The sequence below is a fragment of the Arthrobacter sp. NPDC080031 genome (assembly GCF_040702485.1).
Classification (GTDB): Bacteria; Actinomycetota; Actinomycetes; order Actinomycetales; family Micrococcaceae; genus Arthrobacter.
The window spans coordinates 1-44,038 of sequence record NZ_JBFBLA010000038.1 but is presented as its reverse complement, the minus strand read 5'-3'; the positions used below and the strand labels follow the sequence as shown (position 1 = coordinate 44,038).

42 protein-coding genes and 1 pseudogene are annotated in these 44,038 nt (G+C 62.9%); 24 read left to right on the top strand and 19 right to left on the bottom strand.

Going from position 1 to position 44,038, the window contains the following annotated elements; genetic code table 11:
* Positions 1-207: 207 nt before the first annotated feature.
* On the bottom strand, positions 208-546 hold the full coding sequence (locus tag AB0323_RS22450; protein ID WP_366179301.1) for a hypothetical protein: 339 nt from the start codon (positions 544-546) through the stop codon (positions 208-210).
* Positions 547-769: 223 nt separating this feature from the next.
* Between AB0323_RS22450 and clpB the strand changes: the two genes are divergently transcribed.
* Positions 770-3,439, top strand: coding sequence for an ATP-dependent chaperone ClpB (gene clpB / locus AB0323_RS22445; RefSeq protein ID WP_366179300.1), 2,670 nt, complete (start codon positions 770-772; stop codon positions 3,437-3,439).
* Between the two features lie 15 nt (positions 3,440-3,454).
* Here the strand turns inward: clpB and AB0323_RS22440 are convergent, their stop codons facing one another.
* Complete coding sequence (locus AB0323_RS22440; RefSeq protein WP_366179299.1) at positions 3,455-4,057, bottom strand: septum formation family protein; 603 nt, start codon at positions 4,055-4,057, stop codon at positions 3,455-3,457.
* Between the two features lie 244 nt (positions 4,058-4,301).
* On the opposite strand from AB0323_RS22440, the gene AB0323_RS22435 reads away from it, so the two are divergent.
* From AB0323_RS22435 to AB0323_RS22420, 4 genes are all read left to right on the top strand, one after another.
* On the top strand, positions 4,302-4,535 hold the full coding sequence (locus tag AB0323_RS22435; RefSeq protein ID WP_364541860.1) for a DUF3073 domain-containing protein: 234 nt from the start codon (positions 4,302-4,304) through the stop codon (positions 4,533-4,535).
* 242 nt (positions 4,536-4,777) lie between these two features.
* Positions 4,778-5,107, top strand: a complete 330-nt coding sequence (locus AB0323_RS22430; RefSeq protein ID WP_366179298.1) for a metalloregulator ArsR/SmtB family transcription factor — start codon at positions 4,778-4,780, stop codon at positions 5,105-5,107.
* Positions 5,104-6,084 carry a TIGR03086 family metal-binding protein gene (locus AB0323_RS22425; protein ID WP_366179297.1) on the top strand — a complete coding sequence of 327 codons (981 nt, stop codon included), beginning with the start codon at positions 5,104-5,106 and terminating at the stop codon, positions 6,082-6,084. The genes AB0323_RS22430 and AB0323_RS22425 overlap by 4 nt, the downstream gene beginning before the upstream one ends.
* A 108-nt stretch (positions 6,085-6,192) precedes the next feature.
* Positions 6,193-6,978, top strand: coding sequence for a VOC family protein (locus tag AB0323_RS22420; RefSeq protein WP_366179296.1), 786 nt, complete (start codon positions 6,193-6,195; stop codon positions 6,976-6,978).
* Between the two features lie 67 nt (positions 6,979-7,045).
* Here the strand turns inward: AB0323_RS22420 and purM are convergent, their stop codons facing one another.
* The 3 genes from purM to AB0323_RS22405 form a co-directional block, all read right to left on the bottom strand.
* On the bottom strand, positions 7,046-8,206 hold the full coding sequence (gene purM, locus AB0323_RS22415) for a phosphoribosylformylglycinamidine cyclo-ligase (RefSeq protein ID WP_366179295.1): 1,161 nt from the start codon (positions 8,204-8,206) through the stop codon (positions 7,046-7,048).
* Positions 8,203-9,822 (bottom strand): amidophosphoribosyltransferase, encoded by a 1,620-nt coding sequence (gene purF, locus AB0323_RS22410; RefSeq protein WP_364541849.1) that lies wholly within the window; start codon positions 9,820-9,822, stop codon positions 8,203-8,205. The genes purM and purF overlap by 4 nt, the downstream gene beginning before the upstream one ends.
* Positions 9,823-9,884: 62 nt before the next feature.
* Positions 9,885-10,268, bottom strand: a complete 384-nt coding sequence (locus tag AB0323_RS22405; RefSeq protein ID WP_366179294.1) for a hypothetical protein — start codon at positions 10,266-10,268, stop codon at positions 9,885-9,887.
* A 135-nt stretch (positions 10,269-10,403) separates the two neighbouring features.
* Between AB0323_RS22405 and AB0323_RS22400 the strand changes: the two genes are divergently transcribed.
* Genes AB0323_RS22400 through AB0323_RS22375 form a run of 6 tightly spaced genes read left to right on the top strand, consistent with a single transcriptional unit; the run spans position 10,404 to position 17,137 of the window.
* Positions 10,404-11,948, top strand: coding sequence for an amino acid permease (locus AB0323_RS22400; protein ID WP_366179293.1), 1,545 nt, complete (start codon positions 10,404-10,406; stop codon positions 11,946-11,948).
* A 58-nt stretch (positions 11,949-12,006) separates the two neighbouring features.
* Positions 12,007-12,741, top strand: coding sequence for an FCD domain-containing protein (locus AB0323_RS22395; protein WP_366179292.1), 735 nt, complete (start codon positions 12,007-12,009; stop codon positions 12,739-12,741).
* Positions 12,738-14,138 (top strand): glutamine synthetase family protein, encoded by a 1,401-nt coding sequence (locus tag AB0323_RS22390; protein WP_366179291.1) that lies wholly within the window; start codon positions 12,738-12,740, stop codon positions 14,136-14,138. Before AB0323_RS22395 ends, AB0323_RS22390 begins: the two co-directional genes overlap by 4 nt.
* Positions 14,139-14,142: 4 nt before the next feature.
* Positions 14,143-14,949 carry a gamma-glutamyl-gamma-aminobutyrate hydrolase family protein gene (locus AB0323_RS22385; RefSeq protein WP_366179290.1) on the top strand — a complete coding sequence of 269 codons (807 nt, stop codon included), beginning with the start codon at positions 14,143-14,145 and terminating at the stop codon, positions 14,947-14,949.
* On the top strand, positions 14,946-16,310 hold the full coding sequence (locus tag AB0323_RS22380; protein WP_366179289.1) for an aldehyde dehydrogenase family protein: 1,365 nt from the start codon (positions 14,946-14,948) through the stop codon (positions 16,308-16,310). Before AB0323_RS22385 ends, AB0323_RS22380 begins: the two co-directional genes overlap by 4 nt.
* A 56-nt stretch (positions 16,311-16,366) precedes the next feature.
* Positions 16,367-17,137: a 3-oxoacyl-ACP reductase gene (locus tag AB0323_RS22375; RefSeq protein WP_366179303.1), complete on the top strand. Its 771-nt coding sequence runs from the start codon at positions 16,367-16,369 to the stop codon at positions 17,135-17,137.
* Here the strand turns inward: AB0323_RS22375 and uraH are convergent.
* Positions 17,134-17,475, bottom strand: a complete 342-nt coding sequence (gene uraH / locus AB0323_RS22370) for a hydroxyisourate hydrolase (protein WP_364541830.1) — start codon at positions 17,473-17,475, stop codon at positions 17,134-17,136. The genes AB0323_RS22375 and uraH overlap by 4 nt on opposite strands.
* Positions 17,472-18,002, bottom strand: a complete 531-nt coding sequence (gene uraD, locus AB0323_RS22365) for a 2-oxo-4-hydroxy-4-carboxy-5-ureidoimidazoline decarboxylase (RefSeq protein ID WP_364541827.1) — start codon at positions 18,000-18,002, stop codon at positions 17,472-17,474. The genes uraH and uraD overlap by 4 nt, the downstream gene beginning before the upstream one ends.
* A 367-nt stretch (positions 18,003-18,369) precedes the next feature.
* Here uraD and AB0323_RS22360 point away from each other — a divergent pair, with 367 nt between their 5' ends.
* Complete coding sequence (locus tag AB0323_RS22360) at positions 18,370-19,464, top strand: aminotransferase class V-fold PLP-dependent enzyme (RefSeq protein ID WP_366179288.1); 1,095 nt, start codon at positions 18,370-18,372, stop codon at positions 19,462-19,464.
* Positions 19,465-19,606: 142 nt separating this feature from the next.
* Here AB0323_RS22360 and bcp read toward each other — a convergent pair whose 3' ends face one another.
* The 7 genes from bcp to AB0323_RS22325 all read right to left on the bottom strand — a co-directional run bounded on the left by bcp (position 19,607) and on the right by AB0323_RS22325 (position 27,171).
* Complete coding sequence (gene bcp / locus AB0323_RS22355; RefSeq protein ID WP_284983164.1) at positions 19,607-20,074, bottom strand: thioredoxin-dependent thiol peroxidase; 468 nt, start codon at positions 20,072-20,074, stop codon at positions 19,607-19,609.
* Between the two features lie 67 nt (positions 20,075-20,141).
* Positions 20,142-20,708, bottom strand: a complete 567-nt coding sequence (locus AB0323_RS22350; protein ID WP_366179302.1) for a winged helix-turn-helix domain-containing protein — start codon at positions 20,706-20,708, stop codon at positions 20,142-20,144.
* Positions 20,709-20,832: 124 nt separating this feature from the next.
* Positions 20,833-22,194, bottom strand: a complete 1,362-nt coding sequence (gene allB / locus AB0323_RS22345) for an allantoinase AllB (RefSeq protein ID WP_364541821.1) — start codon at positions 22,192-22,194, stop codon at positions 20,833-20,835.
* Positions 22,187-23,410, bottom strand: a complete 1,224-nt coding sequence (locus AB0323_RS22340; protein WP_366179287.1) for a glycerate kinase — start codon at positions 23,408-23,410, stop codon at positions 22,187-22,189. The genes allB and AB0323_RS22340 overlap by 8 nt, the downstream gene beginning before the upstream one ends.
* A 22-nt stretch (positions 23,411-23,432) precedes the next feature.
* Positions 23,433-25,223 carry a glyoxylate carboligase gene (gcl, locus tag AB0323_RS22335; protein ID WP_366179286.1) on the bottom strand — a complete coding sequence of 597 codons (1,791 nt, stop codon included), beginning with the start codon at positions 25,221-25,223 and terminating at the stop codon, positions 23,433-23,435.
* 147 nt (positions 25,224-25,370) lie between these two features.
* Positions 25,371-26,249: a 2-hydroxy-3-oxopropionate reductase gene (locus AB0323_RS22330; protein ID WP_366179285.1), complete on the bottom strand. Its 879-nt coding sequence runs from the start codon at positions 26,247-26,249 to the stop codon at positions 25,371-25,373.
* A gap of 118 nt (positions 26,250-26,367) precedes the next feature.
* Positions 26,368-27,171 (bottom strand): TIM barrel protein, encoded by an 804-nt coding sequence (locus tag AB0323_RS22325; protein WP_366179284.1) that lies wholly within the window; start codon positions 27,169-27,171, stop codon positions 26,368-26,370.
* Positions 27,172-27,434: 263 nt separating this feature from the next.
* Between AB0323_RS22325 and AB0323_RS22320 the strand changes: the two genes are divergently transcribed.
* From AB0323_RS22320 to AB0323_RS22270, 11 genes are all read left to right on the top strand, one after another.
* Positions 27,435-28,082, top strand: a complete 648-nt coding sequence (locus tag AB0323_RS22320) for a hypothetical protein (protein ID WP_366179283.1) — start codon at positions 27,435-27,437, stop codon at positions 28,080-28,082.
* A 365-nt stretch (positions 28,083-28,447) separates the two neighbouring features.
* Complete coding sequence (locus tag AB0323_RS22315) at positions 28,448-28,570, top strand: hypothetical protein (protein WP_366179282.1); 123 nt, start codon at positions 28,448-28,450, stop codon at positions 28,568-28,570.
* Between the two features lie 965 nt (positions 28,571-29,535).
* On the top strand, positions 29,536-29,811 hold the full coding sequence (locus AB0323_RS22310; protein WP_366179281.1) for an uberolysin/carnocyclin family circular bacteriocin: 276 nt from the start codon (positions 29,536-29,538) through the stop codon (positions 29,809-29,811).
* 156 nt (positions 29,812-29,967) lie between these two features.
* A complete protein-coding gene (locus AB0323_RS22305; protein ID WP_366179280.1) occupies positions 29,968-30,411 on the top strand; it encodes a hypothetical protein in 444 nt (147 codons plus the stop codon).
* 738 nt (positions 30,412-31,149) lie between these two features.
* Positions 31,150-31,365 (top strand): hypothetical protein, encoded by a 216-nt coding sequence (locus AB0323_RS22300; protein ID WP_366179279.1) that lies wholly within the window; start codon positions 31,150-31,152, stop codon positions 31,363-31,365.
* A gap of 104 nt (positions 31,366-31,469) precedes the next feature.
* Complete coding sequence (locus AB0323_RS22295) at positions 31,470-32,891, top strand: hypothetical protein (protein WP_366179278.1); 1,422 nt, start codon at positions 31,470-31,472, stop codon at positions 32,889-32,891.
* Positions 32,892-32,902: 11 nt separating this feature from the next.
* Positions 32,903-33,538, top strand: a complete 636-nt coding sequence (locus tag AB0323_RS22290; protein ID WP_366179277.1) for an ATP-binding cassette domain-containing protein — start codon at positions 32,903-32,905, stop codon at positions 33,536-33,538.
* Complete coding sequence (locus AB0323_RS22285; RefSeq protein ID WP_366179276.1) at positions 33,535-34,458, top strand: ATP-binding cassette domain-containing protein; 924 nt, start codon at positions 33,535-33,537, stop codon at positions 34,456-34,458. Before AB0323_RS22290 ends, AB0323_RS22285 begins: the two co-directional genes overlap by 4 nt.
* Positions 34,455-35,234, top strand: coding sequence for a hypothetical protein (locus AB0323_RS22280; protein WP_366179275.1), 780 nt, complete (start codon positions 34,455-34,457; stop codon positions 35,232-35,234). The genes AB0323_RS22285 and AB0323_RS22280 overlap by 4 nt, the downstream gene beginning before the upstream one ends.
* A 257-nt stretch (positions 35,235-35,491) precedes the next feature.
* Entirely contained in the window at positions 35,492-36,037 is a 546-nt protein-coding gene (locus tag AB0323_RS22275; RefSeq protein ID WP_366179274.1) for a hypothetical protein, read from the top strand.
* 556 nt (positions 36,038-36,593) lie between these two features.
* Complete coding sequence (locus tag AB0323_RS22270) at positions 36,594-37,247, top strand: hypothetical protein (protein ID WP_366179273.1); 654 nt, start codon at positions 36,594-36,596, stop codon at positions 37,245-37,247.
* Between the two features lie 333 nt (positions 37,248-37,580).
* Here AB0323_RS22270 and AB0323_RS22265 read toward each other — a convergent pair whose 3' ends face one another.
* The 5 genes from AB0323_RS22265 to AB0323_RS22245 all read right to left on the bottom strand — a co-directional run bounded on the left by AB0323_RS22265 (position 37,581) and on the right by AB0323_RS22245 (position 43,481).
* The gene (locus tag AB0323_RS22265) at positions 37,581-38,477 is read right to left on the bottom strand and encodes an SDR family oxidoreductase (protein ID WP_366179272.1); all 897 of its coding nucleotides are present in this window, start codon (positions 38,475-38,477) and stop codon (positions 37,581-37,583) included.
* A 189-nt stretch (positions 38,478-38,666) separates the two neighbouring features.
* On the bottom strand, positions 38,667-39,800 hold the full coding sequence (locus AB0323_RS22260) for a glycerate kinase (protein ID WP_366179271.1): 1,134 nt from the start codon (positions 39,798-39,800) through the stop codon (positions 38,667-38,669).
* 1 nt (position 39,801) lies between these two features.
* Positions 39,802-41,193, bottom strand: a complete 1,392-nt coding sequence (dctA, locus tag AB0323_RS22255; protein WP_366179270.1) for a C4-dicarboxylate transporter DctA — start codon at positions 41,191-41,193, stop codon at positions 39,802-39,804.
* Between the two features lie 104 nt (positions 41,194-41,297).
* Positions 41,298-42,455: a tartrate dehydrogenase gene (locus tag AB0323_RS22250; protein WP_366179269.1), complete on the bottom strand. Its 1,158-nt coding sequence runs from the start codon at positions 42,453-42,455 to the stop codon at positions 41,298-41,300.
* 114 nt (positions 42,456-42,569) lie between these two features.
* Positions 42,570-43,481, bottom strand: a complete 912-nt coding sequence (locus AB0323_RS22245; protein WP_366179268.1) for a LysR family transcriptional regulator — start codon at positions 43,479-43,481, stop codon at positions 42,570-42,572.
* Between the two features lie 193 nt (positions 43,482-43,674).
* On the opposite strand from AB0323_RS22245, the pseudogene AB0323_RS22240 reads away from it, so the two are divergent.
* Positions 43,675-44,038, top strand: a pseudogene (locus AB0323_RS22240) (HNH endonuclease); the annotation flags it as partial.

The window sequence follows — 44,038 nt, the reverse complement described above, 5'->3', positions numbered from 1 at the left end:
GGGGTGGGGGGGGGGGGTTACCTGCCATTGGTTTTTTCTTTTTTGGGGTGCATTTGCAATTTGTAAGGGCGTTGGGGGGGGTGGTGGGGTGGGGGCCGAGCGCTGCGTTCCGGTACGCAGCGCGCGGCCCGCACCCACGTTTTCGACGACGGGTGCCGCGACGGGTGCCGCGACGGGTGCCGCGGCGGGTGCCGAGCGGGTGGGGTGCTACATGCCCGGGATGTCGAGCGCTTCGTAGACGGTGAGCGAGGCTTCGGGTGCCATAAGGAAATGCGGGTGGCCTTCGAGGAGCTTCAGGGCGCCGTCCATGTCCTCGGCCTGCAGGACGCTGTAACCGGCCACGCCGGTCTCCACATCGGACACTCCGGAGTTCCCGACCACCTTGCCGCCTCCAAGGGGCGTGCCAAGATCGGCAATCCCGTCTCCAGCCTTCGCGGCCCAGTCCATCCACAGCTTCATGCCTTCGGCTGCTGCTTCGGGGGTGCTCTCAGCCATGGCCGATTCCGCCGATTGCGGTGCATTGTAGAGAACTACGAACTTCTTCATTGCGTGTCCTTTTTCTCATGCTCGCCAGGGGGTGTTCCACCCGGTCACACCTGATCCTAGGGCCGCGGGTCGGAAACAGCGAGGGCCTTTTCAAGGTAAGCCGGGAAGGCTATGGACAGCAGTTTCGCCGTGGGCAAACATGGAGCAGGACAGACAATTTCGCAAAGTTGAGCATAGTAGACTCAACTTTGAGAAACAGTCTACTCCCGAAAGGAGCTCTTCCATGGACGTCAAATTCACTACCAAGAGCCAGGAGGCTCTTTCCGCGGCGGCCATGAACGCCTCCACCGCCGGAAATCCGCAGGTAGAGCCGGCACACCTGCTCAAAGCACTCATGGACCAGCGCGAGGGCGTCGCCGTGGCGCTTTTGCGCGCCACTGGAGCGGACCCGGATGCCGTGAGCGTGCAGGCGAGTTCGGCGATCAAGGCCCTGCCGTCGTCGTCGGGCAGTTCCGTGCAGCAAGCGCAGCTTTCCCGTCCTTCCCTGCAGGCTATCCAGGCCGCCCAGAACGAGGCCGAGAAACTCGGCGACTCCTTCGTGTCCACTGAGCACCTCCTTTTGGGGCTCTCCGCCGGTAGCGACGCCGTGGGGAAGCTACTGCGCGACGCCGGTGCCTCCCACGAAGCGCTCCTCGCCGCCCTGCCAGGTGTCCGTGGCGACCGGAAAGTCACCTCACAAGACCCGGAAAATACCTTCCAAGCGCTCGAGAAATACGGCACCGACCTCACTGCCGTGGCGCGCTCCGGCAAACTGGATCCCGTGATCGGACGGGACAGCGAAATCCGGCGGGTCGTCCAGGTGCTGAGCCGTCGCACCAAGAACAACCCGGTGCTCATCGGGGAACCCGGCGTCGGCAAGACCGCCGTCGTCGAAGGGCTCGCCCAGCGCATGGTGGCCGGGGACGTCCCGGAAAGCCTGCGCGGCAAGACGCTGATTGCGCTGGACCTCGCTTCAATGGTGGCCGGCGCGAAGTACCGCGGCGAATTCGAGGAACGGCTCAAGGCCGTGCTGGAGGAGATCAAGAACTCCAACGGTCAGATCGTCACGTTCATCGACGAAATCCACACCGTGGTGGGCGCTGGTGCCACGGGCGAAAGTGCCATGGACGCCGGCAATATGCTCAAGCCAATGCTGGCTCGCGGCGAGCTGCGGCTCATCGGCGCCACCACCCTGGACGAGTACCGCGAAAATGTCGAGAAGGACCCCGCCCTGGAACGCCGCTTCCAGCAGGTCTTCGTGGGTGAGCCGAGCGTGGAGGACACTATCGGGATCCTCCGCGGCCTGAAGGAGCGCTACGAGGCCCACCACAAGGTAGCGATCGCAGACTCTGCCCTCGTGGCTGCCGCTACGCTCTCCAACCGCTATATCTCGGGCCGTCAGCTGCCGGACAAGGCGATCGACCTCGTGGACGAGGCCGCATCCCGTCTGCGCATGGAAATCGACTCGGCTCCCGAGGAAATCGACCAGCTTCGCCGGGCCGTGGACCGCCTCACCATGGAGGAGCTGGCCCTCGCCCGGGAGACTGACGCCGCCTCGGTGGAACGCCTCGCAGCCCTCCGCGCGGACAAGGCGGACAAGCAAGAAGCCCTGTCGGCGCTGAACGCCCGTTGGGAAGCCGAGAAGGCCGGGCTCAACCGTGTCGGCGACCTCAAGGCGAAAATCGACGAACTGCGTTCGGCCGCCGAAAAGTACCAGCGCGAAGGAGACCTTGAAGCTGCCTCGCGCATTCTCTACGGCGAACTGCCCGCGTTGGAGCGCGAGCTCAGCGCAGCAGCCCAGGAAGAGTCGGCCCGCGAAGCGCGGGGCGAAGCGAAGCCCGCACTGATGGTCGCGGAGGAAGTCACGGCTGATGATATCGCCGAGGTCATTTCGGCCTGGACCGGGATCCCCGCCGGCCGGATGCTGCAGGGAGAATCCCAGAAGCTGCTGCATATGGAAGAGGAGATCGGAAAGCGCCTGATCGGCCAGTCCAAGGCTGTGGCCGCCGTTTCCGACGCGGTCCGCCGCGCCCGTGCGGGCATCAGCGATCCCAACCGCCCCACGGGTTCGTTCCTGTTCCTGGGCCCCACGGGCGTCGGCAAAACCGAGCTCGCGAAGGCGCTCGCTGACTTCCTGTTCGACGACGAACGCGCCATGGTGCGGATCGACATGTCCGAGTACGGGGAGAAGCACTCCGTGGCCCGGCTGGTCGGTGCCCCTCCCGGATACGTGGGCTACGAGGAAGGCGGCCAGCTCACCGAAGCGGTCCGCCGCCGCCCGTACTCCGTGATCCTGCTCGACGAGGTGGAGAAGGCCCACCCGGAGGTGTTTGACATCCTCCTGCAAGTGCTCGACGACGGTCGCCTCACCGACGGGCAGGGCCGCACCGTGGACTTCCGGAACACCATCCTGGTGCTGACCTCCAACTCGGGCAGCCAGTTCCTCGTGGATCCGACCCTTGACGCCACTGCGAAGCGAAATGCGGTCATGGCCGTGGTCAACGCCTCCTTCAAGCCGGAGTTCCTCAACCGGCTCGATGAGATTGTGCTGTTCGATCCGCTCAGCGTGGACGAGCTCGCCAGGATCGTGGAGCTGCACGTGAACGAGCTGACCGAGCGGCTGCACGACCGCCGGCTCACCCTTGAGGTCAGCGACGGAGCCCGGGCCTGGCTCGCGATGTCAGGTTACGATCCCGCCTACGGCGCCCGTCCATTGCGAAGGCTGGTTCAACGCGAGATCGGCGACCGCCTGGCCAAGGAGATCCTCGCAGGAGAGATCGTGGACGGCGACACCGTGCTCGTGGACACCGCGGCCGACGTCGACGAACTCACCATCGAGGGCCTCGAAGCTTTGACGGGTCCCGACGGCGGAGCCCCGGCGGGTAGCGGCCTGAGCGTGAGGCGGAAGAACTAACCGAAGCCGCCGGAACTACTTTTGCAGCACGGACTCCTTGAGCGTGTTTCCCGAGTTCACCACGATGAAGCAGTCCACGCGGCGGTCACCGTTGTCCCAGCTGGTGGCGCTCGGGTACACGTTCTGCTGCAGGAGCGCGTACTTGGTGGAGGCCTCGTTGAGCATCACGTCACGGCAGATTTCGCGGCCTTTGTCGCGCAAGGCGTTGGCACCGGGGAACGTGTCGTCAGCCTTGTACCGGAAGATGGCGCCCAGCTGGGCCGAATGGTCGGTAGTGCAGTCCACCACCTTTGACTTGGTGGCGTTGGAGTCGAAATCGGCGAAGCAATCGCCGAGCTGGTAGTCCTTTGCCTCGACATCCGCCGGGAGCGGGCCGCGGCTGGTGGACGTGGCCGGCGCGGGAGCGGGCGCGGCCACAGGACGGTTGGCGAGGGCTCCAACGAGGACCCAGATCACTACCCCGATGAGGACCAATACAGCCAGCACGATGCCGCCAATGATGAGCCGATACCGCGTTATGGCGTCCAGGGCTGTCCGCAGGGTCCCTGAAGCAGGGTCTACCGGCGACTCGTTGTCGCCTGTACCGTTGTTGCCCGGGATCGTGTTGTCCTGGCCCATGTCTGAGTTTGCTGCCTTTCATGCGTGCGGCCCGATATGAGGGCGACTCTACCCAAGTTTTTCATGCCAACGAATGGAGGTACTTGCCAGGTGGAACTGTGACGCTGCTTTCGCGAAGGTCGTGGCACGCAGTTGCTCCAGAAAGCATGTAATCTAGACATACGACAAATTGACCAAACATTCCGGGGCCTCACCGATCGCCAAGGTGACCACCTCCGGTCCAAGTACAAAAGGGGGTCACGCCATGGGGCGCGGCCGTCAAAAGGCAAAAGCTACCAAGCAGGCTCGGGACATCAAGTACTACTCCCCGAACACTGACTATTCGGCCCTTCAGCGGGAGCTGACTGGGCCATCAAGTCGTGCGACGAGCCGATTTGCGGATGATCCGCCGGAGCCGGACTACTCGGCTTACGAGGACAAGTACGCACAGGACTTGGAAGACGATGACGACGAGGTAGACACCCGCCGTATCGTTTAGCTGTAGCAACAATCAGGTGCCTTTCGGCATCGAGTTGCGTACCGCCGTCGTACACGAAGTCATCTGGCATCCCCGGATGCCTCCCGAAAAGCAGAGCCCGTAGGGCGCGCCATATTGGCGCACCCTACGGGCCTTTTTCGTGCCCTTTTGCCGGTCAGTCCTCGCTGATGCCGCGTTGCTGTTGATAGTGCGCTCTCGAAAGTTGTTGACAGAATGCGTTAGCGACGGCTAACGTATTAAGCATGCTCGACCGACTGGAAGTTGCCGCGGAGCCGAACAGGCGGCGTCTGTTGCACATGCTTGCGGCGGGTGAGCGCACCGTGACGGAGCTGGCTGGCGAATTCACGGTAAGCAGATCCGCCATCTCTCAGCACTTGCTGTTGCTGGAGCAGGTAGGCCTCGTTGCTGCCCGCAAAGAAGGACGCAACCGCTTCTACCGCTTGGACAATGCCGGCATGAGGGAACTACGGATGCTTTTTGAGCAGTTCTGGACCGCTGAGCTGGACATGCTCCTCGCTGACGCCCACAACTTCACCACCGACCGACTTCAAACAACAGAGGAATCACCATGATTTACGACAAGACCGTCCTTCTTCCCCTCAACGTCGACGAGGCGTTCGAACTCATCACGCAGCCTGCACGCCTTCGCCGCTGGCAGACCGTTGCCGCCCGTGTCGACCTCAAGGTAGGCGGCGAGTACCGCTGGACAATCACCCCCGGTCACCACGCGGCCGGAACGTTCACTGAAATCGAGCCGGGCAAGCGCGTCGTCTTCACGTGGGGCTGGGAGCAGCCTGAGGCCCCGGCGGACAACGTTTCCACCGTGGCCATCACCCTTGAGCCTGCCGACGGTGGGACCACCATGCGCCTGGTGCACGAAGGCCTTCCGACGCCGGAAGCCGTCGCCGCCCACTCCGAGGGCTGGAACCACTACCTCGACCGTCTCCTCGCCGAGGCCTCCACGGGCGACGCCGGTGCCGACGAATGGGCCGCAGCTCCTGCCGATCTCAACGAACTCACTTCTGCGGACGCCACGCTTGCCATCGTGCAGCGCGTTCTGGCGCACGTCACCGAAGCCGACGCGCAGACCCAGACTCCGTGCGCCGCCTTCAACGTCTCGCAGTTGCTTGACCACCTTGCCGGATCCATTGGCGGCATCGCCAAGGCCTTGGGTGCCGACGTGGCCGACGACGCCGGAAAGTCGCCTGAGGCGCGCATCGCCGACCTCGCCCAGCCCACGCTGGAAGCTTTCTACCGCCGCGGCCTCGACGGCACCATCGACATGGGCTTCGCAGAGCTACCGGCCACGATGGTCGCCTCCATCCTCAACCTCGAGTTCCTGGTCCACGCTTGGGACTTCTCCAAGGCCCTGGGCCTCGAGGTGTCGGTGGCAGATGAGCTCACCGACTACGTCGAGGTCCTCGCGCAGAACACCATCAGCGAGCAGGTCCGCGCAAGCGGCAGCTTCGCCCCGGCCCAGGAAGTCGCCGAGACGTCATCCAGCCTGGAGCGCCTGGTCGCTTTCACGGGCCGGACTGTTCACGCGTAGAAGATTCCTGGGGCCCGCGCCCGCTGGCTGTTGTCAGTGTCAGACCCCCGTACTACTTTGAACGTGGTATCCGCTGGCGTAAGCCAGCTACTCAACGAAGGGACAGCAATGCCGCAGGTTGATAGCTACAAGCAGGGAACTCCGTGTTGGGTGGACCTGTCGTCGTCGGACATTGAGGCTTCCAAGGCCTTCTATGGCGATCTGTTCGGCTGGGAATTGGACGCAATGGACGCCGGCAACGGCGGCACCTACTACATGGCCAAGCTGCAGGACCGCTATGTAGCGGGCATGATGCAGCAGATGCCGGACATGGCTGCGGCCGGTGTACCGTCCTTCTGGGCCAACTACCTCGCCGTCGATTCGGTCGATGAGGCCGCTGAGCGCGCGGCGGCGGCCGGCGGCAAAATCATCTTCCCGCCGGACAGCGTCCCCAACGGGAGCGGACGGATGTTCTTCGCCGCCGATCCGACGGGTGCGCAGATTGGTTTCTGGGAGGCCGGAAACCACCACGGCGCCGGCCTGGTCAATGAACCGGGCACGGTGGTCTGGAGCGAGCTGCAGACAAACGACGTCCCCAAGGCCGTGGCCTTCTACGAATCCGTGACGGGATGCTCCTGCGAGACGGCCGCGGCCGGCGATCTGCAGGAATACACCCAGTTCGTGGTGGACGGGAAGTCCGTGGCCGGCGCCATGAAGCAGCCCATGGAGGGTATGCCGCCGTTCTGGATGACCTACTTCAACGTCGCCGACGTCAATGAATCCGTGGCTAAGGCCGTGGAACTCGGAGCCCAGGTCTTCGCGCCTGCCTTCGATGTCCCGGGTGTCGGCCGCATGGCAGTTCTCGGCGATCCCGCCGGAGCAGCCTTCAGCGTGATGGCCGGCGAAAACGCCTAAACAAATCGAGTGCCCACCCAACTGCCGGATCGGCAATTGGGTGGGCACTCGTTTGCGTTAAGAACCCTTAGGCGTAGGCGTTCACGAGGCGCACGGCGCCGCCGTCGACGCCCTTTGCGCCTTGGACGTAGTCCGGGCCGCTCTTCATGATCGAATCGGAGTCCGCAGCCACGGTACCCATGACCCACGACGGGAGGCCGCGTTCGTTGAGGCGGGCCGCTGCGGCGTCGGCGATTTCGGGCGAGACGATGGCCACCATGCCGACGCCGAGGTTGAGCGTGCGCTCCAGGTCGGCCAGCGGAACATTGCCGAGCTCCGAAACAAGCTTGAAGATGGGCGGCAGTTCCCACGTGGCGCGGTCAACCGTGGCCACGAGGCCCTGCGGCAGGACGCGGGCCAGGTTGGCTGCTAGGCCTCCGCCGGTGACGTGGCTGAAGCCGTGCACGGCGCCGGGCGCGGCACCCGGGCCGCTGACCGGGAAGGCGCGGGCGAGGTCCAGGCAGTCGGCCGCGTAGACCCGGGTGGGCTCCAGCAGTTCTTCGCCCAGGGTGCGGCCGAGTTCGGAGACCTGGCGGTCCAGGGCCCAGCCGGCGTGGTTGATCACGCGGCGGACCAGGGAGTAGCCGTTGGAGTGCAGGCCCGAGGAGGCCATGCCGATCACGACGTCGCCGGCGCGGACGCGGTCCGGGCCAAGAAGGGAGTCGGCTTCGACAACACCGGTAGCTGCACCGGCGACGTCGTACTCGTGCTCACCCAGCAGGCCCGGGTGCTCAGCGGTTTCGCCACCCACCAGGGCGGTGCCCGCCACGGAACAGGCGGCCGCGATGCCGCGGACGATGTCCGCGATGCGCTCGGGCACAACCTTGCCGCACGCAATGTAGTCGGTCATGAAGAGCGGCTCTGCGCCGACCACCACGATGTCGTCCACCACCATGCCGACCAGGTCGAAGCCGATCGTGTCGTGGATGTCCATGGCCTGGGCGATGGCCACCTTGGTGCCGACGCCGTCAGTGGACGTGGCCAGCAGCGGCCTCTTGTAGGTGAGCAGCTTGGAGACGTCGTACAGGCCGGCGAAACCGCCGACGCCGCCGAGGACCGAGCTGTTGTGGGTCGCCTTGACGGCGTCCTTCATGAGTTCGACGGCGCGGTCGCCCGCTTCGACGTCGACGCCGGCAGACGCGTAGGTGATGCCGGTTGTGTTCTCAGCGGCGGAGGAAGCGGAGGTCATACAGACTCTTTCTTATCGGCGTCGGTCAGCAGGTTCTCAAACTCGGCGTCGGGTCCGGGATCGCAGCCCGTGGCTCCGGGCTTGTTGGCCGGGTCGTCCGAGTCCGCGGTCGCGGCTTCGGCGGAGATGCCCGACGTCGGCAGCCCGCCGAGGTCGGTGCGCTCCAGGAGGTTCTTGCCCAGTTTGTCCGAACCCGGGAGTTCGATGGGATACCGGCCTGTGAAGCAGGCAGTACAGAGGCGTTCCCGGGGCTGCTGGGTGGCTCCGATCATGCCGTCTTCGGAAATGTACGCCAGCGAATCCGCTCCAATGGCGTGGGAGATTTCCTCGATAGTGGCGCCGTTGGCGATCAGTTCAGCGCGGGACGCGAAGTCGATGCCGTAGAAGCAGGGCCACTGGACCGGTGGGGAGGAGATCTTGATGTGGACGGCTGCGGCGCCGGCCTCGCGGAGCATCCGGACGATGGCACGCTGGGTGTTGCCGCGGACGATCGAGTCATCCACCACCACCACGCGCTTGCCGCGGATCACGGATTCGAGGGCGTTGAGCTTGAGCCGGATGCCGAGCTGGCGCAGGGTCTGCGAGGGCTGGATGAACGTACGGCCCACGTAGGAGTTCTTGACGAAGCCGTGCGCGAACGGGATGCCGGATTCCTCGGCGTAGCCGACCGCTGCGGGGGTTCCGGATTCGGGGACGGGGATGACGATGTCCGCTACCTGGGTGTTTTCGCGGGCCAACTGGCGGCCCATCTCCACACGGGACTCGTACACCGAGCGCCCGGCAATCGAAGCGTCGGGGCGCGCAAGGTAGACGTACTCGAAAACGCAACCCGCCGGCGTCGCTTCCGCGAAACGCTGGGAACGGACGCCGTTCTCGTCAATGGCGATGAACTCTCCGGGTTCGATCTCGCGGATGAAGCTCGCACCGACGGTTGCCAGGGCGGACTGTTCCGAGGCGACAACCCAGCCGCGCTCAAGGCGGCCAAGGCACAGGGGACGGATGCCGAAAGTATCGCGGGCGGCGTAGAGCGTTCCTTCGTCCATGAACACGAAGCAGAAGCCGCCTCGGATCTTGGGAAGCAGCTCAAGAGCGGTCTGTTCAAGGGTCTTGCCCTCTTCGCCCTCGAGGAGCGCGGTGACCAGGGCGGTGTCCGAGGTGTTGCCCTGCTTCATTTCGCCGGTCAACTGACCGCCATTGAGCTCGAGGATCATTTCCCGGAGCTCGGCAGTGTTGGTCAGGTTGCCGTTGTGCGCGAGGGCAACGGTGCCGGTGGCGGTTGCGCCCAGGGTGGGCTGTGCGTTTGCCCAATGGCTTGCTCCGGTGGTGGAGTAGCGGCAGTGGCCGACGGCAAGGTGCCCCGTCAGGGTGTTCAGGGTTGTCTCGTCGAAGACCTGGGACACGAGCCCCATGTCCTTGTAGACATTGATGCGCTTGCCGTCACTGGTAGCAATACCAGCCGATTCTTGTCCGCGGTGCTGCAACGCATACAGCCCGTAATAGGTGAGTTTTGCTACTTCTTCGCCCGGCGCCCAGACCCCGAAGACGCCACAAGCGTCCTGAGGTCCTTTTTCGTCGGGGAGAAGATCATGAGAAAGTTTTCCGTCGCCACGTGCCACTGGTCAATTGTCGCATGATGTTGGCGTGGTACTTTCCCCCACGCGGTATTGTGACCGGGATCCTATGCCTCGGCCTCGTCCCCTGTCGGATTGGGTACGGACTCGACGACGGCACGCCGGGAGCGCCGCACGCTGACCTTGTCCAGAACGAGGGCCGCGATGGCACCGAGCAGCACGCCGCCAGCGGCAAAGGTCACAAGGAAGAACCCGAAGACCGCGCCGGCGTCGAAACTCTCGTCGCCGGGGATCCCGTAGGCCACGAACGCTGCAACGATGATGCCGAGCACTCCGCCCAGGCCCATGAATGGAACGAACTTCGGCGCACGGCGGACCGTGATCCCCCGGCGTTCGGGAGCGCCGTCCCCGGACCTGGCGTTGTGCGCCGTGCTGTTTGGTGACGTGCCGCTTTGTGACGTGCCGTCGATGTTCGACTCCTCAGAAACCATGCCTTCCAGACTACCGTTTCGAGGAGGATGGTTTGTGGTCTGAAGTCAGACCATTGACAGATTGGTGTGAAGTGGGTCACTATCGATGCGAGCGGTGTCGGCCCGTTCCCCCTTCCGTTAAGAAAGAGAATAATCATGAGTGATCGTTCTACGGCAGCGAAGGTGCAGGCTGTGCAAGACGCAGATGCTGCGGCCCTCGCCGAGCTTGGCTACAAGCAAGAGCTACATCGCGGCATGTCCGGCTTCTCCAACTTCGCAGTCTCGTTCTCCATCATTTCAATCTTGGCTGGCTGCATCACCTCCTTCAGCATTGCGCTCAAGTCCGGCGGCCCGGCTGCCATCAACCTGGGTTGGCCAATCGTTGGCCTCTTGGTCCTGTGCGTGGCCCTCTCCATGGCCGAAGTTTGTTCGCGATACCCCACAGCCGGTGGCCTGTATTTCTGGGCAGGCAGGCTCGCCAAACGCAACAAGAGGGCCTGGGCCTGGTACGTCGGTTGGTTCAATTTCCTCGGTGAAGTGGCCGTCACGGCCGCAATCGACTTCGGTTGCGCCACAACAATGATGGCTTTCGCCGCGTTGACTTTCGGCGTCGAGCCCACCGCCGGCGCTACTTTTGCCCTGTTCGTCGTCCTGATGATCATCCACGCACTGCTCAACAGTTTCGGCGTCAAGATTGTCAGTTTCCTCTCCAATGTCTCCGCTTGGTGGCACATTGTAGGCGTCGCGATCATCGTGGCCGCGCTGTGGATCATGCCCACGAGCCACCAGTCCTTCAACTGGACCATGACGGCGTGGCACAACGAAACCGGCTTCACCTTCGGCCCGTATGTCTTCCTCATGGGCCTGCTCATGTCCCAGTACACCTACACCGGCTACGATGCTTCGGCCCACGTTGCCGAAGAGACCAAGAACGCAGCCATCGCGGCCCCCAAGGGGATTGTCATGAGCGTCGTCGTCTCCATCATCGGCGGCTGGATTCTGCTGTACTCACTCGTCGCGGCGATCCCGAACGGCTCAGAGGACGGCCTGACCACCCTTGCAGCTACGTCAACAGGCTTGCCGCCCGCGCAGATTTTCCTGGATGCACTGGGCAACCCCGGCGTAGCGAAGTTCCTGTTAGCTATCGTGGTAGGCGCACAGTTCTTCTGCGGCATGGCGTCAGTGACCGCCAATTCGCGCATGACCTACGCGTTCTCCCGGGACAACGCACTGCCGGGTTCCCGCATCTGGGCCAAAGTCAACGCCCGGAGCGGCACCCCGACAAATTCCATCTGGCTCTGCGTTGGCTGCGCCATTGTGCTCGCTTCGCCTGCCCTGTTCAACACGACCGCGTATTTTGCCGTGACGAGCGTCGCCGTCATTGGCCTCTACATCGCGTACATCACCCCCGTACTCCTCCGCAGGCTCAACAAGAGCTTCGTGCCGGGTCCGTGGCACCTGGGGAAGTGGAGTCCCGTCATCAACTGGATCGCGATCGTGTGGGTCGCCATCATCGTGATTCTCTTCGTTCTTCCGCCCGTGGCAGACATCACCATCGACACCTTCAACTACGCGCCAATCGCCGTCGTGGTCGTCTTCCTCCTTGCCACGGTGCTTTGGTACACCACGGGGCGTCGGACGTTCATGACGAGTGCCGAACAGGAGCACCTCACAATCGACGCAGATAAGCTGCTCAACTAGCACAACAATGGGCCGCCGGCGGTTCTTCGCCGGCGGCCTCCCAGCCAGGAAGGTCGCCATGTTCCTCGTTGAACCGATTGAATCCCCACTGTTGGAGACGGTCCTGCTGCCCGTGCGCGGACACATGGCCTTCGAGTCGTGCGTCGAGCACCTGGGATCGGCAATTCAGTTGGGGATCTTCAAGACCGGCGAACGACTCCCGCCCGAGCGCGACTTGGCCGAGCGCATGCAGGTCTCCCGGGCCACGCTGCGCGAAGCGATCAGCGCATTGCGCGCGGCCGGTTTCGTCACGACCGTCCGCGGGAGGGGCGGCGGAACCATCGTGGAACCGGTCGGCAACGCCCGTCCGCCCGAGCGTCCGGGCAACAAGGACCGGCAGGAGGAAATCAGCGACATCCTCATCTTTCGCTCGGTGATTGAACCCGGGGCCTGCCAGCGGGCGGCCTCCATGCGGCTCAGCGAGGACCAGCGCCGGCTTCTGACCGATTCCCTGGCCGAGGTTGAAAACGCGGGTTCACCGGTGGAATACAGGCAAGCTGACGCCCGCCTTCACCTGGCTTTCTCCGCTGTTGCGGGGTCGTCCGAACTCAACAAAGCCAGCACCACCATCCAGACCAAGATCCACGAATTCCTGGCAGAAATCCCCTTTCTGCAGCGGAATATCGAACATTCAAACCAAGAACACCGATTGATAGTGCAGGCCATCCTCGACGGCGAGCCTGCAGCGGCCCGAAGCGTCATGGAATTGCACTGCGAGTCCACTGCCGCACTACTCAAGGGACTACTGAAATGAGCAGCACCATGAACGACATTTCGAACACAGTTCACCCTCGCAATGACCGTATGCTCACCGTTGAGCAACTCAAGGCACAGATTGGCGAGGGCGCCATAGACACCGTGATTCTCGGCTTCACCGACATGCAGGGCAGGTTGCAGGGCAAGCTCCTCCACGCGCAATTCTTCCTGGATTCCGTCCTGGAGCATGGCACCGAAGGCTGCAACTACCTCCTCGCCGTTGACACCGAAATGAACACCGTGGATGGCTATGACATTTCCTCGTGGGAAAAGGGCTATGGAGACATGCTCTTCGACATGGATCTGGACACCATCCGCGTCCTTCCCTACCGCGAGGGGAGTGCGCTGATCCAGTGCGACCTGTCCATGACCGACGGTACTCCGGTCTCCGTTTCACCCCGCGCCATGCTCAAGCGCCAGACGGCCAAGGCGGCCGAGCGCGGTTGGAAGGCACTTGCCGGAACCGAACTTGAGTTTGTGGTCTACAACGACTCCTACGAGCAGGCATGGGACCTGGACTACAAGCACCTCACACCTGCCAACCAATACAACGTGGACTACTCGCTCCTGGGATCCGGCCGCGTGGAACCCCTGCTTCGCAGGATCCGGAACGAGATGTACGCGGCGGGCATGACCGTGGAATCCGCCAAGGGTGAATGCAACTTCGGACAGCACGAGATCGCATTCAAGTACGACGAAGTGGTCACCACGGCGGACAACCATTCCGTCTACAAGACCGCGGCCAAGGACATCGCCCATGACATGGGCCAATCCATCACCTTCATGGCCAAGCCCAACGAGCGCGAGGGCAATTCCTGCCACATCCACCTGTCCCTGCGCGGACTCGACGATGAGCTGGTCTTCTGGGACAAGGCCACCGGCGGCCGCACCAAAACCTACGATCAATTCATCGCCGGAGTCCTCGCGACGATGCGGGAGTTCACGCTCTTCTACGCTCCCAACATCAACTCCTACAAGCGGTTCGTCAAAGGCTCGTTCGCCCCGACGGCGGTCGCCTGGGGCCTCGACAACCGCACCTGCTCGGTGCGCCTCGTAGGGCATGGCCAAAGCGCACGGCTGGAAAACCGGCTGCCGGGTGGCGACGTCAACCCTTATTTGGCATTGTCGGCCATGCTGGCCGGCGGGCTCTACGGAATCGAAAATGAGCTCGAACTCGAACCGGCAACCCTCGGCAACGCTTACACTTCGGGCGCTCCCACCGTGCCGACGACGATGCGGGAAGCGCGGGATCTGTTCGCCAACTCCGTGATCGCCAAGGAAGTCTTCGGTGAGGAAGTGGTTCGGCACTACGTGAACTACGCCGACGTCGAACTGGCAGCTTTTGAGTCCGCCATCACGGACTGGGAGCTACGCCGCGGGTTTGAAAGGCTGTAGGGCAATGACTCGGAATCAGACGCCTGCCCCGGATCCAGGTTCGAGCCCACGGCCTCGGATCGCCCTGACCACCTACCTGCAAGACGCGAAATGGGGGGTTTGGGATGCGCGGGCAGCGGTGCTGCCGGCGACATATTTGGAAGCCGTCGTGGCGGCCGGGGGCACCCCTCTTCTTTTGCCGCCTATCGGTACGGATACCTCCGTACTTGACCTCGTGGATGGCCTGATTGTGGTGGGCGGAGCCGACGTCGACCCCGGAAATTACGACGCCGAGCCTCACCCAAGCACTCGCAGCCAGCCCGCCAGGGACGAGCACGACATCGCCTTGACGCTGGCCGCATTGGAGAAGGGGGTTCCTCTGTTCGCCATCTGCCGCGGCGCGCAAATCCTGAACGTGGCCTTGGGCGGAAACCTCATCCAGCACGTGCCGGATGTGCTGCCCGAGGCTAACTACCAACCCGCACCTGGGGTCCACGGCGAAGTCGAGTTCCGTACCCGGCCGGGGAGCATTATCGCCGAACACCTGGGCGAGCGGGCATCGGCGCCTGTTTATCACCACCAGATTCTCGACCGGGTTGCCGAAGGGCTGTGCGTCACGGCGTACGCGGCGGACGGCACGATCGAGGCCGTCGAGTCGACCCAAGGAAGCTGGGCGTTGGGCGTTCAGTTCCACCCTGAACAAAATCGCTCCGACTTGCGCCTCTTTGAAGGTTTCGTTGAGGCTGCCAGAAGGTACCGGGACGGCGAGCCTGGCGCTGAGCGCGTCGACCCAACGACGGAATTCAAACCGACAGAAAAGAGCTGGGCGTGAGTGCCACAACTTTTGACATCATCAATCCGGCCACCGAGGAATTCCTTCAAACTGTTGAACTCGCATCCCTCGCCGAGACCGACGCACTGATTGCACGCGCGGCTGGCGCCTTTGAAACCTGGCGGAAGGTGTCGCCATCGGACCGGGCACTGCTCTTGCGCCGGTTCGCGGCCGCCGTCGACGCCGATCTGGAGAACCTCGCACAACTGGAAGTCCGCAATGCCGGACACACGGTCGGCAATGCCCGCTGGGAAGCGGGCAATGCGCGTGACGTCATCAGTTACTACTCGGCGGCCCCTGAGCGGCACTTCGGGCGGCAGATCCCCGTTGCCGGAGGCCTCGATGTGACGTTCCACGAGCCATTGGGCGTTGTCGGCATTATCGTGCCGTGGAACTTTCCCATGCCGATCGCGGCGTGGGGCTTCGCCCCGGCCCTCGCGGCAGGCAACACGGTGGTCCTCAAGCCAGCGGAACTTACGCCCCTGACGGCGATGAGGCTGGGCGAGTTGGCGCGCGAGGCCGGCCTGCCCGACGGCGTGCTGACCATCATCCCGGGGAAGGGCTCCGTGGTGGGGGAGCGCTTCGTGACCCACCCCGCGGTGCGAAAGGTCGTCTTTACCGGGTCCACCCGGGTTGGCAAGCAGATCATGGCCGGTTGTGCTGATCAAGTGAAGCGGGTGACGCTCGAATTGGGAGGCAAGAGCGCGAACATTGTGTTCGCCGACTCCGACCTTCAGGCGGCAGCTGCAGCAGCTCCCGGTGGTGCGTTCGACAATGCCGGCCAGGACTGCTGTGCAAGGTCCCGAATCCTGGTGGAAAAGTCCGCCTACGATGCTTTTCTTGAGCTTTTGGAGGCCGCCGTCCGGGCTGTCAAAGTCGGCGACCCGGGTGACGAGAGTACCGTCATGGGGCCCCTGATTTCCGCCCGGCAAAGGGAAACCGTCGCAGGCTTTGTGCCCTCGGGCGCGCCCATAGCCTTCCAGGGCGAGGTGCCCGAAGGGCCCGGTTTCTGGTTCCCGCCCACAGTCCTGGCCCCCGACTCCTTCGACGACCCGGCGGTGCGTGAGGAGATCTTCGGACCGGTCGTCGTCGTCGTTCCTTTCAACGACGAGGCGGACGCCGTGCGGATCGCCAATGACACCGAATACGGTCTCTCCGGCTCCATCTGGACCCAAGACGTTGGCCGGGCCTTGCGCGTGGCCCGCGGGGTGGATGCCGGAAACCTCTCGGTGAACTCCCATTCTTCAGTCCGGTATTCGACGCCGTTCGGCGGCTTCAAGCAATCGGGCCTGGGCCGCGAGCTGGGTCCTGACGCGCTTGATTCCTTCAGCGAAGTAAAGAACGTCTTCATCGCGCACTGAACCCACCAAACTTTGGAAGCCCCATCATTCAAGGAGAGATCACCATGACCGAATTCATTTCAAACCGACTCAAGGACCGCACAGCCGTCATCACCGGCGGCGGCAGCGGGATCGGCCTGGCCACGGCAAAGCGTTTCGCCTCGGAGGGTGCCAACGTGGTCATCGCCGATATCGATCCGGCAGCCGGAGAAGCAGCCGCGGCTGCCGTCGATGGCATCTTCGTGAAGGTCAACGTCACGGACGAACGGGAAGTCATCGACCTCTTCGCCGCGGCCAAGAGCCACTATGGCAGCGTGGATATCGCCTTCAACAATGCCGGCATCTCGCCGCCGGACGACGCTTCCATCCTGGACACCGGAATCGATGCCTGGCGCCGGGTCCAGGAGGTAAACCTGACGAGCGTCTATTACTGCTGCAAATACGCGCTGCCGTACATGTTGGAGCAGGGCAAGGGCTCGATCATCAACACCGCGTCCTTCGTGGCAGTGATGGGTGCGGCAACTTCGCAGATCTCCTACAGCGCTTCCAAGGGCGGCGTGCTGGCGATGACCCGCGAGCTGGGCGTCGAGTTCGCGCGCAAGGGTGTGCGGATCAACGCACTGTGCCCCGGACCGGTCAACACCCCTCTACTTAAGGAACTCTTCGCTTCCGATCCGGAGCGGGCAGCGCGCCGCCTGATCCACGTGCCCTTGGGCCGGTTCGCCGAGCCCGAAGAACTGGCCGCTGCGGTCGCCTTCCTGGCAAGCGACGACGCCTCGTTCATTACCGCGTCGACCTTCATGGTTGACGGCGGCATCTCGGGAGCCTACGTGACCCCTATCGACTAGCTGCCGCGGTACGTGGAGAACGCGAAGGGGCTGAGCAGGAGCGGCACGTGGTAGTGCTCGCCGGCGTCGGACACCGTGAAGCTCAAGTCCACTTCAGGGAAAAAGGTGTCCACGCCTTGGGCCTTGTAATACGGACCTGTTGCGAAGTTCAGTCGGTAACTGCCGCCGTCGACCCTCTCAGGACCCAGGTCCTTGATCCGGCCGTCCGCATCGGTAGTGCCGCTAGCCACGGGCCTCCAGTTGTCGCCGTCGCGCACTGACAGCACGACGGCGACACCGGCCGCCGGGCGTCCGGAACCGGTGTCCAGGATGTGGGTGGTTATCTGGGAAACGCTCATTTGTTGGACACTCCTTCGTTGCTCGCGCTGGTTTCGCTGATGACGCCGGCAAGGCGCAGTAGTGCGATTTCGCGCAACTGGCCAGCCACGATGACGTCTTCTTCTTCCGCGGTGTGGCCCAGGCGCTCCTGGAGGGAGGCCAGGATTTCCTTGGCTGTCCGGCCCGCGGCGCGGATCAGGAAGACGCGGCCGAACTTTGCCTCGTACTCGCGGTTGCCTTCGGCCAAAGCGGTGACGACGCCGTCATCGCCGGGGTCGACGCCGGCCTGTTCGGAGCGGGACATCGCGGCTTCGGTGGTCTGGGCCTTGGGCCGTTCGCCGATCCGGGGGTGGTGGGCCATCGCGGCCGCCACTTCGTCCGACGTGAAAGGCTCGGCGGTTTCCCGGGCGAAATCGAGCAAGGAGTCCAAGCCGCTGAAGGGGCGCGCATCTGCGATGTGCTCCACCCAGCGCTGGATGTCGAGGCATGGGCGGAGGACGTCGATGGCGTCCGCACGGTCCACGCTGTTGAATACTTCAAGCTGCATGCTTGTTCATTCCTCGTGCGAGTGCTGGCATCCATGGTGTTGGCTATGCGGAACTCCGGCGATTCCTGCCGGATGGACCTGCGCGCCTCCGCACCTCAGGTCTTCCACATCATGGAACTGTTATTTCAGCATACGTAATAGTGAATCCAATGACTGCCGTGGTGTCAAGAGAATACCGCACCACGGACCTCCCGCCCTGCCCTCCCTGAAACGCTCGCTCACCTTTGGGGGTGTTTCCCGAAACGCTCGCTCACCTTTGGGGGTGTTTACTGAAACGCTCGCTCACGTTTGGGGGTGTTTCCTGAAACGCTCGCTCACGTTTGCCGTCTAGTGGACAATGTCAGCAACGAGCCAAAGGAGTTCCGCCATGCCAGAGGTCCTGACTTCCCGGTATCTCTTCGGACCGGGTCCCAGCAATTGCTATCCGGAAGTGACCGCCGCGTTGGCGTATCCGGTGATCGGGCATCTGGATCCGGACTTCATAGAGCGCCTGGACCGGACATGCGAGGGGCTTCGAAATGTGTGGGGAACCCGGAATGCCCGCACCCTGCCGTTGAGTGCCACTGGATCCGGCGGCATGGAGGCTGCCTTCGTTAATACAGTGTCCGACGGCGACGTGGCGGTAATTGCCGTCAACGGGCTTTTCGGGGAGCGCATGTGTGAGGTTGCCCGGCGCTGCGGCGCCACGGTGGTCCGCGTAGACCATGAATGGGGCCGGCCCGTGGACGCGGAGCGGGTCCTCGCCGCGCACCCTCATCCCAAGGTTATTGCCGCCGTCCATGCCGAAACCTCCACAGGTGTCCTGTCCGACGTCGCGCCTTTGGGCGCCGGCAAAGGGGACGCCCTGCTGATCGTGGACGCCGTGACATCCATCGGCGGGCTGGAACTCCTGGCTGACGACTGGGGGATCGACGTCGGGTACGCCGGGACGCAGAAGTGTTTGGGAGCGCCCCCTGGCTTGTCCCCGTTCACAGTGTCCGAGCGTGCGTTCGAGCGGCGCATCAAAGAGCCGCGTTCGTGGTACCTGGATATCGGCCTTTTGGGTGGATACGTTGGCGCGGCGAGTGGCAGCCGGACGTATCACCATACGGCGCCCGTGACCATGATTGCCGGGCTTGAGGCCGGATTGGACCGCATCTTGGCCGAGGGGCTCGCGGCTGTTCAAGCGCGGCATCGTGCAGCCGGAGCCGAGTTGCGGGATGGCCTTGAAGCGATGGGGCTCGAGCTGTTTGCCGTGGAGGGCTCGCGATTGCCGAGCCTCACCACCGTCAAAGTGCCCGACGGCGTGGACTCGGCCGCCGTCCGCTCTTACCTTCTGAAGAACTTCAGTATGGAAATCGGCTCCGGGGCGGGCGCGTTTACGTCGACCGTTTGGCGGATCGGCATGATGGGTCCGAACGCCAACAGGGCATCGGTAAAGCTCGTCCTTGGCGCACTGGAAGAAGCGATCGCTAAAGCCTGATGCTCGCTCACCTATGACGGCCAAATCCCAAACGCACTCTCACTTCACACCGAAAAGTGCCGGTCATGTGAGCGGGCCTTGGCCCGGTCGGCCTTGTTTGTGAGCGGGCGTCGGGCCGGTCGGGCTTCTTTGTGAGCGGGCGTTACAGGCCGAGTTCGGCTTTGAGGGCTGCTACGTGGCCTTGGGCCTTGACCTGGTACTGGGTCAGCTTGACCTTGCCTTCGCCGTCGAGCACTACGGTGGAGCGGACTAGTCCGTCTACCACTTCGCCGTTCACGAGCTTCTCGCCCCAGGCGCCGTAAGCGAGGGCCACAGCGTGGTCTTCGTCGGAGAGGAGCGGGAAGGTCAGGGAGAAGTCGCCGGCGAAGCGTGCGATCTTTTCCGGCGCGTCGGGGGAGATGCCCAGGACTTCGTAGCCGGAGGACTGCAGGCTGGAGAGACTGTCGCGGAAGTCGCATGCCTCCGTGGTGCAGCCGGGGGTGGCGGCTTCCGGGTAGAAGTACACGATGACGTTGCGTCCGCGGTAATCGGACAGGGAGACCTTCTGGCCTTCGGAGTTAAGCAGCGCGAAATCGGGGGCCTGGGTTCCGGCGAGGAGTTTCTGGGTCATGTTGCGATCCTTGACTTGACGGGCAACCGCCGTGGCCGGCGATCAATCTGTAGGTGTAACGGGCTGCCTAGATGCAGTATTCCGCTGGTCCGCGGACTGTGGAGCCTGGTCCGGGCACGAACTGGTAGCCGCCTCCACGCACTGTGGCGATGACATGGCGGGCTGAGCCCAGCTTGCGCCGGACGCGTCCAACATACACGTCGATGGACCGAAATGCCGCGCCGGGACAGTCAAGTGACTCCAGAAAGCGTTGCAATTCTTCACGTGGGATGGGCCGGGACAGGTTTTCCACGAGGTAGCGGAGGAGGCTGTGTTCCATCGCAGTGAAGCTGACAGGGACACCATCGAGGAGCACGGTGTTCGCGGCCAGGTCCACTGCCACAGTGCTGCGTCGGCCGGCCAGGGCGACAGGCTGGCTGGCTTCGGCGCCGGGCGCGCCCGGATCGGAAGCCTCCTGACCGGAAGAATCACCGGAGGTTGCAGCTCCGGCGGCGGGCCAAAGGAGGACTTCCGCCCCCGGAGCAAGTTTGCGGGCCCGGGCCAGGACCGCTTCAGCGGCCCGGGCCCAAACCTCGGCATCGATCTCGCGGCCTTCGCCGGGCTGCACCCACACGGCCAGGCCGCGCGGGATCATCCCAGGGCGAACCAGCCCGGGCCGAAGCGCGGAGGGCCGGGCGGCGGGCTGGTGCCGCGAGGCGTTGAGCCGTGCGGGCAGTTGCCCGTACGGGGCGTGGACGTTGACAGCCATGGCTGTGGCCTTACACGCCGCCGCGGCGGATCAGCTTGCCGCTGGGCGTCCGGCCGTCGATCTCGCTGCCGCGCAGGTATGTTTTGCGTACGACGCCGGAGAGCGCCTTGCCGTCGTACGGGGTGATCGGGTTCTTGTGCTTGAGCTTCTTGACGTCGACGACGAACGCGTCGTCGGGCGCGAAGATGGAGAAATCAGCGTCGTAGCCGAGCGCCAGCTGGCCTTTGTTGTGGAGGCGGGCCAAGGCTGCGGGCTTCTCGGACATCCAGGACACCACTTGCTCCAGGGAGATGCCGCGGTGGCGTGCCTCGGTCCAGATCAACGAGAGCCCCAGCTGCAGCGAGGAGACGCCGCCCCAGGCTACGGCGAAGTCGCCGTTTTCCAGATCCTTCAGGTCAAGCGTTGAGGGGGAATGGTCCGAGACAATGCAGTCGATGGTGCCGTCCTGCAGGCCCTGCCAGAGCAGCTCGCGGTTGGAGGCCTCGCGGATGGGCGGGCAGCACTTGTAGGCGGTGGCGCCGTCGGGGATTTCTTCGGCCATGAGCGTCAGGTAGTGCGGGCAGGTCTCCACGGTGAGGTGCACGCCGTCGCGCTTGGCCGAAGCGATCATGGGCAGCGCGTCCGAGGACGAGAGGTGCAGGATGTGGGCGCGGGCGCCGGTCCAGCGGGCGCGTTCGATCACCTCGGCGATGGCCTTGTTCTCGGCGCCGCGGGGGCGGGAGGCAAGGAACGTGGAGTAGTGGGCGCCGCCTGGGTGGGGTGCGTGGTCGATCGCGTGGGAGTCCTCGGCGTGGACGATCATGAGGGAGTCGAAGGACTTGAGCTCGGCCATGTCCTCTTCCATCTCGTCCGCGTCCAGGTGCGGGAACTCGTCCACGCCGGAGTGAAGGAGGAAGCACTTGAAGCCGAAGACGCCCTCGTCGTGAAGCGGGCGGAGGTCCTTCTTGTTGCCCGGGATGGCACCGCCCCAGAATCCGACGTCCACGAACGCCTGGTCCTCGGCAACTTCGCGCTTGAGTTTGAGGCCTTCCACGTTGGTGGTGGGCGGGATGGAGTTCAGCGGCATGTCGATGATGGTGGTGACACCGCCTGCGGCCGCGGCGCGGGTGGCGGAGGCGAAGCCTTCCCATTCGGTGCGGCCGGGCTCGTTGACGTGCACGTGGGTGTCCACCAGGCCCGGAATGAGGGTTTCGTCGTCGCCGAGCTCGATGACTTCGGTGCCGCTGAGGCCGTTCCCCAGGGGTTCAATTGCGACGATCACGCCGTTGCGGACGCCGACTTCGCGGGCGGTGATGCCGGCGGTGGTGAGGATGCGCTGGCCGCGGATGACCAGGTCAAACGGGCCGTGCGTTGTGGTGGTTTCTTCAGACATGGAGTTGCTCCTTGGTCTCGGTTCGCGCTGCGTCTTGGGTGGGTGCCGATTTTTCAGACAGGCGCACGCCGATGTGCTGACCCAATTCTTCAAGCAGCGGCCCTGCTTCAGCTATACATTTCTCTACATTGGATTCGAGTTCAGTCAATGCGTGGACCGACTCGAAACCGGACTCCGTAAGTTGTTCCAGGCTCAGCGTACTGCGGCCGCAGACGGCAATCACGGGGATCCCTGAACGCGCTGCCGCCCGCGCCACGCCCATGGGCGTTTTGCCGAGCAGGCTCTGTTCGTCGAGGCTGCCTTCGCCGGTGATCACGAGGTCCGCGCCCGCGAGCCGCTGCTCGAGTTCGGTGAATTCGAGTACGACGTCGATGCCCGGCCTGCGTGCCGCGCCCAGCGCCGCGATGGCGATGTAGCCGACGCCGCCTGCCGCGCCTGCGCCCGGTGCCTGTGCGGCGTCCTGGGCTTCGGACCCGATTTCGCTGGTGAGCACCTGGACGAAGTGGGCCAGGGCCGCGTCGAGCGTGGCGACGTCTTCCGGCGTCGCGCCCTTCTGCGGTCCGAAGATCGCGGCAGCGCCCGTGCGGCCCAAAAGGGGATTGTCGACGTCGGACGCCAGGACGAACTCGGTGACCTCCAAACGGACGTCGAGGTTCGAGAAGTCGATCCGGTCCAGGCGCGCCAGTGCTGCGCCGCCGCCGGGGAGTTCGTTGCCGTCGGCGTCGAGGAGGGCCGCGCCGAGGCCCTGCAGCACGCCGGCGCCGCCGTCGGTGTTGGCGCTGCCGCCGACGCCGAGGATGATGTGCCGGCAGCCGAGGTCCAGGGCCGCGCGGATGAGTTCGCCGGTGCCCTGGCTTGTGGAGCTTTTGGCCGTTTCGGTGTTCGGGGCGCTCCCGTCGCCGAAGCCTGGCAGCACCGCAAGTCCGGAGGCCGCGGCCATTTCGATGACGGCTTCCTCGCCGCGGACGGCGAACTCGGCCGTGATCGGCTGGCCGGTGGGCCCGGTGACCGTCGCGCGGCGGCGGGTGAAGCCGGAGCCGACGGCGGCGTCGAGAGTCCCCTCGCCGCCGTCGGCCACTGGAATGAGCGTGGTTTCAAAGCCCTCGCCCGGGCGGCTGGCGGCAAAACCTGCCCGCAATCCCGTGCCCAAGCGGCTGGCGACCTCGGGGGCTGAGAGCGATCCCTTGAACTTGTCCGGGGCTATGACCACACGCATTCCGTACCTCCTTCAGTACTTACTAGTCCAGCAGGGCGATGATCGCCGTGGGGGCGTCCTCGCCGCGCTCGGCCAGCTCTTCGAACTCGTTCACGCCGTTGATTTCAACGCCCATGGAGATGTTGGTGATCTTTTCCAGGATCACTTCAACCACCACGGGAACCTTGAACTCGTCCATGAGCGCCTTGGCCTTGTCGAACGCGGCAGGCAGGTCGGACGGGTCTTCCACGCGGATGGCTTTGCAGCCGAGGCCTTCGGCAACCTTGACGTGGTCCACACCGTAGCCCGCTGCGGTTGCAGAGAGATCAGTGCTGTTGATGTTCTCGAACGCCAGGGACACGTTCTGTTCCATGTTGAAGCCGCGCTGCGACTGGCGGATCAGGCCCAGGTACGAGTTGTTCACCACCACGTGGATGTACGGCAGGTTGAACTGTGCGCCCACGGCAAGTTCTTCGATCATGAACTGGAAGTCGTAGTCACCGGACAGGGCAACAACGGTCTCGTCCGGCTTGCCGCGGACAACGCCCAGCGCCGCCGGACATGTCCAGCCCAAGGGGCCGGCCTGGCCCGCGTTGATCCACTTGCGCGGGCCGAAAACGTGCAGCAACTGCGCGCCGGCGATCTGCGAGAGACCGATGGTGGACACGTAGGTGGTGTCCTTGCCGAAGGCCTTGTTCATCTCTTCGTACACGCGCTGCGGCTTGATCGGCACGTTCTCGAAGTGGGTCTTGCGCTGTAGGGATCCCTTGCGTGCGGTGCACTCGGCGACCCACGCGGAGTAGTCCGGCAGGGACTTGGCTGCCTGGCGCTCGCGTGCCAGCTCGATCAGCCCGTCCAGCGCCGCACCGGCGTCGGACGCGATGCCGAAGTCCGGCGAGAACACGCGGCCGATCTGCGTGGGCTCGATGTCGATGTGCACGAACTTGCGGCCGGCCGTGTAGGTGTCCAGGCCGCCGGTGTGGCGGTTGGCCCAGCGGTTGCCGATGCCGATCACGAAGTCCGAGGCCAACATGGTCTCGTTGCCGTAGCGGTGCGAGGTCTGCAGGCCCACCATGCCGGCCATCAGCTCATGGTCGTCCGGGATGCTGCCCCAGCCCATCAGGGTGGGGATGACCGGAACGTTGAGCAGTTCGGCCAGTTCAACCAGCTGCGCGGAGGCGCCTGCGTTGATGATGCCGCCACCGGCAACGATCAGCGGGCGTTCGGCTGCGGTGAGCATGTCGAGTGCCTTTTCCAGCTGCTTGCGGCTGGCCTTCGGCTTTTCGACGGCGATGGGCTCGTAAGCGTCGATGTCGAACTCGATCTCCGCCATCTGAACGTCGAACGGCAGATCCAGCAGGACCGGGCCGGGACGGCCGGAGCGCATCAGCTGGAAGGCCTTCTGGAAGGCTCCGGGAACCTGGCCCGGTTCCAGGATGGTCATGGCCATCTTGGTGACCGGCTTGGCGATGGACTCGATGTCCACGGCCTGGAAGTCTTCCTTGTGCAGCTTGGCAACGGGCGCCTGGCCGGTGATGCAGAGCATGGGGATGGAATCTGCCCAGGCTGCGTACAGGCCGGTGATCATGTCCGTTCCTGCGGGGCCCGAGGTGCCGATGCAGATACCGATGTTTCCGTCCGCTGCACGGGAGTAGCCGTCAGCCATGTGGCTGGCGCCTTCAACGTGGCGGGCCAGGGTGTGGCGGATGCCGCCGTGTGCCCGCATCGCGGAATAGAAGGGGTTGATTGCCGCGCCTGGCAGGCCGAACGCCTCGATGGCGCCTTCCTTTGCCAAGATGGCGACGGCTGCGTCTACAGTGCGCATCTTCGTCATGGTGTGCTCCTTGAAAAGTCTGTCTTGCCCGCTACGGGCGGTTTTTGGGTGTGTCTGGGGGAGCCGGCGTCGGAAGTGCCCGACGCCGGCTGCTGGTTTTCGCTTGTTTCCGCCTTTTGGGGCGGGCGGCTTACTTGCGGCCCGGCTTTACTTTCGACCGGAGAGCTGGAGGACCTGCTTGAAGAGTCCCGAGTGGTCGAGTCCGCCGTCGCCCTGGTTGACAGTGGCGGCGACGAGCTGTGCGACGACGGCGCCGAGCGGGATTGCGACGTTGGCTTCGCGGGCTGCAGAGGTGACGATGCCGAGGTCCTTGTGGTGGAGGGCCAGGCGGAAGCCGGGGTCGAAGTTGCGGTCGAGCATCTTCTGGCCCTTCTGCTCGAGGACCTTGGAGCCGGCCAATCCGCCGCCGAGGACCTTGAGGGCCGCGTCCGTGTCCACGCCGTAGGCCTCAAGGAAGGCGATGGCCTCGCCGAGGACCTCGATGTTGACGGCCACGATCAGCTGGTTCGCTGCCTTGACGGTCTGGCCGGAGCCGGAGGGGCCGACGTGGACGATGGTCTTGCCGACCGCGTTGAGGACATCCTGTGCTGCTTCGAAGTCGGCCGCGTCGCCGCCAACCATGATGGACAGGACGGCGTCGATGGCGCCCTGTTCGCCGCCGGACACCGGTGCGTCGAGCGGGCGGATGCCGGCTGCCTTGGCGTCCGCGGCGAGGCGTACTGCGACGTCCGGGCGGATGCTGCTCGCGTCGATCCAGAGCGCGCCCTGCTTCGCGTTCGCGAAGACGCCGGCCTCGCCGCTGACTACGCCTTCGACGTCGGGGGAGTCCGGCACCATGGTGATGACGACGTCGGCGTCCTTGACGGCATCGGCGATGCTCGTGGCACCCTTGCCGCCTTCAGAGACGAGCTTGTCGATCTTGTCCTGGCTGCGGTTGAAACCGGTGACGGTGTGGCCGGCCTTGACCAGGTTGATGGCCATGGGAAGGCCCATGATTCCGAGTCCGATAACTGCAACGTTGCTCATGATTTTCCTTACTGAAGTCTGTTTTAGCTCAGGTGTGCTGGACCCAACTAGCTCGCAGTTGATGTCGTTTTGAGGGCTCTAAACGACATCAACTGCTACCCAGTTGGGCAGGTGGGGACTAGTGGGAGTTGGCGCGCTGGCGGATGGCCCAGCTGAAGGCCGTTTCCTGCGGTTCCTTGTACTCGAGGCCGATATAGCCTCCGTAGCCGAGTTCGCGGCTGCGGGCGATCCATTCGCCGAGCGGAAGCTCACCGGTTCCGGGAGCTCCGCGGCCGGGGCTGTCGGCGATTTGGATGTGGCCGAAGTCCTTCGCGTGGTTCTCGATGACGGCTGCGACGTCGTCCCCGTTGACAGCCAGGTGGTAAAAGTCGGCGAGGAGCTTGACGTTCGTTGCGCCGGATTCCTCCTTGACGCGGGCGATCACCTTGAGGGCGTCGGCGGCCTTGAGGAGCGGGTACTTGGGGGCGCCGCTCACGGGCTCGAGGAGGACTGTGCCGCCGATGCGTGCGACCCCTTCTGCGGCGCTGGCCAGGTTTTCGGCGCCGATGGCGTCCTGCTTCTCGGCCGATTCGCCGTCCACGCGGTTGCCGTAGAGGGCGTTGAAGGCCTTGCAGCCGAGCCGCTCGCCGATGCCTGCGACAACGTCGATGTTGTCCAGGAACTCGGAAGAGCGGGCGGGCCAGGAAACCATGCCGCGGTCGCCGCCGGGCATGTTGCCGGCGTTGAAGTTCAGGCCGGTGAGCTGAACGCCAGCGTCCTTGATGGCGTTCTCGAACTCGGTTACCTGGGCGTCCGACGGTACGGAGGTTTCAAAGGGCCACCAGAATTCGACGGCGTCAAAGCCGGCAGCCTTCGCGGCCGCGGGGCGCTCGAGCAGGGGGAGCTCCGTCAGGAGGATGGAGCAGTTCACTGTGTACGTCATCGTAGGTGTCCTTCCGGGAGGGCTTGGGATCCATCTTCCTCTTGGCTTGTTCTCTCGGGCCAGTTCGCCGTGGTGAGTTTCCGCTTTGTGGAATTTAGATTCTGCTTTATGAAAAGTTTAGGGAAGGAGAGGGTGGGAGTCAAGGGGTGTTCCGTCGGGAGGGGGTTTGGGATACCAAGTGGCGCTGTTGGGTGCGGTGGGATACAGATGATAAACATCATGCGCGCTCGCCGCGCGAAGGTTCCGGTCTCGGAACGCCGCGATTGGCGACGAAGTTCGATGTGTCGTGGTTGGCGGGGATCATTGCCTGGGCTGTCGCGGCGCAGGCTAGAGCGTCCTTTCGCGAATTGCTTGCTGCGGCCTGTTTCTTCGGCTACCGGAGCGAGATACTTCGTCGAGTCCGCGCTAAGCGGGTCTGGCACGCAGACCGTGAATTAATGCTCATCCTGATACCGCTGGGGCGGCGCGTGTGGTTTTCCGGCCGGGTGCCGCGGATCCTGCTAACTGGCTTCGCTTTCACGATCGTTCTCACGGGTATTGCTCCCTTGGCAGGGGCGATCGCTCTACCTCTTTTGATCATGCTTGCGGTGATCGGGTCTCTTCCGACCTTCCTTGAGCTGCCGTTCTCCCTGTCAAAGACCATGCGCCGTTCCCATGTGGCGGGCAAAACGTGGATAGCGTCGTTGGACGAGCCGGCATACAGTGTTGCGTGGCTCGCGAAGCGCGAAGGTGTCGAGTGGGGTGCAGGTGTGTCGTTTGCCAAGGAAGTCATTAAAGTAGCCCTGCCCCCGGCGACGCCGATCCCGGTATTACCGGCTAGCCCTAAAGGGGTTCGCTGTCTGCGTGCTCTTGGATTCACAGCGCTGGAGTACAAGGGGGAGGCTACGCGGGCGATGGTTCGAAGGACCTAAGCCGATTTGGTTGTGCCTAAGTCGAACTGTCTCGATCCAGGCCGGACGATGCCGCTCTACGTGTTCAACCTCGATTTACACGGAGAAGGGCCACCGACCACACGGAGATTGCTCGATTTCACACGGAAATTCAGGTCTCCTAGCACTGAGTTTCCGTATTTCTACACTGAGACGGCTTTTTTGGCGTTAGCCTCCTTCACAAGGACGGCCCCGAGCAATCGGGAATCGGAGCCGCTCCGGAGGATCAGTTGTCAGTGCGACAGGCAAGCTTATGGGGGTTGGGAATTGAAGCTGAGCCAGCAACAGACCTTTGCCGCAGCTGTGGGTCGATGGATTACCGGCGTCCAAGGGCCAAGGAACTTGCCATGAAAAGCAACGCCATCATTTGGCTTCTACTGGCGCTCATCTTTGGTCTCTACTCCGCATACATCTTTTCGACCATTCAGCGCGAATCACCGTGGAGCATCATTTCGGAGTCGTCCTCGTAATGGCTTCACTTATTTCGCTGTGGAAGTTCGTGCGCTGCGCCAAGGCATCAAAGATCGAAGGAAACGGTCAGTGATACCCGCGCCCCGATTGGTCGGCAGGCTTTCCGTTATACCGGTGGATATTGCCGCTGAGGGCGGCCGTCAGAGAGGAGGGACGTGCTCTACTACCTAGATGAACTCCTGACAGCAATGCGCGCGACTCCGGGCCGGCGTCGATATAACTTGATCAGCTGCGTCGTCTTCGTCGTGATCGCAGGCACTCTGTTCGTCGCTGGAGCGCCATTTCCCGTCTTTGTTGCCTTCTTTTGTGCTTCTTTCTTTCTCGACATCGCTCTCGTTGTCACGTGGGCCCGCAGAGACGCATTGGCGGCCTATCGCCAAACAGAGAGCGAACCCTAGAGCCTGTCTTTTTGATGACTTCCTCTGCTCACCAGAACCCGGAAGGTCCGACATTAACTTACAACTGGCGCTCGAATAGACGTTCATCCGCGCGCTTGCAATTGTGCTTGCTCCTTTGTAGCTGTTCTGGCTTGCTGCGTTTGGAGCGCATTGGGAGGAACTGCTCTATGAAGCCATGACCCTGGTGCATCAGGGCAAGCAAGCCGAAGCTCAAAGCCGTGTGTACATGCATTGGTGGCGGATGCATCAGTCCTGTTTTCCGGGGTGGTCGGCGTCGATGGCGCGGAACCACTGTGGCGTGTCCCGTGAAACACGGGCTTGGCCCCAAACCACCCCGTCCTCAATTCCGAACCCACAGCCTCAACGACGCTACGGGTTACTTATCAGCAACACGTAGACGAGACTCCATGAACGCGATTTACGCCTCCGTGTACGGCCTTTTTGCACGGAGATTTGGGTTTCGGACCACTGAGTTTTCCGATTTCACCACTGAGACGGGTAAAACATGCCTTTGGATTGTGACTGGGACCGGATCACCGGTCTCGGTCACAACCCAAGGAGGAATCATGGAAGCAACGATCCGCCCGTCCATCAAGTCGGTCACTTTCGCAACTGCGGTCAGCCTGGCAGGACTTGCCCTTGCCAGCGCGAGCGTCATGTACATAGCCGGAATGTTCGGCCTGTCGCATGCGTTCGCCTCACAGATCGTAAGTGCAATAGAAGTTGGCGGGATTGCCCTCGCCATCGTGATGGGGGTGCTTTCTGGCGGCATAGCAGCGGCAGTTATCGCGACAGCGCGCTGGGCGATCCTCCGATGGGGTAAGCGGGCAGCGATCGCGTAGCCGCAGCAACGACGGAACCGAAACTGCGCATGAGCGTCAGGAACGGCGATAAGCCATTGCTCCTCGTTGCGATGATGCTGTCCCTGGCTCATGCTTGCCGGATTCATCGTCGGTTTCCAAACGGACATCGCGATTCAATCCGAATCGCTTCAGCCTGTGTCCCCTGAAGCTGGCCTTACCTGGCTATCTGCGCTGGGACGGATTCTCGCTGCAAATGTACCCGCCTTGTGTCTCCTGTTTTCCGGCGTCATTACCGGGGGAGCCTCGACGCTGATCGCGTGGCCACTTACAGCAATCTACATCGGCTCCACGATGCGCCTCGGGCGGACCCACATGGGAATTGGTGAGGTGGTGGCCTCGATTTGGATTTATGCACCGGTCGAATTTCTAGGCCTTCTGCTCGGCGCCGGGGCTGGCCTCATTCCCGTCGTCGCCGCTATCCGGTCAGCTCTTTCCCCTTCTGAGGAGGCAGGACCGCTGCGGCAGTATGTCGCAAAGTTTCCATTGGCCCTGAAGATGTTCGGAATTGCTTGGGTCCTTGTCCTTGCCGCAGCCCTTCTCGAAGCCACAGTTCTAGCTACAAAAGGATTCGCCCCATGACGTCATATTCGTTGAGTGTGGAACAGCCGGCCGGAGATAAGCCCTCTCGGAGGCCGCGAAGAAATACGTCTCCTCTTGTTTGGTTGTGTTGCGCCGGGGCACTTTTGGGGCTCCTGCTGTTGAGGAGTCAACAGCTTCACAGAATCGTAGCAGGACAAGTAGCGCAGACTGATGCCGCTAGGGCGATTAGCGATCCTGCAGTTACCGAGCTCGCGGTGAATGTGGGGTTCTACGTCGGAGTCGTCCTCTCAACACTACTTTCGACGCTGTACTTTTCGCTGACATCCATCTCCGAGAGCACCTTCTTTCCCGGGCTAGAGCGTGGAGGACTCCGTTTCCGAGTCGGGCTACTGGGGTGCACCGCAATCGTGTCCATCCTGGGAGTCCAGCTAGTCAGCCTTCTATTGACGCTTGCATCCCCGAAGGACCACTGGGCGACATTCGTATACGTGGTCCTCGTAGGGGCATGCTCGCCCTTCATGTTCCGAAAGCAGTGGTCGAGCTCTTCCTCCAAAACGACTGCGGCCATTTTCGCAGCCTCTCTCGCAACGGCCGCGGTTTCTCTAGCCCTCTGAATCCTAGAAAGGGTCCGACATTGATTTACTCATTAACGATTCGAACCATCGCCACCATTCTCGTACTCGCGTGTCTCGTTGGCAGTATCGTCGTGGGGCTCCTTCACGACCAAGAACTCCACTCCTTGCGTGGACGTCCTCGGCCCTTGGAGCAATCTCCCTGTTGACAGTGCTCGCAACAAAACGAAACCCCAAGCGCGACGCGGTTCTGTTCATCATCAGCGGGATGGGTGGCGGCGTGTTCATTGCAGCCGCGAAGGTGGGCTTTCCGGGCACGCTTCCGATATGGCTCTGGACGATAGGCACCATCTGTATCGGAACCGTGGCCCTCATCGTCGACGCGGAGTCTGCCCAAAGCAAATCCGTCAATCGTCTCTAGGCACCGGCATGGGAAGTCTGAGAGCCGCTTACAAATTTTCGGGAGTGCGCATATTGGCGGTCACGGGATGGCCAATATCCATTCGAACACTCGTGGCGCTTGGAGTGGCTAGCGGGATTGCGCTGGTCGGTGCTGTTTTAGCTGGATCGCTATTCGTGATGCGGCTGCTGCAGGAGGCGTCATCGCTCGACGGCGCGGGTACCCATGCGGGCAGCGCTGCAACGACGGCAATCCTCCTGTTGGCACTCGCCGTCTGCGCCTATATCTCCGTCGGTGCGCTCGCAAGGGAAGCACTCAGCAGCCGGAGATTTGCAGTCCGGTTCAATCCAAACAGGGAGCTCTTCCGGGCGACCGATGTTTCAATGCACCATGTGTTCCTGGCCGAGGCAGTTCCTCGGGCCGGCATCTTGCTTGGTTTGTCGGGCGCCGTCTGCACCGCGGCATGGGTTGTTGTGCAAGAGCAAGGTGGAAGCGGAGGCCCATTGGCACTGACCCTCTTAGCTGCCCCGTTCGCCGTCGCTGCGTCCTGGCTTGCCTGGAGTTCCAAGCTGGCCGCAACTGACCCTCGCGTCCCGAGTCTGGCAGCGGGGTGGACAGTCTTCGCCGGGGGCTGTCTCCTGGCCGCTTTCCTAGGCGCCATCCTCGCCCGAGGACTGCAGTCACTGACCTCGACACCTCCCGGGTTTGACTTGGAACTCAACGCAACCGACGAGGAAGGCGGCTGGATCGCGACGGCGGTGGCGGTCGCCGTCGTCGTGCTTTCCTTTCTCACACTCCGGAACGTTGGGGCGATCCGGAGCCAATCGTTTCCGGTAACCGCCCGGATTCCGCCGCGCGTCAGGGAGTCCGTATGGAAGACGACGACGCCGGTCGCCATGCTCTGGCGGGTCCTCACAGTCAATCTCGTCAGGGACAAGTCGTTTGTCCTGTTCCGTGGAATCGGAATCTGCCTGCTTCTGGCTGCCGCCACTGCGATCGGCTTTCGGGTGGGCGGGATCGGGCCGGAATTCCTTCGGGAGATCCCCGGAATTCAGAACGCGGCCGCCTGCATCGTTTTCATGGTTGGAGTTGTCGGGAATGAACTCCTGTGCAAGGCGAACAATCCCATCGGACTTCTTCCGCAGCTGAGGTACAGCTGGGAATCCGGGTTCGGCCTCAATTCTCTTGCATGGGGTGTGACCCTGAGTCAGTCTGTGCTGCTGGCGCTGCTTGCGGCACCAGCGATCGGAATTATTGTCTGGGCTGCGGCAGGCGCCCTGCCCGTGGAAACCCTCCTGATTCCGTTGTCGATTGCGGGCAGCAACATCATTGGGAACGCCTACAGCAAGGTCAAAGTCAGGCAGGCCGACGGCTCGATGGAAATGTCCCTGGCGGCAGCGTTCATTGGTTTGCTGCTTGCAGTTCCGGTGCTCGGGCTTCTCCTCATTGGCGATGCCCCTGCAACCATTGCCGCCGCCACTTACACGGCTCTTCTCACTGGAGGTGCAAAGATTTGCCTGCAACGCAGAATTCTCTCCCACAAATAGTCTTTGACCGCGTGTTTGCCGGATATTCCGCCGAACGTCCCGTCTACGAAAACGTGTCCTTCGCTTTCACCGGACCCGCCCTGATCCATTTGCAGGGAAAGAACGGATCCGGAAAATCGACCTTCGTAGAACTGGCCAGTGGCTATCTGTCTCCGTGGGCCGGAACGGTCCTCGTCAATGGAGCGAGCGCCGATGACCCTGGAAGTAGGAACAGACGGAGGGTGTGCCGGTCCGAAGCGGCGCTTTTCGCTCAGATGACCGCCCGTGACCACCTTGTGTTTGCCTGTATTGCCCGAGACGTCGATTCTGGTCCCGAAATACTGCGGGCGACCCAGCTGGGTATGGAACCGTGGCTAGGCGAGAACGCGGGGAACCTGTCCACAGGGAATGTGCGCAAACTCTGGTACGTCATGAACACCGTCGGCCAGTTCGATTGCGTGGTGCTGGATGAACCGTTCAACGGGACTGACACCGAGGGTGTTGCCTACATGGTTGACGAGATCAGGCGCTGGGCGGAGTCCAAGCTCGTGGTTATCGTGACCCATTCACTCCCGGACTTGCTCCCGGAAGCGGCTACCGTCCGGCTTGAGGATCTCAAGTCGCAACCCGTTGGCGGTCTGGACGCAGGAAGCTTGGGGGCGAAATGAGAATCGTGGTTGATGGTGTCGGTGCGAGCTACGGCGCAAAGGAAGTGCTCCGGGACATTTCCTTTACTTTGAACCCCGGAGAGATAGTCGGGCTCGTTGGTCCTAATGGACATGGCAAGACCACCTTGATGAAGCGAATGCTCAACCTGATTCCTGGAACCGGTGAGACGACGTTCGACGGGAAACCCTATCGAATCCTGACACGACCCCAGCTGTCGGTGGGATCACTGCTGTCCACGGAAGCTTTTCACCCTGGTCGGTCGGCTATGAACCATCTTCGGATGATCGGGGCGGCTTCTGGCATATCAAAACGAAGTGCCGCGTTTGCCCTCGACCGGGTGGGCCTAAGTGAGTATGCAACGAAGTCGCCCGCTTCCTACTCGATGGGGATGAAGCAACGCCTGGCCCTCGCAGCGGCACTGATGAGCGAGCCCCAGGTGCTGATCCTCGACGAACCCATCAATGGGTTGGATGTGGACGGTGTTCGTTGGTTTCGGGACACAATCCGCAGCTTGGCGGGGGAGAGCAGAACAATTTTGCTTTCGACGCATATTTTGAGCGAGCTAGAAAAGCTGGCGGACCGCATCTTGGTTCTGCGCGGTGGGGGTCTCCGGGCTGATTGTCCGATGGAAGAACTCAAGACAACGGTTTCAGGGCCAACGGTCACGGTCGAAGTGGACCGTCCCCGCGAGTTCGCCGCTCGTTTGCGCGCTGAGGGCGGCTTGAGTGTGATCTTCAAGGGGGAGTCCCTGGTCATCGACGGAATGACGCCCAGAGACGTGGGTGCCCTGGCGAACAAGCTTGGCTTCACGCTCTTTGAACTATCAACGACGCTTCGCACTTTGGAGGACGGATACAACGACATCGTGTTCGGCGGAGTCCTTGAATGTCAGCGCCGGGGATCTGGGGGTAAGCCGTGAGGGACGCAATGCGCTACGAATGGGTCCGGCTGATTACAACTCGTGGGTTCTACGTGCTGACCGCTGCGACGATTTTGGTATCGGTCCTGTTCAGTTGGGCGATGTCTCTGATGATCGCCAACATGGCTCCAGAAATGACCGCCCGGGCAGCTGTCGAGGCGGCAACGGTGGCAGCTACCCGTTCTCCTTTGGTGCTCCTCGCGGCGGGCCTTCTTGGGGTCTTCTCTTTTGGGCAGGAGAAGCGATACGGGACGCTTTGCCTGGCACTGCTGGCGATGCCGCAACGGAGCGCCCTGTTCGCGGCCAAGGTGGTGATGACGTTGTCGGTAACAACGACGTGGACGACCGCGTCCACCTTGATGTCCGTGATTGTTTCGAATGCTGTCCTGGGGAGCTCGAACCTCCTCGAATCCGACCCCAGGGTTCTGCTTGGCTGTTTGGTTCTAGCGAACGGATGGGCTCTTCTCGGCGTTGGAACAGGACTCCTGTTGCCCCGAACGGGCGCAGTGGCGTTGCTAGTAGCCGGATCGGCGCTGGTAGAACCTCTCCTGGGCCATCTGCTGGAAAGAATCGAGATTTGGGGAACATCCGCGGCCGCGTTTCTCCCGTTCAGGGCAGGATCGTCCCTCATCAGTCTCACTGATCCAGCACTCGCCTCGATAGTCGCGGAGACTGTTCCTCGCCTGCCGGCTCTAGTCGGCGGCGGATTGTTCTTCTTGTACGTGGCGGTTCTCCTAGCAGCGAGCTACAGGAAGGGACTCGTCAAAGCGCAGTAATTAGTCGATCGCTCGACGCTAGGGATCCGCGGACGGATCTCACGCAACCAGCCGCATCGTTCCTCGAGGGAGTGGCAGCTATCACCGTTCATCGGGGCCGTGTCAGACGGCACAGCGGTTTTGAGGATGCCAGGACACCCTGCCGGTTGGCGGTCTGGACGCAGGAGGCTTGGGGGCGAAATGAGAATCGTGGTTGATGGTGTCAGTGCGAGCTATGGCGCTAAAGAGGGTCCTTCTAAGATCGAATGGAGTGGGGAATGAGACGTTTGAGAATTGCTCTTGTCGGGGCGTTGACCATGGCGCTGTTATTGACCGGTATTAGCCCAGGGTTAGCAGTGCCGAAGGAGTCATACAGTGGCCTGAAGCTCACGTCGGAAACTGTCGAAACAAGATTCGGGGCGATTGACCCGTCTATGACCCTGGCCGATCAAGCGCGCGTTCTTTTTCCGGGTGAACCGAAAATGCAATTCACTTTTATTAGTCAGGCCATGGCCGTAGATCTTCGGACAACTGGCGCTGGAACAAACATCAATCCTCGCGCACTACCGATTGTGCTCGCTCCCTTCGTAGCCGTTCTGGCGCGCTGCGTTTGGGGCGCATTAACAGGCGCTGTCGTTAACGAAGTAATCACTTTGGTTCATCAAGGCAAGCAAGCGGATGCTCAAAGCCGCGTATATGCCTTGGTTGGTGGATGCATCGGTTCTGTTTTTCCTCCGTTTCTCAAGCCTCTGGCTCAACGGGTCCAAAATGAGCTTGCTGGTGCAGTTTTATGGGTGATCGTTCAACTTGGTCCGAAGAGGTAACGGATGGACAGTTCGAATGGTCCAAGCGAAAAAGTGTGGATGTCACGCTTCGGAAGGGCTGGGCTCTTGACGATCATCCTGATGCTTGTCAACAACAGTTGGTGGACTGGCAGAAATTCAGTTCGGGAGGCACTTACGGTCGCCCTGGCTTTTGCCTTATCCCTTGGCTTCGTAGCCCTATCTGACGTTGCAAGCCGCTGGCTCCGGTCCCGGCAGAAAAGGTGAATTGGGTGTCCATTGATCTCGGGCGCGGAGGACGCAGCCACTGGCTACGAAACGCAAAGCGTCTTTCCACCCTGATCGTGGCTCTGCTTGGCTTGACTGCTTGCCGTGCTGGTCCTGTCGCAACGCCCAATGATGTCTCGGCCGTCAAAGAAGATCTGATGAAGCTGCGCGGAACCAACGGCCTCGTAAGGATGCCCGGGTCAGCCTCCCCCGAAAAAGGGTCGGTCCATGGGACGTATCTTGCCGCGAGACTCCTCGACACCAGATTTTCAGAGTTCGCAAACGAACAGACCCGGGACGAACTGGAACGGGTCCTGAGGGAGCCCGGATAGTGATCATTCTGAATCAGGAAGAAGTGCTCAGCTGGTATTCGGGGGAGATTTATGGGCAACCTTCTGCTGCGCTTGCCAGCCTGGTACCCCACAGCTTTCCCGCCTTTGCCCGCGTCATGAATCCGGTGAGGACCTCCAAAGGCCAACGTCTGCGATGGTCGGTCATTGCGGGCAGCGCGATGACCGTCGACAGCGAAACCCAATGGAGTGAGATCGTTTCGATAGTCAACCCTGATCCGAACGAATACTACGAACCGGAGACTGGCACCATAGACAGCTCAATTGCTCTTCGGCTGTCCGCGGTCTTGGCCAAGCACACTCAATCTTCCGCTTTCACTTTCTTGGCCTGGGAAGGCTACGACTCTCTGCTGGAAGCGGTACGCGAGAGTCCAACCATCACAATTGGCGAGCAGAGGGTCATGCATGTCAGGAGCGGAAGCATTGAGCTTGCTCTCGAACCGATCGATTTTCCGCCGACCCGAATTGCCATGAATTGGATACCGGACGATGGCGCCTGGTTTGTTGGGAACGACATTTACGCGAGATCAGTCTTCGTTGGAGGTTCGGTCGCGGCGGTCGCTGCGGTGCTGAGTGCCCCCGGCCTAGAGGCTTACCTTGTTCGCCCGAGGCAGACCGTGGTTCCGGAGGACTGACTGCGCCGTCCGACTTTCGCGAAAAAGGGTCTCGGCGCCGAAGGGCCTGCCGCTTTTACTTGGTCTCCGTTGCGATCGCTGCAACCGTCCTTGCAATAGCCCTGGCCACAAGGCTGCGTCCGAAACGTGATGCCATCCTTTTCGCAGTCAGCGGCCTACGTAGCAGCGTGTTTCTGGGAGCCTCGACTGTTGGATTTCCTGGTTCGCCTTCGAACTGGCTCTCTGGACTATTGGGTCGATGGCCATCGCCACGCTTGTTCTCGTCGCGGATGCCGAAGAAGCCCGGATAAACCCCGCTGACCCCGGCGACCACGAACCCGCGCCAGCCATCCCTTAGTGCCCCAAACTCCGGGCGAAGCGCGCGACGGCGTCTTCCGGCGTCGGGACTGGTCCGAAGACTTCCGCCTGACGCGTGGTGTCCGCGACGTATCTGCCCGTCTCGAACCAGCCGAGCATGGAGCTCATGTCCTTGACCATCGGGACGAACGGTCCCATCACCGCGCCTAGCCCGTTGACAAACCAGGCGGGCATCGAGCGGACACTGACAGGTCCGCCCGCAAAAGTCGAAGCGATGTCCGCAACCTCCTGCATGCTGACCGGCCGGTCCCAGCCGATGTCGATCCGTTCGCCGTCGGCGACATCGGCGTCGACCGCTGCCGCGAGGTATCCGGCGAGGTCGGAGGTGAGGACGAAGGTCAGCGGGATGGTCTTGGTGCCGAACCATGTGAGGCGCTTCTTCTCGAACGGGTCGCCACCCATCCTGGTGACCTGGTCGAGGAACGCGCCGGGGCGAAGGGCGACAAACGGAACCTCAAGTGCCTCCAGCTTGTCCTCGCTGAGCTTCTTGTGCCAGAAGTGCGGAACACCCGGTGTCTGGTCCGCGGTGAGGATGCTGACCAGGACAAACCGCCGGACGCCGGCCCGGTGCGCGGCGATGGCGAGGTTGGTGTTGCCCTCGGTGTCGATCTCCAAAGCCCGCTTGTCGCGGCGGGTATACCCGGCGGCAGAGCTGATCACAGCGTCGGCTCCCGTCATCGCAGCGATGAGGGAATCTAGGTCCAGCATGTCGCCGCGGGCAATCTCGACACCTTTTGCCTCAAGCTTGCTTGCATCCGAGCTTGGCCGGACCAAAGCCCGGACACTCTTGCCCCTCGCGAGCAGTTCGTCGACCACTTTGCCGCCCACGTGGCCGGTGGCGCCGACGACGAGGACCGGTTTGGCGTCAGTCATAGGATGCTCCTTCGTTCGGGCTTTGTGCTGGCGGTGTTACCCGTCGGAAGGTCGTGTAGCTCAGGCTGAGATCCACCTCGAATATATCGCGCCCGGGGTTGCCCGGCGAGAGCGGTCGGCAACCGCAGGGACATCTTTAAGGACCGATGAAGGATCCCGATCCGTGGCTGCGCTGTCCAAGGACGGCGCTCACACCAGTCCCTCCCCAATTTCCCGCCCGATCCGCCGCAACAGTTCCGCCGACAACACAGGATCCTTCGAGGAGTCCCGGTCCGTGTAGTCCGCCAGCGTGTAGACGCGCGAAAGCGACATCTCGGACCACCGCTCCTGCGCCAGCAACGAGCGGCCCGCGACGCCGATGATCGGCCGGGTGCCCGAGCGGCGCGCGACGGCGGCCGGCAGCTTTCCTGCCAATGTCTGCTCGTCGATGCTGCCCTCGCCGGTAATGACGACGTCGCAGCTCCTCTTCCGTGTGTCGAAGTCCAGGAGGTCCAGGAAGTAGTCAGCTCCGGAGACTTGGGAAGCGCCTAGCAACAGGCACGCGAAGCCGATCCCCCCGGCGCTCCCGGCGCCAGGATGCTCGGCAAAGTAAGACGCATCCTCAAACCCAGCCGAAGCAAGCACAGAGACAAAGTGCGCCAGACCGGCGTCGAGCGCTGCGACATCCTGAACCGAAGCGCCCTTCTGGGGACCGAACACCGCAGGCGCACCGTCGGGCCCGCACAGCGGGTTGTGTACGTCGCTCGCAACAATCAGTTCCATATCGGCCAGCCAGGGGAGCGACGCCCCGAGAGCCGAATGAACAAGGCCAAGATTCCGCCCGTTGCCCTCCAAAGAAAGTCCGGAAGCGTCGAGGAAGCGGAAGCCCAGAGCGGTGAGCATGCCCATTCCTCCGTCGGTGCTGGCGCTGCCTCCGAGCGCCAGCACGATCCGCGCCGGCCTCAGCGAAAGGGCAAAGAGAACGGCTTCGCCAAACCTGCGGCTCGACGCATCAAGCGGCAAAAGGCGCCCGTCCGGCAACAGGCCCAAACCGCAAGTGTTCGCTACCTCCACAACAGCAGTGACGTCGTCGAACGCGATGCTCGCCTGGACGGGCTGGGCGGTCGGGCCCGGGACCACCAAAGCACGGCGGCCGAAGCCGGAGGTGACGGCGGCATCGACGCTGCCGTCACCTCCGTCCGCCAGGGGCAGCAGCTCACACCGGACCGCTCCAGCGGAACGGAGCCCTGCCGCCAGGGCGTCCGCGACCTCGCCGGCAGTGAGGCTGCCTTTGAACTTGTCGGGCGCGATGAGGACGGCCTTGGCGGCGGTTGCGTTACTCATATCAGATGGATTCCGAATAGGCGCGGTGGCGATCGGCGGGCTGAAAGGGCTCGACGGCGGCAGCCGGCGCCGGCGCCTCCGGTACCTCAACCGGCTCCACAACATCGCCGGCGAAGACGCGGCGGACGCGGTCGGCGTCGAGGGTGCGGTCCCACCACGCGATGAACAGGGTGGCGACGGCGTTGCCGGTGAAGTTCACGAGGGCGCGGCACTCGGACATGAACTTGTCGATACCGAAGATGAGCATGATGCCCGCGGCCGGGATCGTGCCGATGGTAGCCAATGTGGCAGTCAGGGCGATGAAGCCCCCGCCTGCGACGCCCGCAGCACCCTTGGACGTAAGCAGCATGATGGCGATGAGGCCCAACTGCTGGCCGATGCTCAAGTGCGTGTTGGTGGCTTGGGCGATATACACGGCGGCCAGGGAAAGGTAGATCGCGGCGCCGTCGAGGTTGAAGCTGTAGCCGGTGGGAACAACGAGCCCAACCGTCTCCTTCTTGACCCCCGCATGCTCGAGTTTCCGCATCAAGCCCGGCAGGGCCGGTTCGGCGGTCGAGGTGCCCAGGATGATCAGGTATTCCTCTTTGAAGTGCCGGATCATCCTGAAGATGTTCAGCTTCAGGAACGCCATGACGGAGCCGAGGACCACCACCACAAAGAGGATCGACGTGATGTAGAACAGCGCGATCAGCCCGCCCATGCTGGTCAGGGAGGACACGCCGTACTTGCCGACTGCGAAGGCCATGGCACCGAAGGCGCCCAGCGGCGCGGCCTTCATGATGAAACCCAGGATCTTGAACATCACGCCGGTGAGCCGCTGCACGCCGTCGAGCACGGGGGCACCAAGCTTGCCCATAGCGTTCAACGCGATGCCGAAGACGACCGCGATGAAGATGATCTGGAGAATATCGCCTGCAATGAAGGGCTGGACGAGGCTCGTAGGGATGATGTTGCTCAGGAATTGCCACCATTCCTGGTGCGCGCCGGCGTCGATGAGCTTGGCCGCGGCATCAGTGGTTTTGATGGTGCTGGCAGTAGCGTTGACGCCTTCGCCAAGCCGGAAGATGTTGATCGCCACCAGGCCGAATACCAGCGCACAAATGGTGCCGACCTGGAAATATGTGAGGGCCTTCAGGCCCGTCATTCCGACCTTCTTCAGGTCCGCGACGCTCGCAATCCCGCCCACGATAGTCAGGAAGACGATCGGTCCGATGAGCATCCTCATCGCATTGACGAACGTGGTCCCGATCGGTTCCATGGCGATGCCCGCAGTCGGTGCGAGCCATCCGAGAAGGACGCCAATGAGAATGGCGGTCAGAACCCAGAAATACAGTTGCCGATACCAGCGGGTCTTGGGTGCCGGAGCTGCGCCGGCTTTGTTGATGTGTTCCATGATTCCTACCTCATTGTGGGATGTCTCTGGAGATGGTCTTGGTGTTGCGAGCGTTGGGAGGGGACTTCCGCGTACGACGGCGGCCGGCCAGCCGCCGTCGTACGTCACCGCAGGCCGGCGCTAAGCGGCGTCCCGAGGGCCCCGACGCGAGCTTGCGAGTGTTGGGAAGGGACCTCCGCGGTGTGGCTAAGTGCCTTGATGATCGCCTCGGTGACGTCGTCCGTGTTGGCCTCGCCGCCGACGTCGCGGGTCAAGAACCCGGCGGCTGTTGTCTGCTCGATGGCGGCCTCCACCAGGCGGGCCTCTTCATGGAGGCCGAAATGGTCGAGCATCAGGGCGGCGCTGGCGATGGCGCCGATCGGGTTGCTGATGCCCTTGCCTGCGATGTCCGGCGCGGATCCGTGGACCGGCTCAAACATCGACGGGAAGCGGCGCTCCGGGTTCAGGTTGGCGCTTGCGGCAAGGCCGAGGCTGCCGGCGAGTGCCGAGCCGAGGTCCGAGAGGATGTCGGCGTTCAGGTTGGACGCGACCACCACTGACAGTTCCTCGGGGTGGAGGATGAACTTGGCGCTCATGGCGTCGACCAGGACGCTCTCGGTCTGCACGTGCGGGTAATCGAGGGCGACTCGCTGGAAGGTTTCGTCCCAGAGGACCATGCCGTACTGCTGGGCGTTGGACTTGGTGACGGACGAGACCTTCTTGACCGTGCGGGTCCGTGCGAGATCGAAGGCGAAGCGCATGATCCGCTCGCAGCCTTTCTCGGTGAACAGTGCGGTCTGTAGCGCTACTTCGTTGCCGGGGCCGCGGCCGCTCAGGTTGCGGCCGCCGAGTCCGGCGTATTCGCCTTCGCTGTTTTCGCGGACAACGATCCAGTCGAGCTCGGTGTTGTCGGCTTTGCGGAGTGGGGACTGGATGCCGGGGAGGAATTTGACCGGTCGGATGTTGGCCCACTGGTCGAAGTTCTGCGTGATGTTCAGGCGCAGGCCCCAGAGGCTGATGTGGTCCGGGACGTTCTCCCATCCGACTGCTCCGAAGTAGATGGCGTCGAAGTCCTTGAGGGCGTCCAGGCCCTTGGGGTCCATCATCTGGCCGGTCTTCTCGTAGTAGCCGCAGCCCCACGGGAACTCGGTCCATTCGAAGGCGAACTTGCCGTTGGAGTTCGCGGCCAGGGCGTCCAGGACGCGGCGGCCTGCGGAGACAACTTCCTTGCCGACGCCGTCTGCGGGGATCGATGCGATGCTGAATTTCTGGGTGGCGCTCATGCCTAGCTCCTCGTTGAGTTTGTTGGCAGAGTCACACTGCCTTCCTCTTCAAGTAGACGGGCGGCGGGTAGGCGGCGTCCAAGACTTAGTTTTGATCCGGCTGATAGGTAGGGCCTATTGGTTTGACTGGCTGTTGGTGTGCTCGATGAGCTCCGTAGCGACTTTCAAGAACGCTTTGGCCGCGGGCGTGAGGTTGTCCTTGCGGCTGAGGACCGCGACGTCCAAATGACTCACCGGTTCGATAAGCATTGTGCGTAGCCCCGCTTTGTGCGCGGTGGGAGCCCACGACGACGGCATCACCGCGTGCCCGACACCCGCCAGAACCAGGGGCAGGATTGAGGTCCGGTGGGCGACTTCGACGACGATCTCCACCTCGACGCCGTGTGCCAGGGCATCATCCACGAGCCAACGCATGAGGGAGCCGCGTTGGCTGGCAATGATGCGCTGGCCTCCGAGATCCTCGCGTTGGATGGCCGTTTGCTCGGAGCCAAAGACGTCGGCCTGCGGATTGACGATCAGAATGAGCGGTTGTTTTTCGAGTTCGAGGACCTCGACGCCTGGAACCAGGATTGGCGTAGGGGAGCCGGACAGTCCGATCTCGGTGCTGCCGGTCCGGACTGATTCGATCACTTCTTCGGGAGTGAACGCAGCACTGACGTTGAGCCGGACCGCGGGGTAGGCCTTGGTGAAGGCCGCGATCATGGACGTGAGCGGCTCGATACCGGGGGAAGGCATGGTGATGATATCGAGGTGGCCACTTCTGATTCCGCGCAGTGACTGGACCGCGGATTGCGCGGCGTCGAGATCCCGCATGACGAGGCGCGCCGGGCCGATGAGCTCCTTGCCGGCTTCGCTGAGCACGGCCCTGCGGCCGATGCGGTGGAACAGCGGAACGCCGAGCTCCTTCTCGAGGCTCGCGATGGTCTGCGAAAGCGAAGGCTGGGCGATAAGCAAATGCTCGGCAGCGCGGTTGAAACCGTCGTGGTCGACGACGGCGAGGAAGTACTTCAGTTTTCGCGTGTCCACGGTGCGGCTCCTCCGGCTGGGCGGTCTTCCGAAACGATCGATAGCCTACGCCTATCAGAGCATCGAGCGACGGCCGGGCTGTCTGGTGTCTCTCTCTGGCCCGCCCGAAAAAATCCGGTTCCTCCCCAAGATTTTTCGCCCGGGCGCGGTTCTCGGGCCTAATAATGTCAGTGGTCCCTGCGAGGCTTTTCTTATGGCAGGGAACCGGGGAACACAGCTGATTGGAACGGCCGCGCCGTCCGGCGGCGCGGGTCCGCATGTAGCTGTCCCGGGCGACCAGGTGCGGGACCTGATCGATGCCGTTGCTTCGTTCCGGCCCGACGCCGCCGGCACCGAACCTGGCGACCGTGCCGAATTGATCGACCTCTTGCGTGCCCTTGAGGATCTGAAGTCCGCGGCCGCCGCTGCGCAGGCGAGGATCGCGGTCGCGTTCGATGCCGCCCAGCGCAGCGCCGACGCAGCCGCAGGCGTGCCCGCCGAGGAACGCGGACGCGGCGTCGCCGCGCAGGTGGCCCTGGCCCGGCGGGAATCCCCCGCCCGCGCCTCCCGGCTCCACG

What these genes read in the sequence shown, in the direction of transcription:
- AB0323_RS22450 (WP_366179301.1), bottom strand. Translation starts at nt 546, where the DNA reads ATGAAGAAGTTCGTAGTTCTCTACAATGCACCGCAATCGGCGGAATCG.
- clpB (WP_366179300.1), top strand. Translation starts at nt 770, where the DNA reads ATGGACGTCAAATTCACTACCAAGAGCCAGGAGGCTCTTTCCGCGGCG.
- AB0323_RS22440 (WP_366179299.1), bottom strand. Translation starts at nt 4,057, where the DNA reads ATGGGCCAGGACAACACGATCCCGGGCAACAACGGTACAGGCGACAAC.
- AB0323_RS22435 (WP_364541860.1), top strand. Translation starts at nt 4,302, where the DNA reads ATGGGGCGCGGCCGTCAAAAGGCAAAAGCTACCAAGCAGGCTCGGGAC.
- AB0323_RS22430 (WP_366179298.1), top strand. Translation starts at nt 4,778, where the DNA reads ATGCTCGACCGACTGGAAGTTGCCGCGGAGCCGAACAGGCGGCGTCTG.
- AB0323_RS22425 (WP_366179297.1), top strand. Translation starts at nt 5,104, where the DNA reads ATGATTTACGACAAGACCGTCCTTCTTCCCCTCAACGTCGACGAGGCG.
- AB0323_RS22420 (WP_366179296.1), top strand. Translation starts at nt 6,193, where the DNA reads ATGCCGCAGGTTGATAGCTACAAGCAGGGAACTCCGTGTTGGGTGGAC.
- purM (WP_366179295.1), bottom strand. Translation starts at nt 8,206, where the DNA reads ATGACCTCCGCTTCCTCCGCCGCTGAGAACACAACCGGCATCACCTAC.
- AB0323_RS22405 (WP_366179294.1), bottom strand. Translation starts at nt 10,268, where the DNA reads ATGGTTTCTGAGGAGTCGAACATCGACGGCACGTCACAAAGCGGCACG.
- AB0323_RS22400 (WP_366179293.1), top strand. Translation starts at nt 10,404, where the DNA reads ATGAGTGATCGTTCTACGGCAGCGAAGGTGCAGGCTGTGCAAGACGCA.
- AB0323_RS22395 (WP_366179292.1), top strand. Translation starts at nt 12,007, where the DNA reads ATGTTCCTCGTTGAACCGATTGAATCCCCACTGTTGGAGACGGTCCTG.
- AB0323_RS22390 (WP_366179291.1), top strand. Translation starts at nt 12,738, where the DNA reads ATGAGCAGCACCATGAACGACATTTCGAACACAGTTCACCCTCGCAAT.
- AB0323_RS22385 (WP_366179290.1), top strand. Translation starts at nt 14,143, where the DNA reads ATGACTCGGAATCAGACGCCTGCCCCGGATCCAGGTTCGAGCCCACGG.
- uraH (WP_364541830.1), bottom strand. Translation starts at nt 17,475, where the DNA reads ATGAGCGTTTCCCAGATAACCACCCACATCCTGGACACCGGTTCCGGA.
- uraD (WP_364541827.1), bottom strand. Translation starts at nt 18,002, where the DNA reads ATGCAGCTTGAAGTATTCAACAGCGTGGACCGTGCGGACGCCATCGAC.
- AB0323_RS22360 (WP_366179288.1), top strand. Translation starts at nt 18,370, where the DNA reads ATGCCAGAGGTCCTGACTTCCCGGTATCTCTTCGGACCGGGTCCCAGC.
- bcp (WP_284983164.1), bottom strand. Translation starts at nt 20,074, where the DNA reads ATGACCCAGAAACTCCTCGCCGGAACCCAGGCCCCCGATTTCGCGCTG.
- AB0323_RS22350 (WP_366179302.1), bottom strand. Translation starts at nt 20,708, where the DNA reads ATGATCCCGCGCGGCCTGGCCGTGTGGGTGCAGCCCGGCGAAGGCCGC.
- allB (WP_364541821.1), bottom strand. Translation starts at nt 22,194, where the DNA reads ATGTCTGAAGAAACCACCACAACGCACGGCCCGTTTGACCTGGTCATC.
- AB0323_RS22340 (WP_366179287.1), bottom strand. Translation starts at nt 23,410, where the DNA reads ATGCGTGTGGTCATAGCCCCGGACAAGTTCAAGGGATCGCTCTCAGCC.
- gcl (WP_366179286.1), bottom strand. Translation starts at nt 25,223, where the DNA reads ATGACGAAGATGCGCACTGTAGACGCAGCCGTCGCCATCTTGGCAAAG.
- AB0323_RS22330 (WP_366179285.1), bottom strand. Translation starts at nt 26,249, where the DNA reads ATGAGCAACGTTGCAGTTATCGGACTCGGAATCATGGGCCTTCCCATG.
- AB0323_RS22325 (WP_366179284.1), bottom strand. Translation starts at nt 27,171, where the DNA reads ATGACGTACACAGTGAACTGCTCCATCCTCCTGACGGAGCTCCCCCTG.
- AB0323_RS22315 (WP_366179282.1), top strand. Translation starts at nt 28,448, where the DNA reads ATGAAAAGCAACGCCATCATTTGGCTTCTACTGGCGCTCATCTTTGGT.
- AB0323_RS22310 (WP_366179281.1), top strand. Translation starts at nt 29,536, where the DNA reads ATGGAAGCAACGATCCGCCCGTCCATCAAGTCGGTCACTTTCGCAACT.
- AB0323_RS22285 (WP_366179276.1), top strand. Translation starts at nt 33,535, where the DNA reads ATGAGAATCGTGGTTGATGGTGTCGGTGCGAGCTACGGCGCAAAGGAA.
- AB0323_RS22275 (WP_366179274.1), top strand. Translation starts at nt 35,492, where the DNA reads ATGAGACGTTTGAGAATTGCTCTTGTCGGGGCGTTGACCATGGCGCTG.
- AB0323_RS22265 (WP_366179272.1), bottom strand. Translation starts at nt 38,477, where the DNA reads ATGACTGACGCCAAACCGGTCCTCGTCGTCGGCGCCACCGGCCACGTG.
- AB0323_RS22260 (WP_366179271.1), bottom strand. Translation starts at nt 39,800, where the DNA reads ATGAGTAACGCAACCGCCGCCAAGGCCGTCCTCATCGCGCCCGACAAG.
- dctA (WP_366179270.1), bottom strand. Translation starts at nt 41,193, where the DNA reads ATGGAACACATCAACAAAGCCGGCGCAGCTCCGGCACCCAAGACCCGC.
- AB0323_RS22250 (WP_366179269.1), bottom strand. Translation starts at nt 42,455, where the DNA reads ATGAGCGCCACCCAGAAATTCAGCATCGCATCGATCCCCGCAGACGGC.